Annotated in this window: 59 protein-coding genes (2 of these 59 only partly in view); 40 read left to right on the top strand and 19 right to left on the bottom strand. The window is 64.4% G+C overall.

Going from position 1 to position 55,400, the window contains the following annotated elements; translation table 11 throughout:
* Positions 1-30: the 3' portion of a DUF1840 domain-containing protein gene (locus NOV72_RS23635; protein WP_106857001.1), read on the top strand. Its footprint begins 297 nt before the window's first position; only the last 30 of its 327 coding nucleotides appear in the window; its start codon lies beyond the left edge, outside the window; it ends in the stop codon at positions 28-30.
* Positions 31-133: 103 nt separating this feature from the next.
* On the opposite strand, the gene NOV72_RS23630 is transcribed toward NOV72_RS23635, so the two are convergent.
* From NOV72_RS23630 to NOV72_RS23600, 7 genes are all read right to left on the bottom strand, one after another.
* The gene (locus tag NOV72_RS23630; RefSeq protein ID WP_035497479.1) at positions 134-340 is read right to left on the bottom strand and encodes a hypothetical protein; all 207 of its coding nucleotides are present in this window, start codon (positions 338-340) and stop codon (positions 134-136) included.
* A gap of 141 nt (positions 341-481) precedes the next feature.
* Positions 482-3,220 (bottom strand): methionine synthase, encoded by a 2,739-nt coding sequence (gene metH, locus NOV72_RS23625; protein ID WP_281261822.1) that lies wholly within the window; start codon positions 3,218-3,220, stop codon positions 482-484.
* Position 3,221: 1 nt separating this feature from the next.
* Positions 3,222-4,283 (bottom strand): homocysteine S-methyltransferase family protein, encoded by a 1,062-nt coding sequence (locus NOV72_RS23620; protein WP_106856976.1) that lies wholly within the window; start codon positions 4,281-4,283, stop codon positions 3,222-3,224.
* Positions 4,284-4,512: 229 nt separating this feature from the next.
* Positions 4,513-4,770, bottom strand: a complete 258-nt coding sequence (locus NOV72_RS23615) for a BTH_I0359 family protein (protein WP_008351849.1) — start codon at positions 4,768-4,770, stop codon at positions 4,513-4,515.
* A gap of 136 nt (positions 4,771-4,906) precedes the next feature.
* Entirely contained in the window at positions 4,907-5,695 is a 789-nt protein-coding gene (locus NOV72_RS23610) for an alpha/beta fold hydrolase (protein WP_106856975.1), read from the bottom strand.
* Positions 5,696-5,795: 100 nt separating this feature from the next.
* Positions 5,796-6,974, bottom strand: a complete 1,179-nt coding sequence (locus tag NOV72_RS23605; RefSeq protein ID WP_106856974.1) for a DUF3108 domain-containing protein — start codon at positions 6,972-6,974, stop codon at positions 5,796-5,798.
* Between the two features lie 90 nt (positions 6,975-7,064).
* Positions 7,065-7,952 (bottom strand): IclR family transcriptional regulator, encoded by an 888-nt coding sequence (locus tag NOV72_RS23600; protein WP_181291149.1) that lies wholly within the window; start codon positions 7,950-7,952, stop codon positions 7,065-7,067.
* Between the two features lie 22 nt (positions 7,953-7,974).
* On the opposite strand from NOV72_RS23600, the gene NOV72_RS23595 reads away from it, so the two are divergent.
* From NOV72_RS23595 to rfaE2, 7 genes are all read left to right on the top strand, one after another.
* The gene (locus NOV72_RS23595; RefSeq protein WP_106856973.1) at positions 7,975-8,961 is read left to right on the top strand and encodes a fumarylacetoacetate hydrolase family protein; all 987 of its coding nucleotides are present in this window, start codon (positions 7,975-7,977) and stop codon (positions 8,959-8,961) included.
* A gap of 95 nt (positions 8,962-9,056) precedes the next feature.
* Positions 9,057-10,226: an ABC transporter substrate-binding protein gene (locus tag NOV72_RS23590; RefSeq protein ID WP_106856972.1), complete on the top strand. Its 1,170-nt coding sequence runs from the start codon at positions 9,057-9,059 to the stop codon at positions 10,224-10,226.
* Between the two features lie 19 nt (positions 10,227-10,245).
* Positions 10,246-11,073, top strand: a complete 828-nt coding sequence (locus tag NOV72_RS23585) for an enoyl-CoA hydratase/isomerase family protein (protein ID WP_106856971.1) — start codon at positions 10,246-10,248, stop codon at positions 11,071-11,073.
* Positions 11,074-11,113: 40 nt separating this feature from the next.
* A complete protein-coding gene (locus NOV72_RS23580; RefSeq protein ID WP_106856970.1) occupies positions 11,114-11,860 on the top strand; it encodes a PhaM family polyhydroxyalkanoate granule multifunctional regulatory protein in 747 nt (248 codons plus the stop codon).
* A 236-nt stretch (positions 11,861-12,096) separates the two neighbouring features.
* Positions 12,097-13,098: a MerR family transcriptional regulator gene (locus NOV72_RS23575; RefSeq protein ID WP_106856969.1), complete on the top strand. Its 1,002-nt coding sequence runs from the start codon at positions 12,097-12,099 to the stop codon at positions 13,096-13,098.
* A gap of 387 nt (positions 13,099-13,485) precedes the next feature.
* A complete protein-coding gene (locus NOV72_RS23570; protein WP_106856968.1) occupies positions 13,486-14,361 on the top strand; it encodes a ferritin family protein in 876 nt (291 codons plus the stop codon).
* Positions 14,362-14,486: 125 nt separating this feature from the next.
* Positions 14,487-14,969: a D-glycero-beta-D-manno-heptose 1-phosphate adenylyltransferase gene (gene rfaE2, locus NOV72_RS23565; protein ID WP_106856967.1), complete on the top strand. Its 483-nt coding sequence runs from the start codon at positions 14,487-14,489 to the stop codon at positions 14,967-14,969.
* Between the two features lie 15 nt (positions 14,970-14,984).
* Here the strand turns inward: rfaE2 and NOV72_RS23560 are convergent, their stop codons facing one another.
* From NOV72_RS23560 to NOV72_RS23550, 3 genes are read right to left on the bottom strand one after another with little or no spacing between them, the layout of a single operon-like run.
* Complete coding sequence (locus NOV72_RS23560) at positions 14,985-15,224, bottom strand: hypothetical protein (RefSeq protein WP_106856966.1); 240 nt, start codon at positions 15,222-15,224, stop codon at positions 14,985-14,987.
* Positions 15,225-15,257: 33 nt separating this feature from the next.
* Positions 15,258-16,067: a type III pantothenate kinase gene (locus NOV72_RS23555; protein ID WP_106856965.1), complete on the bottom strand. Its 810-nt coding sequence runs from the start codon at positions 16,065-16,067 to the stop codon at positions 15,258-15,260.
* Positions 16,064-16,951, bottom strand: a complete 888-nt coding sequence (locus NOV72_RS23550; protein WP_106856964.1) for a biotin--[acetyl-CoA-carboxylase] ligase — start codon at positions 16,949-16,951, stop codon at positions 16,064-16,066. The genes NOV72_RS23555 and NOV72_RS23550 overlap by 4 nt, the downstream gene beginning before the upstream one ends.
* A gap of 181 nt (positions 16,952-17,132) precedes the next feature.
* On the opposite strand from NOV72_RS23550, the gene NOV72_RS23545 reads away from it, so the two are divergent.
* The 10 genes from NOV72_RS23545 to NOV72_RS23500 all read left to right on the top strand — a co-directional run bounded on the left by NOV72_RS23545 (position 17,133) and on the right by NOV72_RS23500 (position 25,851).
* Entirely contained in the window at positions 17,133-18,260 is a 1,128-nt protein-coding gene (locus tag NOV72_RS23545; RefSeq protein WP_106856963.1) for an MlaE family ABC transporter permease, read from the top strand.
* Positions 18,261-18,265: 5 nt separating this feature from the next.
* Entirely contained in the window at positions 18,266-19,144 is an 879-nt protein-coding gene (locus NOV72_RS23540; RefSeq protein ID WP_106856962.1) for an ABC transporter ATP-binding protein, read from the top strand.
* A 34-nt stretch (positions 19,145-19,178) separates the two neighbouring features.
* Positions 19,179-20,138 (top strand): MlaD family protein, encoded by a 960-nt coding sequence (locus NOV72_RS23535; protein ID WP_106856961.1) that lies wholly within the window; start codon positions 19,179-19,181, stop codon positions 20,136-20,138.
* Between the two features lie 13 nt (positions 20,139-20,151).
* On the top strand, positions 20,152-20,778 hold the full coding sequence (locus tag NOV72_RS23530) for an ABC-type transport auxiliary lipoprotein family protein (RefSeq protein ID WP_106856960.1): 627 nt from the start codon (positions 20,152-20,154) through the stop codon (positions 20,776-20,778).
* A gap of 49 nt (positions 20,779-20,827) precedes the next feature.
* The gene (locus tag NOV72_RS23525) at positions 20,828-22,000 is read left to right on the top strand and encodes a VanZ family protein (protein WP_106856959.1); all 1,173 of its coding nucleotides are present in this window, start codon (positions 20,828-20,830) and stop codon (positions 21,998-22,000) included.
* Between the two features lie 58 nt (positions 22,001-22,058).
* Entirely contained in the window at positions 22,059-22,388 is a 330-nt protein-coding gene (locus NOV72_RS23520; RefSeq protein ID WP_106856958.1) for a (2Fe-2S) ferredoxin domain-containing protein, read from the top strand.
* Positions 22,389-22,396: 8 nt separating this feature from the next.
* Positions 22,397-23,023, top strand: a complete 627-nt coding sequence (locus NOV72_RS23515; protein WP_106856957.1) for an alpha/beta hydrolase — start codon at positions 22,397-22,399, stop codon at positions 23,021-23,023.
* A gap of 380 nt (positions 23,024-23,403) precedes the next feature.
* The gene (locus NOV72_RS23510) at positions 23,404-24,618 is read left to right on the top strand and encodes a D-alanyl-D-alanine carboxypeptidase family protein (protein ID WP_106856956.1); all 1,215 of its coding nucleotides are present in this window, start codon (positions 23,404-23,406) and stop codon (positions 24,616-24,618) included.
* A gap of 10 nt (positions 24,619-24,628) precedes the next feature.
* Positions 24,629-25,531, top strand: coding sequence for a D-amino acid aminotransferase (locus NOV72_RS23505; RefSeq protein ID WP_106856955.1), 903 nt, complete (start codon positions 24,629-24,631; stop codon positions 25,529-25,531).
* A gap of 11 nt (positions 25,532-25,542) precedes the next feature.
* Positions 25,543-25,851, top strand: coding sequence for a DUF493 family protein (locus tag NOV72_RS23500; protein ID WP_106856954.1), 309 nt, complete (start codon positions 25,543-25,545; stop codon positions 25,849-25,851).
* Here NOV72_RS23500 and NOV72_RS23495 read toward each other — a convergent pair.
* Complete coding sequence (locus tag NOV72_RS23495; RefSeq protein ID WP_106856953.1) at positions 25,835-26,788, bottom strand: transcriptional regulator GcvA; 954 nt, start codon at positions 26,786-26,788, stop codon at positions 25,835-25,837. The two genes, NOV72_RS23500 and NOV72_RS23495, sit on opposite strands and share 17 nt — an antisense overlap.
* 123 nt (positions 26,789-26,911) lie before the next feature.
* Here NOV72_RS23495 and NOV72_RS23490 point away from each other — a divergent pair, with 123 nt between their 5' ends.
* From NOV72_RS23490 to NOV72_RS23465, 6 genes are all read left to right on the top strand, one after another.
* Positions 26,912-27,238, top strand: a complete 327-nt coding sequence (locus NOV72_RS23490; RefSeq protein WP_106856952.1) for a DUF2917 domain-containing protein — start codon at positions 26,912-26,914, stop codon at positions 27,236-27,238.
* A gap of 82 nt (positions 27,239-27,320) precedes the next feature.
* On the top strand, positions 27,321-28,085 hold the full coding sequence (gene lipB, locus NOV72_RS23485; protein ID WP_181291148.1) for a lipoyl(octanoyl) transferase LipB: 765 nt from the start codon (positions 27,321-27,323) through the stop codon (positions 28,083-28,085).
* Entirely contained in the window at positions 28,082-29,083 is a 1,002-nt protein-coding gene (gene lipA / locus NOV72_RS23480) for a lipoyl synthase (RefSeq protein ID WP_106856951.1), read from the top strand. The genes lipB and lipA overlap by 4 nt, the downstream gene beginning before the upstream one ends.
* Positions 29,084-29,494: 411 nt before the next feature.
* Positions 29,495-30,784, top strand: a complete 1,290-nt coding sequence (locus NOV72_RS23475; protein WP_106856950.1) for a dicarboxylate/amino acid:cation symporter — start codon at positions 29,495-29,497, stop codon at positions 30,782-30,784.
* Between the two features lie 13 nt (positions 30,785-30,797).
* Entirely contained in the window at positions 30,798-32,801 is a 2,004-nt protein-coding gene (locus tag NOV72_RS23470) for a sensor histidine kinase (protein WP_425428761.1), read from the top strand.
* Between the two features lie 20 nt (positions 32,802-32,821).
* Positions 32,822-34,156: a sigma-54-dependent transcriptional regulator gene (locus NOV72_RS23465; protein ID WP_106856948.1), complete on the top strand. Its 1,335-nt coding sequence runs from the start codon at positions 32,822-32,824 to the stop codon at positions 34,154-34,156.
* A 51-nt stretch (positions 34,157-34,207) separates the two neighbouring features.
* On the opposite strand, the gene NOV72_RS23460 is transcribed toward NOV72_RS23465, so the two are convergent.
* Positions 34,208-34,744, bottom strand: coding sequence for a peroxiredoxin family protein (locus tag NOV72_RS23460; protein WP_106856947.1), 537 nt, complete (start codon positions 34,742-34,744; stop codon positions 34,208-34,210).
* A 133-nt stretch (positions 34,745-34,877) separates the two neighbouring features.
* On the opposite strand from NOV72_RS23460, the gene NOV72_RS23455 reads away from it, so the two are divergent.
* Positions 34,878-35,438 carry a hypothetical protein gene (locus NOV72_RS23455; protein WP_181291147.1) on the top strand — a complete coding sequence of 187 codons (561 nt, stop codon included), beginning with the start codon at positions 34,878-34,880 and terminating at the stop codon, positions 35,436-35,438.
* Positions 35,439-35,817: 379 nt separating this feature from the next.
* On the opposite strand, the gene NOV72_RS23450 is transcribed toward NOV72_RS23455, so the two are convergent.
* Together NOV72_RS23450 and NOV72_RS23445 are read right to left on the bottom strand one after the other, a co-directional pair.
* A complete protein-coding gene (locus tag NOV72_RS23450) occupies positions 35,818-37,362 on the bottom strand; it encodes a YifB family Mg chelatase-like AAA ATPase (RefSeq protein WP_106856945.1) in 1,545 nt (514 codons plus the stop codon).
* An 89-nt stretch (positions 37,363-37,451) separates the two neighbouring features.
* The gene (locus NOV72_RS23445; RefSeq protein WP_106856944.1) at positions 37,452-37,724 is read right to left on the bottom strand and encodes an accessory factor UbiK family protein; all 273 of its coding nucleotides are present in this window, start codon (positions 37,722-37,724) and stop codon (positions 37,452-37,454) included.
* A gap of 446 nt (positions 37,725-38,170) precedes the next feature.
* On the opposite strand from NOV72_RS23445, the gene NOV72_RS23440 reads away from it, so the two are divergent.
* From NOV72_RS23440 to ptsP, 7 genes are all read left to right on the top strand, one after another.
* Complete coding sequence (locus tag NOV72_RS23440; RefSeq protein ID WP_014190273.1) at positions 38,171-38,509, top strand: P-II family nitrogen regulator; 339 nt, start codon at positions 38,171-38,173, stop codon at positions 38,507-38,509.
* Between the two features lie 31 nt (positions 38,510-38,540).
* Entirely contained in the window at positions 38,541-40,004 is a 1,464-nt protein-coding gene (locus NOV72_RS23435) for an ammonium transporter (RefSeq protein WP_106856943.1), read from the top strand.
* A gap of 283 nt (positions 40,005-40,287) precedes the next feature.
* Positions 40,288-41,577, top strand: coding sequence for a glutamate--cysteine ligase (gene gshA / locus NOV72_RS23430; RefSeq protein WP_106856942.1), 1,290 nt, complete (start codon positions 40,288-40,290; stop codon positions 41,575-41,577).
* Positions 41,578-41,640: 63 nt separating this feature from the next.
* Positions 41,641-42,597, top strand: coding sequence for a glutathione synthase (gene gshB, locus NOV72_RS23425; protein ID WP_106856941.1), 957 nt, complete (start codon positions 41,641-41,643; stop codon positions 42,595-42,597).
* Between the two features lie 285 nt (positions 42,598-42,882).
* The gene (locus NOV72_RS23420) at positions 42,883-43,371 is read left to right on the top strand and encodes a PTS sugar transporter subunit IIA (RefSeq protein ID WP_106856940.1); all 489 of its coding nucleotides are present in this window, start codon (positions 42,883-42,885) and stop codon (positions 43,369-43,371) included.
* A gap of 36 nt (positions 43,372-43,407) precedes the next feature.
* Positions 43,408-43,677 (top strand): HPr family phosphocarrier protein, encoded by a 270-nt coding sequence (locus NOV72_RS23415; RefSeq protein ID WP_106856939.1) that lies wholly within the window; start codon positions 43,408-43,410, stop codon positions 43,675-43,677.
* Positions 43,678-43,896: 219 nt separating this feature from the next.
* Positions 43,897-45,657, top strand: coding sequence for a phosphoenolpyruvate--protein phosphotransferase (ptsP, locus tag NOV72_RS23410; RefSeq protein WP_181291146.1), 1,761 nt, complete (start codon positions 43,897-43,899; stop codon positions 45,655-45,657).
* A gap of 1 nt (position 45,658) precedes the next feature.
* Here ptsP and NOV72_RS23405 read toward each other — a convergent pair whose 3' ends face one another.
* The 3 genes from NOV72_RS23405 to gpmA form a co-directional block, all read right to left on the bottom strand.
* Positions 45,659-46,408 (bottom strand): HesA/MoeB/ThiF family protein, encoded by a 750-nt coding sequence (locus NOV72_RS23405; RefSeq protein WP_106856997.1) that lies wholly within the window; start codon positions 46,406-46,408, stop codon positions 45,659-45,661.
* A gap of 102 nt (positions 46,409-46,510) precedes the next feature.
* Positions 46,511-48,094: a S41 family peptidase gene (locus tag NOV72_RS23400; protein ID WP_106856937.1), complete on the bottom strand. Its 1,584-nt coding sequence runs from the start codon at positions 48,092-48,094 to the stop codon at positions 46,511-46,513.
* A gap of 267 nt (positions 48,095-48,361) precedes the next feature.
* The gene (gene gpmA / locus NOV72_RS23395) at positions 48,362-49,108 is read right to left on the bottom strand and encodes a 2,3-diphosphoglycerate-dependent phosphoglycerate mutase (protein ID WP_106856936.1); all 747 of its coding nucleotides are present in this window, start codon (positions 49,106-49,108) and stop codon (positions 48,362-48,364) included.
* Between the two features lie 182 nt (positions 49,109-49,290).
* Between gpmA and NOV72_RS23390 the strand changes: the two genes are divergently transcribed.
* The 5 genes from NOV72_RS23390 (at position 49,291) to NOV72_RS23370 (ending at position 52,084) form a co-directional block, all read left to right on the top strand.
* The gene (locus NOV72_RS23390; RefSeq protein ID WP_106856935.1) at positions 49,291-49,716 is read left to right on the top strand and encodes a rhodanese-like domain-containing protein; all 426 of its coding nucleotides are present in this window, start codon (positions 49,291-49,293) and stop codon (positions 49,714-49,716) included.
* Positions 49,713-49,973: a glutaredoxin 3 gene (gene grxC / locus NOV72_RS23385; protein WP_106856934.1), complete on the top strand. Its 261-nt coding sequence runs from the start codon at positions 49,713-49,715 to the stop codon at positions 49,971-49,973. The genes NOV72_RS23390 and grxC overlap by 4 nt, the downstream gene beginning before the upstream one ends.
* A gap of 65 nt (positions 49,974-50,038) precedes the next feature.
* Positions 50,039-50,509: a protein-export chaperone SecB gene (gene secB, locus NOV72_RS23380; RefSeq protein ID WP_106856933.1), complete on the top strand. Its 471-nt coding sequence runs from the start codon at positions 50,039-50,041 to the stop codon at positions 50,507-50,509.
* 28 nt (positions 50,510-50,537) lie between these two features.
* Positions 50,538-51,536 (top strand): NAD(P)H-dependent glycerol-3-phosphate dehydrogenase, encoded by a 999-nt coding sequence (locus NOV72_RS23375; RefSeq protein ID WP_106856932.1) that lies wholly within the window; start codon positions 50,538-50,540, stop codon positions 51,534-51,536.
* A 17-nt stretch (positions 51,537-51,553) separates the two neighbouring features.
* Positions 51,554-52,084, top strand: coding sequence for an O-acetyl-ADP-ribose deacetylase (locus tag NOV72_RS23370; protein WP_106856931.1), 531 nt, complete (start codon positions 51,554-51,556; stop codon positions 52,082-52,084).
* On the opposite strand, the gene trmL is transcribed toward NOV72_RS23370, so the two are convergent.
* On the bottom strand, positions 52,057-52,527 hold the full coding sequence (gene trmL, locus NOV72_RS23365) for a tRNA (uridine(34)/cytosine(34)/5-carboxymethylaminomethyluridine(34)-2'-O)-methyltransferase TrmL (protein ID WP_106856930.1): 471 nt from the start codon (positions 52,525-52,527) through the stop codon (positions 52,057-52,059). The two genes, NOV72_RS23370 and trmL, sit on opposite strands and share 28 nt — an antisense overlap.
* Positions 52,528-52,549: 22 nt before the next feature.
* Complete coding sequence (locus NOV72_RS23360) at positions 52,550-53,296, bottom strand: ComF family protein (protein ID WP_245933132.1); 747 nt, start codon at positions 53,294-53,296, stop codon at positions 52,550-52,552.
* Between the two features lie 188 nt (positions 53,297-53,484).
* On the opposite strand from NOV72_RS23360, the gene NOV72_RS23355 reads away from it, so the two are divergent.
* The 3 genes from NOV72_RS23355 to coxB all read left to right on the top strand — a co-directional run.
* Entirely contained in the window at positions 53,485-54,465 is a 981-nt protein-coding gene (locus tag NOV72_RS23355; protein ID WP_106856929.1) for a methyltransferase domain-containing protein, read from the top strand.
* Between the two features lie 232 nt (positions 54,466-54,697).
* Entirely contained in the window at positions 54,698-55,171 is a 474-nt protein-coding gene (locus NOV72_RS23350) for a DUF2244 domain-containing protein (protein WP_106856995.1), read from the top strand.
* A 44-nt stretch (positions 55,172-55,215) separates the two neighbouring features.
* Positions 55,216-55,400, top strand: the beginning of a protein-coding gene (gene coxB / locus NOV72_RS23345) for a cytochrome c oxidase subunit II (protein WP_106856928.1). 1,432 nt of this gene lie beyond the right edge of the window; the window shows 185 of its 1,617 coding nt (coding positions 1-185); its start codon is at positions 55,216-55,218; the stop codon falls past the right edge of the window.

The following is a 55,400-nucleotide window of genomic DNA, read 5'->3' as shown; positions in this document are numbered from 1 at the left end:
CACAACACGGACATTCTCTGGGGCGTCTGATTCACGCTTTCGGCAGGCTGACAAACGAAAACCCGCATCGTTGCCGATGCGGGTTTTTTTCTTCCGATGAAACGTCTGACGGCTTCGGTCGCGATGCTGCGAATTACTGCGACTGGCCGCTTTCCGCGCCTGCGGGTTTCGCGGGCGTATGCGGTTTTTTCGGCTTCTTCGGCTTCTTCTTGTGCTCCGACTGCGGCGGCGAGTAGGAAGACGCCTGAGTGCTGCTCGCTTGCGCGAAAGCAGCGGAGCTCGATGCTGCGAGCAAAGCCGCGGCGATCGCTACGGTTACGGCGGACGTCATCTTCTTCATGCGACTTTCTCCGTTGACGATAAGTGTGCGTGGGCCGTCATGGCGACGGCTTTTCGCGCTGACAAGTCTACGGAAACCAAAATTTTCCCGCCGGTTCCGTGCATATTCCCGCTATCACGCGCGGAATATGTTCTCCGAACGTCAGCGCAGCGGCGCGAGCGCGCGTTCGGCATCGGCGGTCGAAATGTCCATGCGCTCGGCGTAGCTCGCGAGCTGATCGTCGCCGATCTTGCCCACCGAGAAATACGTGCTGTCGGGATGCGCGATGTAGAAGCCCGACACGCTCGCCGCCGGCAACATCGCGAGCGATTCGGTCACGCTCATGCCGATTTCGTCCGCCTGAAGCACTTCGAACATATCGCGCTTCACGAGGTGATCCGGACACGCCGGATAACCCGGCGCCGGACGCACGCCGACATACTTTTCCGCGATCAGCGCATCGTTGTCGAGCGATTCGTTCGACGCATAGCCCCACAGATCGCGGCGCACGCGTGCGTGCAGCGCTTCGGCGAACGCTTCCGCGAAACGGTCGGCGAGCGCCTTCAGCATGATCGCGCTGTAGTCGTCGTGATCGGCTTCGAACTGTTGTTCCTTTTTGTCGACGCCCAGGCCCGCCGTCACCGCGAAAATGCCGATGTAGTCCTTCACGCCCGAATCCTTCGGCGCGATGAAATCGGCGAGCGAGCGGTTGGGGCGCATCACGCCATCGACGACCGGGCGCACGCTCTGCTGACGCAGATTGCGCCACGTCATCGCGACCTGCGAGCGCGACTCGTCCGTGTAGATCTCGATGTCGTCGTCGTTCACGGTGTTCGCGGGCAGCAGCATGACGACGCCGTTCGCCGTGAGCCAGCGGCCCTGAATCAGGCGCGAGAGCATCGACTTGCCGTCGGAGAACACGCGCCGCGCCGACTCGCCGACGATCTCGTCGTTGAGAATCGCCGGATACGGGCCCGCGAGATCCCACGTCTGGAAAAACGGACCCCAGTCGATGTAGTTCGCCAGATCCGCGAGGTCATAGTTTTTGAACACGCGCCGCCCGGTGAAGCTCGGCTTCTTCGGCGTGTACGCGCTCCAGTCGATCTTCGTCTTGTTGGCGCGCGCCGCGTCGTACGTGACCATCGGCTGCGCCTTGCGGTTGGCGTGCTGCGTGCGGATGCGGTCGTAGTCGCTCTTCAGTTCGTCGAGATATCTGGCCGCGCCTTCGTCCGACAGCAGGCTCGACGCAACCGACACCGACCGCGACGCATCCGGCACATACACGACCGGCCCTTCATAGTGCGGCGCGATTTTCACGGCGGTATGCACGCGCGAAGTCGTCGCGCCGCCGATGAGCAGCGGCGTCTGCTTGCCGCGGAAATAGTCGTCGCGCTGCATCTCCGACGCGACGTAAGCCATCTCTTCGAGACTTGGCGTAATCAGACCGGAAAGCCCGATGATGTCCGCGCCTTCTTCCTTCGCCTTCTGGAGGATGGTCGCGCAGGGCACCATCACGCCCATGTTGACCACTTCGAAGTTGTTGCACTGGAGCACGACCGACACGATGTTCTTGCCGATGTCGTGCACGTCGCCCTTCACGGTCGCGATGACGATCTTGCCCTTCGGGCGCACGTCCGCGCCGGCATCGGCGAGACGCTTCTTTTCTTCTTCGATGAACGGAATCAGATGCGCGACCGCCTGCTTCATCACGCGCGCCGATTTCACGACTTGCGGCAGGAACATCTTGCCCGCGCCGAACAGGTCGCCGACGATGTTCATGCCGTCCATCAACGGCCCTTCGATGACGTTGATCGGACGTCCGCCGGCGGCGTCGATCTTCTGACGCACTTCCTCCGTATCCTCGACGATGAAATTCGTGATGCCATGCACGAGCGCGTGCGACAGCCGCGCCTCGACCGGCTGGTTGCGCCATTCGAGGTTTTCTTCCTTCTTCGCGGCGCCGGTCTTGAACTTGTCGGCGACTTCGAGCAGACGGTCCGTGCCGTCATCGCGGCGATTGAGCACGACGTCTTCGACCTTCTCGCGCAATTCGGCGTCGAGATCGGCATACACGCCGAGCTGGCCCGCGTTCACGATGCCCATGTCCATGCCCGCCTGAATCGCGTGATACAGGAACACGGTGTGAATCGCTTCGCGCACGGGGTCGTTGCCGCGAAACGAGAACGACACGTTCGACACGCCGCCGCTCACCTTCGCGTGCGGCAGATTCTGCTTGATCCAGCGCGTGGCTTCGATGAAATCGACCGCATAGTTGTTGTGCTCTTCGATGCCCGTCGCGATCGCGAAGATGTTCGGATCGAAGATGATGTCTTCCGGCTCGAAGCCGACTTCGCTCACGAGGATGTCGTAGGAGCGCTTGCAGATTTCCGTCTTGCGCTGGAACGTGTCGGCCTGGCCTTTCTCGTCGAACGCCATCACGACCGACGCCGCGCCGTACCGGCGGATCAGTTTCGCGTGATGGACGAACTGCTCCTTGCCTTCCTTCAGCGAGATCGAGTTGACGATCGCCTTGCCTTGCACGCACTTCAGGCCCGCTTCGATCACTTCCCATTTCGACGAGTCGATCATGATCGGCACGCGCGCGATGTCCGGCTCCGACGCGATCAGATTCAGAAAGCGCACCATCGCGGCTTTCGAATCGAGCATGGCTTCGTCCATGTTGATGTCGATGACCTGCGCGCCGTTTTCGACCTGCTGCCGCGCGACGGCCAGCGCTTCGTCGAACTGGCCGTTCAGGATCATGCGCGCGAACGCCTTCGAGCCCGTCACGTTCGTGCGCTCGCCGACGTTGATGAAGAGCGTGTCGTCGTTGACGTTGAAAGGCTCGAGGCCGGAGAGACGCATCGTGTGATCGGTCATGTCGTGGATCTCTTTCTTGATGTCAGGCGGCGTCGCGATATTGCGAGGGGAAGGTGCGTGGCTTCACTTCGGCCAGCGCTTTCGCGATCTCCGCGATGTGTTCCGGCGTCGTGCCGCAGCAGCCGCCCGCGACATTCACGAGACCCGCCGTCGCGAATTCCTTCAGCAATCCCGATGTGACATCCGGCGTTTCGTCGAAGCCCGTGTCGCTCATCGGATTCGGCAGGCCCGCGTTCGGATAGCAGGACACGTAGGTGTCGCACAGTTTCGAAAGCTCGGCGATGTACGGGCGCATCAGCGCCGCGCCCAGCGCGCAGTTCAGGCCGAACGTGAGCGGCTTCGCGTGACGCAGCGAGTTCCAGAAGGCTTCCACCGTCTGCCCGGACAGAATGCGGCCCGAGGCGTCGGTGACGGTGCCCGAGATCATGATCGGCACGAGCTCGCCGGTATCGTCGAACAATTGATCGAGCGCGAACAGCGCGGCTTTCGCGTTCAGCGTGTCGAAGATCGTTTCGACGAGAAACAGGTCGCAGCCCGCATCGAGCAGCGCCTTCGCCTGTTCGTAGTACGCATCGCGGAGTTCGTCGAACGTGACGTTGCGCGCGCCCGGATCGTTCACGTCGGGCGAAATGCTCGCGGTCTTCGGCGTCGGTCCGATCGCGCCGGCGACGAAGCGCGGCTTGTCGGGCGTCGAATATTGATTGCAGGCTTCGCGCGCGAGCTTCGCCGACTCGCGGTTCATTTCCGCGGCCAGGTCTTCCATGCCGTAGTCGGCCTGCGCGACGCGCGTGGCGCCGAACGTGTTCGTCTCCAGAATGTCCGCGCCCGCCGCCAGATACTGCTCGTGAATCTCGCGGATGACCTGCGGCTGCGTGATCGACAGCAACTCGTTGTTGCCCTTGATATCGCGGCCGTAGTCCTTGAAACGCTCGCCGCGATACGCGGCCTCGTCCAGCTTGTAGCGCTGGATCATCGTGCCCATTGCGCCGTCGAGAATCAGGATGCGCTTTTGCAGCAGCGCGGGCAGCGCGGCGCCGCGTGTATAGGCGCGCACGGGGGCTTTCGGAAGGGCGTTCTGGGTCATGACGGGCGAGGCCTGCACCAAATGTGAAATAGCCTGACATTGTAGCCGCAGCGCGGAGCGGCCGCCTCCGGCGGGCGGGCGCGCGGCGCGTTTGCGCGTTTGTGGCCGGCAAAAAAGAACCCCGCCGTTTCAGGGCGGGGTCTTCGGGGAGTGGCGAGTGTCGCCTGGGCCGCGGATTCGTGCGGCGGCGGACGCAAGCGGCTGCGAGCCGCCCGCGCGCGTGCATGCATCAATGGAGCACGACGGGTTGATTCATCAAGATATCGAACTGACCGAGGAATTCATCGACATCCTCGAGCGACGGCTCCTCCGCGATCAGTTGCTGCACGTGCTCGCGAAACTTCGCGGCGAGCGCGCCGTCGATAAAAATCTCCCGCTGCGTGTTCTTGTCGACGATTTCGTAGCCGCCCGCCTTCATGGCGAGATGGTTGTCTTGCGGCGGAAATTCGACGACGCAGTAGTTGGGGCTGTTGTAGATCATTTGCATGGCGACACTCCTTATTCCTTGTTTGCTCCGTGGCAATCCTGACGCTTAGTTGGAGCGACTGGGTTGGAATTCAAGGGGTGGCCTCGACGTGATGCCGGTTGTATCGAGGCTTTCTTCTGCAACAAAAACAGGAGAATCAGGTGGAATCGCGTAAAAAGCCCGCCACGAGCGCGGAAAACCGCTGCGATTCCTCCACCGGTGAAAGGTGCGCCGCGTTGAGTAATTCGAATCGCGCGCCCGGCACCGCGTCTGCAACCAACTTTGAAGCAGCATGCGGCGTGCCAACATCGTGCTGACCCGCGACGACGAGCGTGCGCTTCTTCACAGAAGGCAATGCGTCTCGCGCATCGAAACGACTCACGGCTGCCGCAGCGCGCGCGAAACCCTCGGCGGGCGTGCGCGCGATCGTATCCCCGATCTGCTCGACCACTTCAGGATGCGCCTTGCGGAATTCGGGCGTGAGCCAGCGTTCGAGCGTCGCTTCCACGATACTCGCTGTGCCGCGTTCGCGCACGGAGGCTGCCCGTCGCGCGAATGTCGGACGCGCGTCCTCGGGAATGAAGGCCGGCGCGCCCACGACAGTCAGCGATTCCACTTTGTCCGCATGGTTGATCGCGAGCTTCTGCGCGACCATGCCGCCGATCGACAGCCCGACCACATGCGCCGAAGGCGCGCCCAGCTTGTCGAGCAACTGCGCGAGATCGTCGGCGAGATCGTCGATGGTGAATGAATCCGGCGAAACGCCCGATTCGCCGTGGCCGCGCAAGTCGTAGCGCAGAACGGTGAACCCGTGGCGGAAGTAGCCGGCCATCTGGTCCCAGACAGAGAGATCGCCGGCAAGCTGATGGATGAAGACGAGCCACGGACCGCCGCCTTCGTTGTCGAGAACATAACGGGTATCGATGCGATTGATCGTCAACTGCATATCGGCTCCGTGAGAATTGCGGTTTGCGATGCTGTTTCCGATTGACTGCATGGAATGCCGCGCCAGCGGCGTGCCGTTGTGACGAAGTGTGACGGCCGCGTTACGGTCCGTCCGTCTCGGGCGCGCCGGGCGCGGAATGGTCGGACGCACCTTGCGTGCCCGCCGGCGGCATCGCGAGATTGCCGGCCCAGAGCAGTTCGATCTGCATTCCGTTCGGTTCGGTTTGCAGGATCCGCACGGGCAGCCAGCCGAGCGACGGCGCGAGCCAGATGTCGAGCTTGCGGCGGTCGCCTTCCTTGCGCGGCAGGCGCGTGAAGTGGCGCGCGGTCGTGAAGCCGCCGCGCGCCTGCACGGTTTCGTCGCCGACGGTTTCGATCGGCCAGATTTCGCTGCTGTCGTTGTCCGCGACGCTGAATTGTCGCGTGACACCCGGCTTGTACTTGTCCGGCGCGCCACGCACGAGGCTCGCCAGTTGCATCACGACGCTGAAGCGGTCCTGCGCACCGTCCGCGAGCGGCTGGCTTTGCGGCGTCTTCGTATAGACGATCTGCTTCGTCTCGCGATTGAAGATGGCGATGTCGGCGGCGCGGCGGCCGCGCTGCTCGGAATACTGTTCCGGCGCAATGCCGAAACCGTCGATATGACCCTTGCTCGAATACACATACGGACCGACGAAAGGCAGCGGAATCGAAACGACCATTTCGTAATGCTGGCTGTCGTTGATCCAGTGGATCGTGCCGGTCTGGTTCATGACGCCGTTCACGAGCGTGTCGTAACGTAACTCGCCCGTGGGCGGAACACTGAACTTGTCGCCCGAAGCGGCGGCGGGTTGCGATGCGGACGACGGCGCTTGTGCCGGTGCCTGCGCAGGCGCGGATGCCGCAACCCCCGACGCGGCGGCGGGCGCGTCCGGCTGCGGCGTCGCCGCGGTCAATGTCGGAGCCGGAGCCGGAGCGGGCGCCGGTTTCGGCGCGGGCGCGGCGTGCTTCGGCGGAGCCGGCGCCGCAGCGGGCGGTTTGGGCGGCGTCGGCGCGGGCGGTGCGGGCGGCGCGATCGGCTTGGGTGTCAGCAATTCCACCTGCACGGGCGGCGTTTCCGGCGGCGCGTTTGTCGGCTGCCGATTGCGGTCGATCCACCGCATCGCGCTCAAATGCAGGCATGCGACGAGCAGCACGATCAGCACCCAGCGCGCCCAGCGTCGCGGCGTGGCGGATTCGGAAGCGGCATCGGGCGGCTCGCCCGACGCGGGGCGAGGACGGCGGAATTGAAACAGTGGCATCTGCGGGGAAGGCGTGAATGGCGACTCAGGCAAACGCGTAAGACACGCGCGATGGAAGCGGCGTTCCTTGCCTGATTTCAACGAGCGCGCTCAACGCTCGCCCGCCTTGTACCCCAATTCGTACGACAGCCCGCGCGCGCATGCTCGCAAGGCGGAATCGATTTCACCGCCCCAGTGCGTATCGAACGTGCCTTCGTGCCCGAGCGCGATGAGCCCGAGCGCGAGTTCTCCCGTCGAGTCGAAAACGGGTGTGCAGAACGCATGGATCGTCGGCAGCAACATGCCTTCGACGCGCGCCGCGCCATGCTCGCGCACTTCGGCGAGAAGCGGTTCGACATCGGCTGGCGTCTGTTTCATGGCGGCAAGTTCGCGATCGAGCATCGCTTGCGTCTTGCTGCGCGGCAGATAGGCGGCGAAGAGCAGGCCGGTGGCGGACGAGAGCAGCGGCATCACGTCGCCCAGCTTGAGCGACGCCTTCGCCGGATGGCTCGATTCCATCCAGTGCACGACCGTCGGTCCCTGATTGCCCCACACCGCGATGCCGACCGTCTGATCGAGCCGGTCGCGCAATTCCGCCAGCGCGATGCGCGCGAGCCTCACGCCATCGACGCGCGCGAGCCGCGCGAGGCCCATCTGCAACGCGAATCCGCCGAGTTCGTAACGCCCCGACACCGGATCCTGCGACGCGACGCCGAGCCGCAGAAAACTCACGAGATAACGATGCGCCTTCGCCGGACTCATGCCCGCGCGCTGCGCGAGATCGCGCAACATCATCGCTCGCGGCTCGTGGGTGAGCACGTCGAGCAGGCGGAAGCCGACTTCGATCGATTGAATGCCGGAGCGCGTTTTTTCCTCGGCGGATTCGTTGGCGTCGAGATTGTCTTCGTCGTCGGGAGCGGCGGATTGGGTCGATTGCATGAAGCGCGAAAGCACGGTCGGGGGATTCACCATCGTAAAATAGATTTCCCTTAACGTCATCTCAAGTCACCGACTCCGCTCTATGAAACTTGCCACGCTGAAGGACGGCACGCGCGACGGCCAACTGATCGTCGTCTCGCGCGATCTGCGCACGGCGGCCATCGCCGATGGAATCGTATCGACGCTGCAACACGCGCTCGACGACTGGACCTTCTACGCGCCGCAACTCATGGACGTCTACGAGGCGCTGAACCTCGGCCGCGCGCGCAACACGTTCCAGTTCGACCCGAAAGCCTGCATGGCGCCGCTGCCGCGCGCGTTCCAGTGGGCGGACGGCTCGTCGTACGTGAATCACGTGGAACTCGTGCGAAAGGCGCGCAAGGCGGAAATGCCGCCCGAGTTCTGGACCGATCCGCTCATGTACCAGGGCGGAAGCGACGACTTCATCGGGCCGACGGACGACATCGTGTGCGCGACGGAATCGTATGGCATCGACTTCGAAGCGGAAGTGGCCGTCATCACGTCCGATGTCCACATGGCCGCGATGCCCGACGAAGCGCTGCGCAGCGTGCGTCTGCTGATGCTCGTGAACGACGTGTCGCTGCGCAATCTCATTCCCGCCGAACTGGCGAAGGGCTTCGGCTTCTTCCAGAGCAAGCCCGCGACCGCGTTTTCGCCCGTCGCCGTCACGCCCGACGAACTCGGCGACGCGTGGCGCGAAGGCCGCGTGCATCGGCCGATGATCGTCCACTGGAACGGCAAGAAGGTCGGCCAGCCGGATTGCGGCACGGACATGGTGTTCCATTTCGGCCAGTTGATCGCGCACGCCGCGAAGACGCGCAATCTGCGCGCGGGCTCGATCGTCGGTTCGGGCACGATCTCGAACAAGGACGCGAAGCGCGGCTACTGCTGTATCGCCGAGAAGCGGTGTCTGGAAACCATCGAGCACGGCGCGCCGCAGACGGAGTTCATGAAGTTCGGCGACAGCGTGAAGATCGAGATGTTCGACGAAGACGGCAAGTCGATCTTCGGCGCGATCGATCAGGCGGTCGTCCAGCCGGAACATTGAACGGGTTTAGCCCGATGCGGCGTGCGCAAGCCACGCCTTACACTTTGCCGGCTGCTTTCGCGCAGCAATAGAACGATCAAAAAAAGGAGACTTCGATGGCGGCAGGCAAGTGGAAATTTCTCGCGGGCGCGGCGCTCACGCTCGCCGCGACGACAACCGCATTCGCGCAGACGGCGCAGCACGTGAAGATCGGTCTCGTGCTGTCGCTCACGGGGCCGGCCGCGTCGCTCGGCATTCCGGCGCGCGACACCGTCGCGCTGCTGCCGAAGGAAATGGGCGGCAGGCCCGTCGATTACATCGTGCTCGACGACGCCTCCGACACCACGCAAGCCGTTCAGTCGACCAAGAAGCTCATCAGCGAGGATCAGGTCGATGCGATCATCGGCTCGTCGATCACGCCGAACTCGCTCGCGATGATCGATGTCGTGGCGCAAGGGCAAACGCCGATGATCTCGCTCGCGTCGTCGGCGAAGATCATCGAGCCCGTGGACGACAAGCGCCGCTGGGTCTTCAAGACGCCGCAAACCGACGCGATGATGGCCTCCGCGATCGCCGAGCACGCGAGCAACCACGGCGTGAAGACGCTCGCGTACATCGGACAGGCGGACGCGCTCGGCGAAACCTTCTACGCCGAAGTCGCGAAGTTCGCGCAACTGCACAAGATCGAAGTGGTCGCGAACGAGCGCTTCAACCGCACCGATCCGAGCGTGACGGGGCAAATCCTCAAGATTCTCGCGGCGAAGCCGGACGCGGTGGTCGTCGGCGCGGCGGGCACGCCCGCGGCGCTGCCGCCGAAGACGCTCGCGCAGCGCGGCTACAAGGGCCGCGTCTATCACAATCACGGCGTGGGCAACCGCGACTTCCTGCGCGTGTGCGGCGCGGATTGCAACGGCACGTTCCTGCCGGCGAGTCCGGTGCTCGTCGCCGCGCAGTTGCCCGACGATCATCCGGCCAAACGCCTCGCGCTCGAATACATCAAACTGTACGAAGCGAAGCAGGGCGCGGGCACGGTGTCGGCGTTCGGCTCGTACGCGTGGGACGCGGGCATGCTGCTCAACCGCGCGGTGCCGGTCGCGATGAAAGCGGGCGCGCCCGGCACGCCTGCATTCCGCAGCGCGCTGCGCGACGCGCTCGAAGGCACGAAGAATTTTTCCGACACCAACGGGCAGGTCAACATGACGCCCAACGATCACATTGGCCTCGACCAGCGCGCGCGCGTGATGGTCGAGATCCGCGACGGCAAGTGGGTCTATCAGCCGCGCTAACTCTCGATTGAACAGGATCATGAGCGATCTCTCCCTCTACGCGAGCTACCAGTCGCTGGAGTTGCGCCGCCATCCGCACGGCGTGCTCGAAGTGGTGATGCCCGGCGCGGGCGCGAACAAGAGCGGCCTTTCCACCGCCGACGCCAACATGCACCGCGAACTGGCGGATATCTGGCGCGACATCGATCGCGATCCGGACACGCGCGTCGCGCTGATCCGCGGCGAAGGCAAGGGCTTTTCGGCGGGCGGCGATCTCGGGCTCGTCGAGGAAATGGCGAACGACTTCGATGTGCGCGCGCGCGTGTGGCGCGAGGCGCGCGATCTCGTCTATAACGTGATCAACTGCGGCAAGCCGATCGTCTCCGCGATGCATGGTCCGGCGGTCGGCGCGGGACTGGTCGCGGGTTTGCTGGCGGATATCTCGATCGCGACGAAATCGGCGCGCATCATCGACGGGCACACGCGGCTCGGCGTCGCGGCGGGCGATCACGCGGCGATCGTCTGGCCGCTGCTGTGCGGCATGGCGAAGGCCAAGTACTATCTGCTGCTGTGCGAGCCGGTGAGCGGCGAGGAAGCGGAACGCATTGGCCTGGTGTCGCTCGCCGTCGACGAGAACGAACTGATGCCGAAGGCGATCGAAGTGGCGAATCGTCTCGCACAAGGCTCGCAAACCGCGATCCGCTGGACCAAGTACGCGCTGAACAACTGGCTGCGCTCGGCGGGGCCGACCTTCGATACGTCGCTCGCGCTCGAATTCATGGGTTTCGCGGGGCCGGACGTCCACGAAGGCATGCGCTCGCTGCGCGAACGGCGCGCGCCGGACTTTCCGGGCGGCGCGCCGTTCTGAGCCGCGCGAATCTCACACGCAAGAAAACAAGGAGAGTCGAATGACCGATAACGCCGGCGGCACGCCGCCCTACACGATTCCCGGTTTTCCCGGATTCGGCCAGGCCGACATGATGGGCAAGATGTGGGAACTGATGCGCCTGAACCCGTTCGCCGCCGCGATGCCGGGCGGCGGGCAGGGCATGGGCCCCTCCCTCTCGATGATGTCCGACATGCTCGCTCCGCTCACCAACATCGAAGAACTCGACAAGCGCGTGACGGACATGCGCGCCGTCGAGCACTGGCTGAAGCTCAATCTGAACATGCTGCAATCGGCGATTCAGGCGCTCGAAGTGCAGCGCGCGACGCTTGCGACATTGCGCGCGTTCGGCGCGTTTGCGCAGACCTCGGTCGAGAGCGCGCACAGCGCCGCGGCGGAGAACGCGAAGACCGCCACCGCCGGCTGGCCGATGAGCGGCGCGGCGAAAGCAGACGCGCCAAGGCAGGAGCCGGCGAGCGAAGCGCCGGCGGAAGGCGAGGCAGCGGCGGGGGATGCGTCCGCACCGCCGCCCGGCTTCGATCCGACCGGTTGGTGGAACATGCTGCAATCGCAGTTCAACCAGCTCGCACATCTGGCCATGCTCCAGCCCGGCATGACCGGCCCGCTCGACACGACGGGCGAAGCGGGCGAGCAGCCCGCCGATGAAACCGACGCCGGACAGCCCGCGAGCGGCGCCGCGGACAAATCCGACGCCGGCGCGAAGAAAGCGCCCGCGCGCAAGGCCGCGCCGCGCAAGAAGCCCGTGTAACGCTTGTGTCCGGCGGCGCGCAATGCGCCGCCGGTTTTGCCTGCCAGTTCCTTCGATGTACGACGTTGCATCGAACCGCGTCTTCGTCGTCCATTGTCGCGTTGTTGGCTTTAAGCGCATCGTTCGTTTCGAATTTGTCTATGATGAAACATCGACGCTGCGGAAATCTGTCCACCGTTCGGGGCGGGCACGTAATCTGCATCGCATATCGCGTGTGTCTTTGAATCGATCTGTCCATGACAAATACATCCGAACAAGACTTCGACTCGGAGCCGGTTTCCGATGGCGCCGACTTCCCGGAACCCGTCCCGCCGCGCGCGGCGGCGTCGGGCGCGACGGGAATCGGCATTGGCGCGATCGCTCAGGAAATTGGTCTGACCAAGGACACGCTGCGTGTCTGGGAACGCCGTTACGGTTTTCCGCGGCCGATGCGCTCGCCCGGCGGCGAGCGGCTGTATCCGCAGGAGCAGGTGACGAAGCTGCGGCTCGTCAAGCGTTTGCTCGACGCGGGCCACCGGCCGAGCAAGGTGCTCGGACAATCGATCGACCTGTTGCAGCAACTGGCCGAAAGTTCGGGCGTTGGGCAGGACGCGCCGGACGCCGAGCTCGATCATCTGATTTCGTTGCTGCGCGCGAGCGCCTATGACGAATTCCGCTTCGGATTGCTGAAGCGGGCGACGCGCGACGGGCTCGAGCGATTCGTGCTGGACGTCGCGGCGCCGCTGTCGGCGCGGGTCGGCAATGCGTGGGCGGCGGGCACGCTGCAGGTCTATCACGAACATTTGTTCAGCGAGGCGATCCAGTCGGCAATGCGCACGCTGATGCGCCCGCTTTCCGACGCCGTGCGCGGGCGCGGCGGCCGTCCGCGCGTGCTGCTCACGACGCTTTCCGGCGAAGGCCACGGCCTCGGCATCCTGATGGCGGAAGCGATGTTCACGCTTTCCGAGTGCGATTGCGTCCAGCTCGGCCTGCAGACGCCGCTGCACGATATCGTCGATGCGGTGACGGCGCATAACGTCGATATCGTCGCGCTGTCGTTCACGGCGGTGCTTCCGGCGCAGTCCATCGCGAACGGTCTGAACGATCTGCGCAATCTCCTGCCGCCGCACGTGCGCGTCTGGGTCGGCGGAAGCAGCCCGGCGCTGCGCCGCAAGTTCAACGAGGGCGTCGATCACATCGCAGGGTTGACCCCGATCGACGAAACGGTCGCGGATTGGCGTCAATCCGCCGTGCTATGATGAAAAACGCTCGTTTCGAGCGTTGGCGCGGCGTTCGCGTGGCATGCGTATCGCTGTCATGTGAGCACGTCATACTGCCCGGCCGGCGCGGTGCCGGCGGCAGGATCGGCGCCACTTGAACATACCTCAGGCACAGGTTTCGCTCCTCACCCACGGTAGAACAAGACGCACAACAGCAACATTTGCACGGGGAAGTGCAGTGTTATCGCGGGGCGCGACGCGTTGCCGCAGCGCCAAAATTGCGCGCTCGTTGTCGCTTTTCGTCTTAGGCCGACCGAATCCCGCGTAAAATTGAAAGCTTGGCTGCTTGCATGCGGGCATTTCCCGCGCGCCTCGGCCAGAGTCATTACAGATATAACGTCGCATACGTGGCATCAGGGGTGGACAATGAACACCATGCTTTATCCGGAATTGTATAAATCGCTGGAATCCGTCCGCTGGGATATGGAGAAGGACATTCCTTGGGACAAATTCGATGCGTCCCTGCTCACCGACGAGCAGGCCAGGACCATCAAGATGAACGCGATCACCGAATGGTCCGCTCTTCCCGCAACGGAAATGTTCCTGCGTGACAACCACCATGACAGCGATTTCTCCGCTTTCATGAGCGTGTGGTTCTTCGAGGAACAGAAGCATTCGCTCGTGCTGATGGAGTATCTGCGGCGCTTCAAGCCGGACATGGTGCCGACCGAAGAGGAGCTGCACGCGGTGCGCTTCGAATTCGATCCGGCGCCGCCGCTCGAAACGCTGATGCTCCATTTCTGCGGTGAAATCCGTCTGAACCATTGGTATCGCCGCGCGGCCGAGTGGCACACGGAACCGGTCATCAAGCACATCTACGAAACCATTTCGCGCGACGAAGCCCGTCACGGCGGCGCGTATCTGCGCTACATGAAGAAGGCGCTCGCGAATGCGGGCGATACCGCGCGTGCGGCGTTCGCGAAGATCGGCGTGCTGATGGCGTCCGCGCGCCGCACGGAAAAGCCGCTGCATCCGACCAATCTGCACGTGAATCAGGCGCTTTTCCCGCGCGATACCGTGCAGTCGCGCCTGCCCGATCCCGAATGGCTCGAACGCTGGCTGGACGACCAGATCCGCTTCGACGACAGTTGGGAGAAGAAGGTCGTCGAACGTATCCTGCACAACCTGTCGATCTTGTTCGAGCGTTCGTTCGCGACCGCGCAGGAACTGAATCGCTATCGCAAGGAAGTGACGCTGCGTCTGCAAGCCGCGCCGGGCGGCACGGCCGAACAGCCGGCCTGACGCGTTCAGGCTTCTTCGATGAACAAGCGGCCCGCCGGATCGAATCGGCGGGCCGTTTTGCGTTATCCCCGAGCAAAGCGCCGTGGCACAATGCGCGCTTTCAGCACATCGTAACGAGCGCCGCCATGTCCGCCATTTTCGAACGCAAGATCACCACGCGCGATGCGCTCGCCGCGCGCCGTCCGAGCCTCACCGGTCCCGTCGTTTTCACCAACGGCGTGTTCGACATTCTCCATCGCGGTCACGTGACCTATCTCGCCGATGCGAAAGCGCTGGGCGCGACGCTCATCGTCGGCGTGAACAGCGACGCTTCCGTGCGCACGCTCGGCAAGGGCGACGACCGTCCGATCAATCGCGAAGACGATCGCATGGCGCTGCTCGCGGCGCTGGAAAGCGTCGACTGGGTCGTGAAGTTCGAGGAATCGACGCCGCTGGAACTCATCGGCGCATTGCGGCCCGACGTGCTCGTGAAGGGCGGCGACTACGACATGGACAAGCTGGCGGAATCGGCGCTGGTGCGCGGCTGGGGCGGCAAGGCGCTCGCCATCGCGTTCGAGCACGATCGATCGACGACCGCGCTGCTCAAGAAGGTCCGCGCGCAGTCCTGATCCGCGTTCGCGGGTTCACTGTCCGAGCGGCGCAGTCTGCACGTTGGCGGCCGGCGCCGGTCCGCCAACGCGCGGCTGATCGAACGCTTCGTCCGGACTCAGCGGGCGCGTAGCGAGCGCCTCGGGACGAACCTGCTGCAACAGATGATGCGGTTCGCGCGCGCCCGCGGCGGGAAGCGGGCCGAACATGCCGCGCATGACCGCGAACATCAGCAGGTTGCCGAGAATGAGAAGGGCGATCAGCCAGCGCAGCATTCTTTTGCTCCGTCCGTCAATCAAATCAGTGAGTCAGGATGAATGGCGCGCTGTCGCGTCGCGCGCGATGAGCGCGAGGCCGGACAGCACGAGGGAATCGTGTCGCGTATGCGGCACGTCGAGCGCGCCCACGATTTCATTTGCCGCGCCGCCGCCGAGCACGAGCCGGACTTCGGCTTGCCAGTCGGCTTTCAGGTCATGCCACGCGCGCTCGATCAGCGCAGCCTGCGCGAGCAGGCATCCGGCCGAGAGCGCGGCGGCGGTGTCGGTGGCGAAGAGACTGCGCGTCCGGTTCAACGCCTCGCGCGCCGACGCGGCGTCGAGCGTCGGCAATTGCGCGGTGTGGCTGCCGAGCGATTCCATCATCAGCGACCAGCCGGGCGCGATCAGGCCGCCCGTGAAGACGCCGTCGGCGCGCAAGGCTTCGAGCGTGGTCGCGGTGCCGAAGGTCGCGACCAGCAGATGCTCGCCCGGATAGGCGGCGCGCGCGGCGATCATGCCGGCCCAGCGATCGCTGCCGAGGCGCGCCGGATCCGCGTAGGTGTTGGTCACGCCGCATTGCGCGGCACGCGCGCGCACGACGGTACGCGGCAGCGCCGGCCAGCGCGCGTCGATCAGACGCTGGATGCGGTTCTGCACCGGCGTGCCCGCGACGTTCGAAATCCATGCGCTCGCCGGCGTGGACAAGTCGGACCAGGCGTCGAGCGCGGCGTCGTCGGCGAGGGTCGAATGGTGCGCGTGTTCGAACGCGCCGTTCGCGAGCGCCGCGCCGGCTTGATCGACGAGCGACCACTTGATGCGGCTATTGCCCGCATCGATGAGCAGATACGGCGCCTCGCTCACGGACGCTCCCGCGCGAGCCGCAGCGTGAGTTCGCCGGTCGTGACGGCGCGCGGGCCTTCGGGGGCGTCGATCAGCAACTGTCCGCTTTCGTCCACGCCCGACGCGATGCCGCGCGTCACTTCCATGCCCTGATCCATCAGCACGACTTCGCGGCCGGCCCACGCGTGGGCGTCGAGCCAGCGCTGGCGGAACGGCCTGAAACCTTCGGCTTCGAAACGCGGCAGCGCGGCGTCGAGCGCGTTGAGGAGCGCCGCGAGGGTGTCGGTGAGATTGGCGTCGGGCCAGGCGCGCGCGAGCGCTGCGGGCGCGGCGCCGGGCGCGGTCGGCGCGGCTTGGCGATTCGCGTCGTCGACTTGCGCGGCGAGTTGCTCAGCGCCGTGCAGGTTCAGCCCGATGCCGATCACGACCGCCGTCGCGCCCGGCGTATTCCACGCGGTTTCGATGAGAATGCCGGCGAGCTTGCCGTCGTCGAGCAGGACGTCGTTCGGCCATTTCAGCGCGGGGCGCGCGGATGGCGTGAGCGGCAGACGCGCGAGCGCGTCGAGCACGGCGGTGCCGATGGCGAGACTCAGACCCGACAACCCTTCGACCGGCCGCTTCAGCACGCAGCCGACCGACATCAAGAGCGCATTGCCCGGTTCGGCGAGCCACGCGCGCCCGCGCCGTCCGCGCCCCGCCGTCTGCGAATACGCGACGCGGGCGATCGGCGCAGGCGTGCCGCCACGACGCGCGGCGCGCAACTGCTCCATGAGGTCGGCGTTCGTCGAGCCGGTTTCATCGACGATGTCGACGGTCCAGTCGCGAGCGGGCCGCTCGGCAAGCGTCGCGAGCCGGGTGCGGTCGATGCGCCAGGGCGCGTCGGGGGCGAAGGGAGTGGAGTTCATGGCGGGTATTGTAGCGGCGAGAGGCGGGTTTTCGTCCGTGGTTGCGGCTTCCGCTGCGCATGCCTGAGCGGCGGATGCCGGTTTCGAGCCTAAGCATGAGCGCCATCATCCCGCGCCCTCATGACACACTTCGCTACAATGTCCTCTCCCGTTTAACCGCGTCTCATCGCGCCTTCGATCCTTGGACTTCGACACGCCGCCGCGCCTAAGAGTGGAAGCCGGTCAGCAGGGCAAGGTGGTCCGGCTCTCGGGCCAGTGGACCGCGCTCGCGCTCGCCCGCGACCGCGCCAAGAGCGGCGTCACGCGGCGGCTGCGCGCTATCGGGCGCGAGGCGATCGGCCAGTGGGATCTGTTGTCGATCGAGCGGCTCGATCACGTCGGCGGTCAGGCGCTGTGGCGCGTCTGGGGCCGCAAGATGCCCGCGACCATCGCGATGTCCGACACCCAGCGCGAAATCTTCGAGCGCGTCGCGCTGCTCGACGCCGAGCGCGAAGAGCCCGAGCCCGTCGATCGCGTCGATCCCGTCACGCGCCTCGGCCAGCTCATCTTCGATTTCTTCGATCACCTGTACGGCGGCCTCGCGATGTTCGGCGCCTTCGTGCTCGATCTCGCCGGCCTCGTGCGCCGTCCGCAGCGCACGCCGTGGACGGAGATTTCCGCGAACATCTACAGCGCCGGCGCGCAGGCGCTCGCGATCACCGCGCTCGTCGCGTTCCTGATCGGCATCGTGCTGAGCTATCTGTCCGCGCAGCAACTGCGCGTGTTCGGCGCGAATCAGTACATCGTCAATATTCTCGGGCTTTCGGTGATCCGCGAGCTCGGGCCGGTGCTTTCCGCGATTCTCGTCGCCGGGCGCTCGGGTTCCGCGATCACCGCGCAGATCGGCGTGATGCGCGTCACCGAGGAACTCGACGCGATGCAGGTCATGGGCATTCCGCACGGCCTGCGGCTCGTGCTGCCGCGCGTGATCGCGCTCGGCATCGCAATGCCGCTGCTCGTCATGTGGACCAACATCATCGCGTTGACGGGCGGCGCGCTCGCGGCGAAGCTCGTGCTGTCGATCGACATGAACTTCTTCATCCGCTCGCTGCCTTCGGTCGTGCCGATCGCCAATCTGTGGATCGGGCTCGGCAAGGGCGTCGTGTTCGGCATGCTGATCGCGCTCGCCGCGTGTCACTTCGGTTTTCGCATCAAGGCGAATTCGCAGAGTCTCGGCGAAGGCACGACGACGTCCGTCGTGACGTCGATCACCATCGTCATCCTCGCGGACGCCGTGTTCGCCATCCTGTTTCAGAACGTCGGACTCTGACCGCCATGTCGACCACGCTCGCCACCGCCGTTCGCCATCAGCCGCCGCCCGTCATCGCGGAACCGGTGATCGAAGTGCGCGATCTCACCAAGCGCTACGGGCGCACGGTGATCCACGAGCATCTGAACCTCGACGTGCGGCGCGGCGAGATTGTCGCGCTGCTCGGCGGATCGGGCTCGGGCAAGACGACGCTCGTGCGGCAGATGCTGGGCCTGGAATCGCCGACATCGGGCACCATTCGCGTGCTCGGCGAGGAATGGGCGCAAATGGACGAGGAAACCGCGAAAATGCTGCGCACGCGCTCCGGCATGATGTTTCAGCAGGGCGCGCTGTTTTCGTCGCTGACCGTGTACGACAACATCGCGCAGCCGTTTCGCGAGCTCGGCAAGATTCCCGAGGACCTGATCCGCGAATTCGTCATGCTGAAGCTCGAAATGGTCGGGCTGTCGTGCAAGCACGCGAGCAAGATGCCCTCGGCGCTGTCGGGCGGGATGGTGAAGCGCGTGGGCATCGCGCGGGCGATCGCGCTCGAACCCGAACTGCTCTTTCTCGACGAACCGACCGCCGGTCTCGATCCGAAGGCGTCGGACGAGTTCGTCGATCTGATCGCGACGCTGCATCGCGCGCTCGGGCTGACCGTCGTCCTCGTCACGCACGATCTCGACACCATGGTCGCGCTCTCGACGCGCGTCGCCGTGCTCGCGGAACGGCGCGTGCTCGTCGCGGCGCCGGTGGAGGAGGCGTGCGCGGTGGATCATCCGTTCATCCGCGAGTATTTTCTCGGACGGCGCGGGCGTCGCGCGCTGCAGGCGCTGCCGCCCGAGCGCCGCGCGAAGCTGCCGCCGGCCGCGCTCGAAGATGCGCCGATCACCGTGAACAAGTAAGCGCGCACAGCGAGCGTGCCAGAGGAACCTGCCGATGGAAAACAAATCACACGCGTTCTGGACCGGGCTCTTCACGATCGCCCTCGTGCTGGCCATCGCGTTCGCCGTGTTCTTCTTCAACGTGGACCGCACCGTGCGCGTGCCTTACGACCTGATCGCGCGCACCAACGTGACCGGCCTCTTCACGGACGCGGCGGTGCGTTATCGCGGTCTCGGCGTCGGCAAGGTGGAATCGATCCGCTTCGACAAATCGCATCCGGGTCAGATCCGCATCCGCATTCTCGTCGACAAGAACGCGCCGATGACGCATTCGACCTTCGCGACGCTCGGCTTTCAGGGCGTGACGGGCATCGCGTTCGTGCAGCTCGACGACACCGGCAAGGACACGGCGCCGCTCGATTCGTCGCCGCAGAACGTCGCCGAAGTGCCGATGCGCGCCGGTCTCTTCGAGCAATTGCAGCAGCGCGGCGACGTGATCCTGAAGAAGTTCGAGCGCCTGTCCGAAGACGCCGACAAGTTCCTCTCCGACGACGTGCGCAATCAGCTCTTGGCCACGACCAAGAGCCTGCAGGGCGCGGCGGACGGCATCGCGACGCTCGCGAGCCAGGTCCAGCCCGCCACGGCGCAACTGCCGCAGACGCTCAAGCAGCTCAACACCACGCTCGCCTCGACCAACCAGTTCGTGCAGAACCTGAATCGTCCGGACGGCCCGTTCGTCACCAATCTGAACAAGGCGGGCAAGGCCGCCGAGGAAGCCGGCGCGGCGCTCGCGGACATGAACGAGTCGCTGCGCCTCGTGACGGCGCGCGTCGGCTTCGAGGCGTTGCCGCGCTTCTATTCGTTCAGCGACGACGTGAGCGCGGCCGCGCGCTCGGTCGATCGCGCCGCCGACGCCTTCAGCACCAATCCGCGCAGCGTGCTCTTCGGCGCGCCGAGAAAAGAGCCGGGACCGGGCGAGCCGGGCTTCACGTGGCCCGCGAAAGCAGCGCATTGATCGAGAAAACGACATGGCAGACATCGACATGAAAGGAGCAGTCGCGGCGTTCGCGCTCGCTTGCGTCACGCTGCTCGCGGGCTGCGGATCGACGCCCACCGCGATGCCGAACGCGCATTACGACCTCGGCGCGGCGCTTCCCTTCGACGCGGCGGCCAACGGCTTGCCGATGCCGCCGGTAAAAGTGCTGGCAGTCGGCGCGCCGCGCAGTCTGGAAACGGATGACTTCGCCTATCGCCTGAGCTACGTCGACACCCAGCGCACCGGCAGCTATTCCGACAGCCACTGGACGATGCCGCCCGCGCAACTGCTCACGCAGCGCCTGCGCGACGCGCTCGCGGCGCGCGGCCCGATCCTGTCGGGCGCCGATCCGGTGCGCGCCGTGCCGCTGCTCGAAGTCGAGCTGACGAGCTTCGAGCAGGTTTTCGACGCGCCCGAGCAAAGCCACGGCCTCGTGTCCGTGCGCGCGACGCTCACGCAGCAAGGCCGCGTGATCGCCCAGCGCAGTTTCGTCGCGAACGCACCCGCGCCGAGCGCCGACGCATCCGGCGGCGCGCGGGCGCTCGCGGCCGCATCGGACGACGTGATCGCGCAACTTTCCGCGTGGCTCGCCGCGCAACCCCTTTCCGCTTCGCGATGACCTTTCGTTGTTCCACCATCCGCCCAGCACGGAGGCGTCCGGGCGGCTCATGACGATCAAGCAATGGCAACGCCGCCCGTCGGCGTTTTCCCGGCAGTCGCTCGCCGCGTATGCGGCGCTCGTGATCTACGGTTCGCTCTATCCGTTTTCCGGCTGGCGCTCGCTGGGCCTGAGCCCGTTCGCCTATCTCGCCGATCCGGTGCCGCAGTATCTGACCGCCTTCGATGTCGTCACGAACGTGCTCGGCTACATGCCGCTCGGCGCGCTGATCGTGCTGGCGCTCTATCCGCGTTTGCGCGGCACGCTCGCGGTCGGCGCGGCGCTCGCCGGCGGCGCATTGCTTTCGGGCACGATGGAAGCCATCCAGACGTATCTGCCGACGCGCGTCGCGTCGAATCTCGATCTCGCGGCGAATGCATTCGGCGCGCTGCTCGGCGGCCTCTTGATCGCGCCCGCGACGAGCGCGCTGCTCGACCGCGGCCTCTTGCGCCGCATCCGCTTCACGTGGTTCGAGCGCGACGCGGCGTATGTGATCGGATTGACGGCGCTGTGGCCGTTCGCGGCGATGTTCCCCGCGCCGTATCTCTTCGGCGGCGGCGATCTGCCGCGCGTGTTGTGGGACGGGCTCGACCCGGCGATGCAGGACGCGATCCTCGCGTGGACGCCCGCCGCATGGGACGTCGAAAGCTGGCCGGACCGGCTCGGCGCGTTGCTGCCCGACGACGCGTGGGAAGCGCTCATCACCTCGACGGGCCTCTTCGCGGCGCTCGTGCTCATGACGCTGCTCACGCGCAGGCGCGCGCCGCGCATCCGGCTGATGCTCGGCCTCGTCGCGATCTCGCTCTTCGCGAAAGCGGGCGCGACGTTCCTGCAATCGCGCGCGGGCCTGACCTTCGACTGGGCGACGGACGGCGCGCTCGAAGGCATCGCCATCGCGATGACGGCGGGCGTGCTGTCGGTGTCGCTGCCGCGCGGGCTGCGGGCGGCGCTCGCGGGCGCGGCGCTCGTCGTTTCGCTGGCGCTCGTCAATCTGCTGCCGGTGAATCCGTATTTCGATATCGTGCTCGCCGACTGGCGGCAGGGGCGTTATCTGCATTTCAACGGGCTTGCACACTGGCTCGCGTGGGTCTGGCCGTACGCGGCGCTCGGCTGGCTCGCGTCTTCGGCGGAGCGCGCGTGGCTCGCGCGGCGCCGCGCGCGCAAGGCGAGCGGGCCGGCGTGACAGGGCGGGCACGAACATCGCTCGCTATAATCGACCGACACTCTCATCGCCCACGCTCATGGATTCCTTCTACAAGTATCACGTGTTCTTCTGCCTGAATCAGCGCGACGCCGACGCGCCGCGCCCGAGCTGCGCGAACTGCAACGCGCAGGCCATGCAGGAGCACGCGAAAAAACGCGTGAAGCAACTCGGCCTCGCGGGCGAAGGCAAGGTGCGCATCAACAAGGCCGGGTGTCTGGACCGCTGCGAGCTCGGGCCGGCCGTGGTCGTGTATCCGGAAGGCACCTGGTACACGTATGTCGATGAAACCGACATCGACGAAATCGTGGAATCGCATCTGGCCAACGGCAAGATCGTCGAACGTCTTCTCATCGATCAACCGGCATAAAAGCCCGCATGAACGCGCAAACCGAAAAATTCCTCATCGACGGGCCCGTTGGCAAGGTCGAATGCGCCCTCGACCGTACCGATGCCGCGCCGCGAGGCATCGCGCTCGTCGCGCATCCGCATCCCCTCTTCGGCGGCACGATGGACAACAAGGTCGCGCAGACGCTCGCGCGCACTTTCGTCCAACTGGGCTATACGACGTATCGCTCGAATTTTCGCGGCGTCGGCGCGACGGGCGGCGAGCACGACAACGGCATCGGCGAGCAGGACGATCTGCTGGCGCTGATCGACCACATGCGCGCGCAACCCGGACAGGCCGACGTGCCGCTCGTGCTCGCGGGCTTTTCGTTCGGCACGTTCGTGCTGTCGCATGTCGCGAAACGCATGTTCGAAGCGGGAAAGGAAATCGAGCGCATGGTGTTGGTCGGCACGGCGGCGAGCCGCTGGGACGTCGCGCCCGTGCCCGACACCACGCTCGTGATTCACGGCGAAGTCGACGACACCGTGCCGATCCAATCCGTCTACGACTGGGCGCGGCCGCAGGAACTGCCGGTCGTCGTGATTCCGGGCGGCGAGCATTTCTTTCACCGCAAGCTGCACATTCTCAAGCGCGTGATCGTCGACGCCTGGCGTTGAGCGTGGCGCGATCGGGCGCTTCGCGTGCCGATCGGTAAAAGCGGATAAGCGCCGCCTGAAAAACGTTAAAACGCGCCGCAACCGCGCAGATTCGAAGGAAATCGCAAGCGGGCCGCGCGTATAATGGCGCAGAATTTTTTCGCTGTTTCCGGCCGTGCGATGCTCCGCCGAACCGCTCGCGGTCATCGAACGCCGGCTTCCGAGAACCGTTTTCGCGTCCGTCTGTCGAACGAGCGCTTTTCGCCGCGGCGCCGCGCGTGCCGCTGTCCTGGCGATGAGCCCGACCAACAGCGAAGGTCAGCCTCTTCAACCCGTGCTTCGCCGATCATCCGATCCCCGATCGTCCTCGTCGCAGCCTGCTTTTTCCGCCGATCGATCCTATGCGCTTTGTCCCTGCCGGCCTGTCTTTCCCTTCTGTTTCCATCGTTCATCATCGCGCCATCAAAGCCGCATTCGTGCTGCCGGCCGTGCTGGCCGCCGCGAGCGCCTTCGCGCAAGTGCCGCCGCCCGACGTGACCGCGCGTTCGTGGGTGCTCGTCGATGCCACCAGCAATCAAGTGCTCGCGTCGGGCAATCCCGATGAGCGCGTCGAGCCCGCGTCGCTCACGAAGCTGATGACCGCGTATCTCGTTTTCGATGCGCTGAAGGCGAAGAAGATCAACATGGATCAGACCGTCATGCCGAGCGAGGCCGTGCGCCGCGTGCGCACGGACGAGTCGCGCATGTTCATCGAAGCGAACAAGCCGGTCACCGTGCACGATCTCGTCTACGGCATGATCGTGCAGTCGGGCAACGACGCGGCCATCGCGCTGGCCGAACTCGTCGGTGGCAGCGAAGGCAACTTCGTGCAGCTGATGAACGCGGCGGCGAAGCGCATCGGCATGAAGCACACGAACTTCGCCGACGTGAACGGCATGCCCGACCCGCAGCACTACACGACCGCCGGCGATCTCGCGGTGCTCTCCACGCGTCTCGTGCGCGACTTCCCCGAGTACTACAGCATCTTCTCGGTGAAGGAATTCACGTACAACAAGATCAAGCAGCCGAACCGCAACCGCCTGCTGTGGCTCGATCCGAGCGTCGATGGCCTGAAGACCGGTCACACGCAAGCCGCGGGCTACTGCCTGATCGCGACCGCGAAGCGCTCGCTCGTCGGCGTGCCGGATGCGAGCCGCCGTCTCGTCGCCGTGATGATGGGCGAGCCGAAAGAGCACAACCGCGTGCAGGACAGCCTGAAGATGCTGAACTACGGCTACAGCGCGTACGACGCGCTGCGCCTCTACAAGGCGAATCAGGTGATCGACTCGCCGCGCGTGTTCAAGGGCGCCGCCGACAGCGTGCAGGCGGGCGTCACGACGGACCAGTACATCACCGTGCCGAAGGGCCTGGGCGACAAGGTCAAGCCGACCGTCACGCACAACGATCTGCTCGTCGCGCCGATCAAGAAGGGCCAGCAGATCGGCACCGTCAAGATGATGGCGGACGGCAAGGAAGTCGCGCAGGTTCCGCTCGTCGCGCTGCAGGACGTGCCGGAAGCGGGCATCTTCGGCCGCCTGTGGGATTCGGCGCTGCTCTGGTGGCAGAAGCGTAAATAAGGAGCCTGCGATGAGTCACGCCGAAGCATTCGATCCGATCGTCTATCTGAACGGCGAGTGGGGGCCGCTTTCCGAAGCGCGCATTCCCGTGCTCGATCGCGGGTTCATCTTCGGCGACGGCGTCTATGAAGTCGTGCCGCTCTATGCGCAGCCCGACGGCGCGCGCCTGCCGTTCCGGCTCAAGCAGCACCTCGCGCGGCTGAACCGCAGTCTCGGCAAGATCCGCATCGACAATCCGTTCGACGATGCCGGCTGGCGCGCGCTGATCGATCGTCTCGTCGGCGAAAACGCCGGCAACGGCGACGCGCTCGTCTATATTCAGGTCACGCGCGGCGTCGCGAAGCGGCGCGGGCATGCGTTTCCGGCGGGCATCACGCCGACCGTGTTCGTCATGCTCGGCCAGCTCGTGTTTCCGGGCGCGGCGGATCGCGCGCGCGGCGCGGTGGCCGTCACCGCCGAAGACAAACGCTGGCTGCATTGCGACATCAAATCGGTGTCGCTGCTCGGCAACGTGCTGATGGCGCAGCACGCCGCCGAAAACGACGCGCTCGAAACCATCCAGTTGCGCGACGGCTTGCTGACCGAAGGTTCGTCCTCAAATGTATGGATCGTGAAGGGCGGCACGCTGCTGGGCGCGCCGCGCGGACCGCGTATTCTGGAAGGCATCCGCTACGGGCTCATCGAGGAACTGGCGCGCGAGGCGGGCATTCCGTTCGAGGAGCGCGACATCACCGAAGCCGAATTGCGTTCGGCCGACGAAGTCATGATCAGCTCCGCGACCAAGGAAGTCATGCCGATCACGACGCTCGACGGCAAAAGCGTCGGCGATGGCCGCCCCGGTCCGGTCTATGCTGCACTGTTCGACGCCTACCAGCGGGCCAAGGCGCGCGAGTTCGCGCAAGAGGCAAAGTGAAGGAGAAAGCCATGTCCGACAAGCCACAATCCACCGATCCGACCGATTCCGCCGCGCACAGCGCCGACGAATTGTTCGACTTTCCCTGCGATTTCCCGATCAAGGTGATGGGCAAGACGCATCCGGAATTCCACGACACGATCGTCAGCCTGCTCAAGGAATTCGACCAGGAATTCGACGCATCGCGTGTCGAAGCGCGTCCGTCGTCCGGCGGCAATTACACGGGGCTCACGTGCACCGTGCGCGCGCAGAATCGTCCGCATCTCGACGACATCTATCGCGCGCTCACCGGCCATCCGATGGTCAAGATAGTGCTTTGATCTTGCCCGCCGGCGCGTCGCAGACCGCCGGCGTGCGTTCGTAGAGCAGCCTGAACTGCTCGGCTTCGTCGAAAAGCCATTCCCTGAACGCCTGCACGCGCTTCGTCTGAAGCAGCGCCGCCGGGCACACGAAGTAGTACTTCCACGGGCTCGGGCCGTCTATGTTGAACAGCCGCACGAGCCGTCCCGCACCGATTTCCTGCATCGAAAGCGAGCGGCGCACGAGCGCGATGCCCTGACCGTCGATCGCCGCCTGCAGCAGATTCGACGAATCTTCGTAGAGCACGCCGCGCTTTGGTTCTTCTATGTCGGCGAGTCCGGCCGCGTCGAACCAGGGCCGCCAGCGTTCATCCTCCGAGCGCAGCAGCGGCAGGCTCGCCAGATCGCGCGGCGTCCGCGGCAGCTCGCCGCCGCGAAAATTCGGCGCGCACGCGGGAAAGAACACCTCGTCGAGCAATTCCTCGGAGTGCAAACCCGCGTATTTTCCGTAGCCGAAGCGGATCGCGACGTCCACGTCGTCGCGGCTGAAGTCGGTGAGCGCGTTCGTCGACAGTAGTTCGAGATCGATTTCCGGGTGTTTTTCGATGAACCGGCCCACACGCGGCGTCAGCCATCGCGCCGAAAACGACGACAGCATCGACACGATCAGCCGCCGGTCGCGATCGCCCGAGCGGATGCGGCGCGTCGATTCCGCCAGCGCGACGAGCGCCGCGCGGACCTCCGTGGCGTATTGCTTGCCGCGATCCGTGAGACGCACGCGCTTGCCGTCGCGCGCGAAGAGCGACACGCCGAGCTCGGCCTCCAGCGCGCGGATCTGATGACTGACCGCGCCGTGCGTGACGAAAAGCTCGTCGGCGGCGCGGGAGAAACTCTCGTGACGGGCAGCGGCTTCGAAGGCGCGCAGCGCGTTCAGGGCGGGAAGCTGGCGGAGGTCCATGTGGATTGTCGGCGTTGTCGTTGTCAATACAGCTCACATAGCGATGAAAATTGATCGTTTTGCCTGATGCCTTGCCACGCCTAGGATTGTAGTCATCGAAACGTTCCTTTGGCGGAGTCGGTCATGCGAGAAATATCAACAAGCGTCACTTTCGAAATCAAGCCGGGCGAAACCGTGCCGATGCGCATCGCGCGCGGCACCCGGCTCTCGGTGCAAGGCAGTGCCGTCTGGGCGACACGCAGCAACGACATCGAAGACTACTGGCTCGTTCCCGGCGACAACCTCCGGCTGCGCGAACGCGAGCGGCTCTGGCTTTCCGTCGAGGGCGACCGTCCGGCTTATGTCGTCTTCACGATCCTGCCGCGCTGCGACGAGCGTGCGATGCACTGGGTTTCGACGCGCATCGAGCGCCTTGCGCAACGGTTTCGTGCGGGATGGCGCACCGTCTGAGTCAACTATTCGAAATGGCCATCGCGGGCATGCGAATTCACCATCGGCGGGCATGGGGCTATTTCGGTAAACTAGCGGGACCATGTCCGCCACACCGCTCGCAATCCCACAAGAAACCGACTACGCGCCCGACACCGTGCTGAGTGCCGGTGACTATCGGGTTGCGTTGCGCTGGCGCGGCCTCGAACCGTACGGCCGGAGCTTCGACGCGATGCGCGCCTTCACCGACGCCCGCACGCCCGACACGCAGGACGAAATCTGGCTCGTCGAGCATCCGCCGGTTTTTACGCTCGGTCTCGCGGGCGATCCGGCGCATCTTCTTCTCGCCCAGAGCGGCATTCCGCTCGTCAAGGTGGATCGCGGCGGACAGATCACGTATCACGGGCCGGGACAGATCGTCGCTTACCTGCTGATCGATTTGCGCCGCCGAAAGCTGATGGTGCGCGAGCTGGTGCGGCGCATCGAAGAGGCCGTGATCGAAACCCTCGCGACGTATAATCTCGCGACCGACCGCAAGGCCGGCGCGCCGGGCATCTATGTGGCGCGGCATCCCCAAGGCGCGAACGATCGTATTCAGGCGCACGAAGGCGCGAAGATCGCCGCGCTCGGACTCAAGATTCGCAACGGCTGCAGCTATCACGGCGTGAGCCTCAATGTGCGCATGGACTTGCAGCCGTTCCTCGCAATCAACCCGTGTGGCTACGCGGGGCTCGAAACGGTCGACATGGCGACGCTCGGCGTCGCGGCCGACTGGCGCGACGTAGCTCTCGTGCTCGCCGAACGGCTGGCACTTCAAATCGGCGGCCTCCCCGCAACTGCCGCCGCAACAACCGGATCGACCGAATGACTGACGCAACCGCAAACCTGGCCGGCGATACCGCCGCTTCTGCTTCGTCGCCCGCCGCCTACGACGCCACTGCAAAGCAAAAGGCACAAGCGAAGACGTCGCGTATTCCGATCAAGGTGATCCCGATCGAGAAGCTGAAGAAGCCGGACTGGATCCGCGTGCGTACGGCGACGGGCAACTCGCGCTTCTACGAAATCAAGCAGATTCTGCGCGAGCACAACCTGCACACGGTGTGCGAGGAAGCGAGCTGTCCGAACATCGGCGAATGCTTCGGGAAGGGCACCGCGACGTTCATGATCATGGGCGACAAGTGCACGCGCCGCTGCCCGTTCTGCGACGTCGGCCACGGCCGCCCCGATCCGCTCGATGCGGATGAGCCGCTGAATCTGGCGCGCACCATCGGCGCGCTGAAGTTGAAATATGTGGTGATCACGTCCGTCGACCGTGACGATTTGCGCGATGGCGGCGCCGCGCACTTCGTCGAATGCATCAAGCAGGTTCGCGAGCATTCGCCGGAAACGCGCATCGAGATTCTGACGCCGGACTTCCGCGGCCGTCTGGATCGCGCGATCGGCATTCTGACCGCCGCTCCGCCCGACGTGATGAACCACAATCTCGAGACAGTGCCGCGTCTCTACAAGGAAGCGCGTCCGGGTTCGGATTATCACCATTCGCTGAAGCTCCTGAAGGACTTCAAGGCGCTGCATCCGGAAGTGGCGACGAAATCGGGCCTGATGGTCGGTCTGGGCGAAACCGAAGAGGAAATTCTTCAGGTGATGCGCGATCTGCGCGCGCACGATGTGGACATGCTGACGATCGGCCAGTATTTGCAGCCGTCGGAGCATCATCTGCCGGTGCGGGCCTATGTGCACCCGGATACGTTCAAGATGTATGAAGAAGAGGCGTACAAGATGGGCTTCACGCACGCGGCGGTCGGCGCGATGGTGCGGTCGAGCTATCACGCGGATCTGCAGGCGCATGGAGCGGGCGTGGTCTGAGCGGTTTCGGCGCTGTCTGGGAAGGGGAAAACCCACGGGCGACCGTGGGTTTTTTTATGACTGAAGCGATGCCACGACCGTCCAGATCGTCGGACGTCGCGATTCCGGATTTCCAGAAATTCGGATTCCGCATATCCGCGCGCGGGAAAATGCCGCGACAAATCATAGAGTTAAGAAGATCGGAAACTGGCATCGACCTTGCAATATAACCACACGGCCCGCGAAGCCGCCCATAAAAGCCAAGGAGACAAGCTCGTGAACCCTCTCGCATCCAAACGTCCCTGAATCCGTCGACGACGTAGCGGCTTCCGCTCGACCGACGCGTTCAGGCGCATTGCAACGCTCCCTCGCGCGTCCAAGCTCGCCGCTGGCTGACCTTTCGCCAACCGCCTGTTTTTGCCTGGAACCATCGTGAAAAAACCTCTCCATAAAGTCCTGTACGTGCAGGTGATCGTCGCCATCATCATCGGTATCGCGCTCGGGCATTTCTATCCCGCGCTCGCCACCGACATGAAGCCGCTCGGCGATGCGTTCATCAAACTCATCAAGATGGTCATCGGGCCGATCATCTTCTGTACCGTCGTGACCGGCATCGCCGGCATGGAAGACATGAAGAAGGTCGGGCGCGTCGGCGGCAAGGCGCTCCTGTACTTCGAAATCGTGTCGACGTTCGCGCTGATCCTCGGTCTCGCGGCGACGCACATTCTGAAGCCCGGCGTCGGCTTCAACGTCGATCCGACGACGCTCGACCACAAGGCCGTCGATTCCTTCGCGACGAAGGCGCACGGCCAGAGCACGGTCGATTTCTTCATGCACATCATCCCGGACACGCTGGTCTCGGCGTTCGCGCAAGGTGAAATCCTCCAGATCCTGCTGATCGCACTGCTGTTCGGCGCGGTGCTCGCGCACGTCGGCGAGCGCGGCAAGGTCGTGACGAATTTCATCGAAGGGCTGTCGAGCATCCTGTTCGGCATGGTCGGCATCATCACGAAGCTCGCGCCGATCGGTGCGTTCGGCGCGATGGCGTTCACCATCGGCAAGTACGGCATCGGCTCGCTGCTGCCCATGCTCAAGCTCATCGGCACGTTCTATCTGACGTCGATCATCTTCGTCGTCGTCGTGCTCGGCGCGATCGCGCGCATGGTCGGCTTCAACATCCTGAAGTTCGTCGCGTACATCAAGGAAGAGATGCTGATCGTGCTCGGCACGTCGTCTTCGGAAGCGGCGCTCCCGCAACTGATGCTCAAGCTCGAAAAGCTCGGCTGTTCGCGCTCGGTCGTGGGTCTCGTCGTGCCGACCGGCTATTCGTTCAACCTCGACGGCACCAACATCTACATGACGATGGCGGTGCTGTTCATCGCGCAGGCCACGAATACCGATCTCTCGTGGGGCCAGCAACTGACGCTGCTCGCGGTGACGATGCTCACGTCGAAGGGCGCTTCCGGCGTCACGGGCGCGGGCTTCATCACGCTGGCCGCGACGCTCGCCGTCGTGCCGACCATTCCGCTCGCGGGCATGGTGCTGATTCTCGGCATCGACCGCTTCATGTCGGAATGCCGCGCGCTGACGAATATCGTCGGTAACGGCGTGGCGACGGTCGTCGTGTCGGCGTGGGAGAACGAACTCGACCGCAGCAAGCTGAAGGCGGCGCTGTCACGCGATGTCGACGTGACCGACCGCAACGAAGCCGAAACCGTCTGAGCGCGGGTTCATCATGAACGCGGCGAAGCCTCGATCCACGAGCGCTTCGCCGCGTTCGCCTTCCGGCTCGTTCCCGAAGCCGTATCCCGAAGGCGCGTATGCCACAATGACAGATCCTCAGTCGCGGGAATCTGCTCACGTGTCGCGCCGCATCCTCGTGTTTTTCGCGCTCTGCGCCGCGCTCGCGGCGTGCTGCGCGCTCACGTGGCATCTCGCGTGGCAAAACGGTCTCGACGAACTCAGGCTCAACGCCGCCGCGCGCGTCGATCGCACCACGAACACGCTCAAGAGCACGCTCGACCGCTACGAATATCTGCCGTATCTGCTGTCGCGGCATCCTGTCGTGCAGAACGCGCTCGATCATCCCGATCAGGCCAGCGTCGAACGCGCGAACCGCTATCTCGAAGATCTCAACGCACGCGCGCATGCCACGGTCACGTATCTGATCCGCTCGAACGGAATCAGCGTCGCCGCGAGCAACTGGAACGCCGCCGACAGCTTCGTCGGCGTGGACTATAACTTCCGGCCGTATTTCATCGATGCCATGAAAGGCGGCGTCGGCCGGTTCTTCGGCATCGGGACGATCTCCATCGAACCCGGCTATTACATCTCGCAGCCGGTGTATCGCGAAGGCACGCGCGAGATCGTCGGCGTGGTCGTCGTGAAGCTGAATCTCGAATGGCTGCAAGGCGCCGATGCGTCCGAGCCGCTCATCGTCACGGACGATCACGGCGTCATCTTTCTCTCGTCGGTGCCGGCGTGGAAATATCACACGGTGCGGCCGCTGCCGCAGAACATCGAGGCTTCGGTCTACGCGACGCGCCAGTACGCCCAGCAAGCGATCACACCGTTGCCGATGACCGTCGCGAAGACGCTCGAAGGCGGCGCGCAGATCGTGCGTATCGGCGGCGGGCGGGACGGGCGCCATGCGCCGGCGTTTCTCGCAACGCATCGTTCGATCGGCGAGCCCGACTGGCAACTGATCACGATGGCCGCGCTCGATCCCGTCGAAAGCGCCGCGCAGAACGCGGTCATCGTCACGGCGCTCGTGTTCGTGTCGCTGTGCCTGCTCGCGTTCTACTGGCGCATGCGCCGCGCGCGCGTGCGCGAGATGATCCGCAGCCGCGAGTTGCTGCAGACCGCGTACGCCGAGTTGAATGAGCGCGTCGCGGAGCGCACGGCGGATCTGTCCGAAGCGAACGCGCAACTCACGCGGGAAGTCAACGAGCGCACGCGCGCGGAGCAGGATCTGCGCGCCGCCCACGACGAACTCATTCAGGCGAGCAAGCTCGCCGCGCTCGGCCAGATGGCGGCGGGCATCACGCACGAACTGAATCAGCCGCTCGCCGCGTTGCGCAGTTTCTCCGACAACACGCGCGTCCTGATCGAGCGCGGCGATCAGGCGGCGGCGCGCGAGAATCTCGAAGCGATCGCGTCGCTGACCGAGCGCATGGGCAACATCACGAATCAGTTGAAGCTGTTCGTCACGAAGGCGCGGCCGAAGAACGCGCGCGCGGACGTCGCGCGGGCATTGCGCCAAGTGTTTTCGATGCTGCGTCCGCGCATGAAGAACGCCGTCATCGATGTCGCGCCGGAACTCGCGGACGGCAGCGCGCCCGTCTTCGTGCGGTGCGAGGACTTGCGGCTCGAACAGGTGTTCATCAATCTGATCGGCAACGCGCTCGATGCGGTCGCGTCGTGCGACAAGCCGCGCATCGTCGTCGAACTAAACGCGCATGAAGACATGATCGAACTCGTCGTGCGCGATAACGGCCCCGGCATTCCCGCCGACGCGCTGCCGCGTCTTTTCGAGCCGTTCTTCACGACGAAGGAAATGGGACAAGGCCTGGGCCTCGGGCTCGCGATTTCATCGGCGATCGCGCGCGATTACGGCGGCACGCTGCTCGCGCGCAATCGCGAGGCGCCGATCGTCGCGGACGGACCCGAAGGCGGCACGCAGGCCGACGCGGACGGATCGTACGGCGCAGAATTCGTATTGACGCTGCGCCGCGCGTAAACACATAGCTGGAGTAATACATGACCACCGGTTTGCAGGTGATCTTCATCGAAGACGACGAGCTCGTGCGCCGCGCGAGCGTGCAAACCCTGCAGCTCGCGGGTTTCGACGTGACCGGCCACGGCAGCGTCGAATCCGCCGCGCGCGCAATCGACGCGAGTTTCCCCGGCGTGATCGTGAGCGATATCCGTCTGCCCGGCGCGAGCGGTCTCGATCTGCTCGCGCAATGCCGCGAGCGCGCGCCCGAAGTGCCGGTGATCCTCGTCACGGGCCACGGCGATATTTCGATGGCCGTGCAGGCGATGCGCGACGGCGCGTATGACTTCATCGAAAAGCCGTTCGCGTCCGAGCGGTTGATCGAAGCGGTGCGCCGCGCGCTGGAGCGTCGCGCGCTCGTGCTCGAAAATCAGGCGCTGCGGCGGGAGCTGGCGGGACAGAGCCGTATCATCGGACGCAGTCCGGCCATCGAGCAGGTGCGGCGGCTGATCGCGAATGTCGCGCCGACGGATGCCTCCGTGCTCATCAACGGCGATACGGGCGCGGGCAAGGAACTGATCGCGCGCAGCCTGCACGAGATGTCGCCGCGCCGCGACAAGCCGTTTATCGCGGTGAATTGCGGAGCGCTTCCGGAGCAGATGTTCGAGTCGGAGATGTTCGGCTACGAGGCGGGCGCCTTCACCGGCGCGCAGAAGCGGCGCATCGGCAAGCTGGAGCATGCGTCGGGCGGCACGCTTTTTCTCGACGAAATCGAAAGCATGCCGCTCTCGCTGCAGGTGAAGCTGCTGCGCGTGTTGCAGGACGGCGTGCTGGAGCGGCTCGGATCGAACCAGCCGGTGCGCGCGAATCTGCGCGTCGTGGCGGCCGCGAAGGGCGACATGAACGAACACGTCGCCGACGGCACGTTCCGCCGCGACCTGTTGTACCGGCTGAACGTGGTGACGATCACGCTGCCGCCGCTCAACGAACGCCGCGAGGATATCGTCCCGCTCTTCGAACATTTTCTGCTCGATGCCGCCGTGCGCTACGAGCGGCCCGCGCCGCTCATCACGGATCGTCAGCGCGCGGATCTGATGCAGCGCGACTGGCCGGGCAACGTGCGCGAACTGCGCAACGCGGCGGACCGCATGGTGCTCGGCATTCTCGATGACGGCGGCGCGGCGTCGCTCGACATATCGACGCAATCGCTGAAGGAACGCACCGAGCAGTTCGAACGCGCGGTGATCGCAGAGGCGCTGGAGCATTGCGGCGGCGCGGTCGCGGTGGCGGCGGACCGGCTGCAGCTCGGCAAGGCGACGCTGTACGAAAAGATCAAGCGGTATGGAATCGTCGTGAAGGGCGATTCGTCCGAGCGATAAAAAACCCGCTGGTTGGTCGCCAGCGGGTTTCGAATCGGATGTCGAAAGCGCTTATGCCGAACCCAGCGCCTTGTCCAAGAGTTGATCCAGTTCCGCGAACGTCGGCTCGCCGACATAGCGCTTCAGGATCTTGCCGTTCTTGTCGATGACGAAGGTCGTCGGCGTGAGTTGCACGTTGCCGAACTGCTTGGCGGCGCTGCCGTCGTCCATCGCGACCTTGAACGGCAGATTGCGCGTCTGCGCGTAGTTGCTGACGTACATCGGCGCGTCGTAGTTCATCGCCACCGCGACGAATTCCAGGCCGCGGCCCTTGAACTTGTTGTACGTGTCGATCATCTGCGGCATTTCTTTCATGCAGGTCTCGCAGCTCGTCGCCCAGAAGTTGACGAGATAGACCTTGCCCTTCAGATCGCCGGACGTGGAAATCTTCTGTCCCGAAAGCAGCGTGAATGTCGCGTCCGGCACTTTCTGCTGGCCGCCGAAAGCGAAATACCCGGTGCAGGCGATCACGCCCGCGACGAGCGCCATCACGATATAGCGCAGCGGGCTCTTGGCGCGCGTGGAGGTGTCTTGCGTGGCTTGGGACATATGGACCTCGAATTGCTCTCCGCTTCAACGGAGACTGCGCGTATTTTAGCGCCAATTTCGAGATGGGTTCGTGACGCGCCGATAAGCCCGGCATCGCAGCGCGATAATGATGGTTTTCACGCAGCGGCTCCTCATGAAGCGACTTTTCTCCGTGTTTCCTCATTTCCTGCATCGCGCGGTGTGCGCATCTGTCGCATGCGGCGCGTTGCTCGCCTGCACGCCTTCGTACGACTGGCGCACCGTGATGAACAACGACGACGGCTACGAAGTGACGCTGCCCGCGAAGCCGCGCTCGGACGAGCGGAAGATCGAGATCGCGGGCCAGTCGATGACGATGCGCATGCAGACAGCCGAAGCCGGCGATGCCGTGTTCGCGGTCGGCACGGTGGTGCTGCCGAGCGCTGATCCGCAGTTGCAGCGTGCGACGCTCGATTTCCTTCAGCAAGGGCTCGCGCGCAACGTGAACGCGCGGCCCGACGCGCGCGCGACGCAAATCGACCTGGCCGCCGGCGGCCGCGTGCTGGGAAGCGAAATGGAAGTGAAAGGCGAAGGCGGCGCGAAACGCGAGTCGCGGACGATCCAGGCGAGATTCGTCGCGCGTGGCGCACATGTCTATCAACTTGCGATCGTGTCAGACAAAACACTGCCACGAGAACAGGCGGAACAATTCTTCACATCTTTCAAACTCTTTTAGAGTAAGGCCTCGAAATTCTGCAGGTGCTGACTTAAGACCGCTTTAGGCCGAGGTTACGAAGCTAAGTTCCTTCATAAGTTTACGCGCTAATTCGCGGATTCATATGGACTTTTTCGGCTATCCACAGCGTTTGTGGATAACTTTGTGGAAAACAGTGTGCGGTAGCGCGCAAAAGCCCGGTTCATACGGTTTACGTTAGTTTGCCTTCGTTCGCGGCAAGTTAAATAATTCAATAAAATCAATGGTCTGCAAAATCGACTGAAAACAGGGGTTTGATCGGACGAAAAAGCGGCCAGGATCGTCTCAGTGTGAATAAGTCAAGTCTTGACAAGCGCTTTTCTCCCTAGCATGGCGTGGACCAGCGCCCGTCCGGCCCGCTTCACGCGACCGTCAGCAGACGCCGATACTGGACCGCCTCGGCGACATGCGACACATCGGGCATGTCGGCGCGGGCGAGATCGGCGATCGTCCGCACGACCTTGAGCACGCGGTAGTACGTGCGCGCCGACCAACCGAAGCGTTCGCCGGCCGCACGCAACAGCGCTTCGCCTTTCGAATCGGGGCGGCAGACTTCGTCGGCTTCGCGGCCGTCGAGCGCGCGGTTGATCTTGCCCTGACGATGCATCTGAATGTCGCGCGCCACCGCGACGCGTTGCGCGACTGCGGCGCTCGATTCGCCCCGTTCCACACCGCGCGCCGACAATTCCGCAGGCGAGAGCGCCGGAAGCTCGATCTGAATATCGATGCGGTCCATCAGCGGCCCGGACAGCTTGCGCAGATAGCGCGCGGCGACATCGGGTGAGCAGCGGCATCGTCCGCCAGGATCGCCGCGCCAGCCGCACGGGCACGGGTTCATCGCGGCGACGAGCTGGCAGGCGGCCGGAAAATCCGCGTGCTGCGCGGCGCGGGAAATCGTGATTTGTCCGACTTCGAGCGGCTCGCGCAGCGTTTCGAGCACCTTTCGGTCGAACTCGGGAAGTTCATCGAGGAACAGGACGCCGAGATGCGCGAGCGTGATCTCGCCCGGCTGCGGCGGATTGCGCCCGCCGACGAGCGCCGCCGCGCTCGAAGAGTGATGCGGCGCGCGGAACGGCCGTCGCCGCCACTGCTCGGGCGTAAATCCGATCGAACTCGCCGACAGGATCGCGGCGGAGGTGAGCGCTTCGTCGTCGTCCATCGGCGGGAGCAGGCCCGGCAGGCGCGCGGCAAGCATCGATTTGCCGGCGCCGGGCGGTCCGACCATCAGCAGATGATGACCGCCCGCCGCGGCCACTTCGAGTGCGCGGCGCGCGGCGGGATGGCCGATCACGTCGGCGAGATCGGCGGCGGGCGGGGCGATCGGGGCGAGCGGCGCGGCTCGAACCGGCGTCAGCCGCGCGTCGGCGACATTGTTCAGATGTGCGCAGAGCGTCGGCAAATCCGCCGCGCCGAAGACTTCGATGCCCGGCACCAGCGCCGCCTCCGCCGCGCTTGCGAGCGGCACGTAGATTTCCGGAATGCGCGTGTCCGGATCGCGCATCGATGTATAGTGGCGCGCCGCGCCGCAGACCATCGCGAACGCGCCGCGCATCGGACGCAGCGCGCCCGTCAGCGACAACTCGCCCGCGAACTCGCGATGCTCCAGCGATTCGGCCGGTATCTGCCCGCTCGCCGCAAGAATGCCGAGCGCGATCGGCAGATCGAAGCGGCCGCTTTCCTTCGGCAGATCGGCGGGTGCGAGATTGACGGTGATTCTGCGGACGGGAAAATCGAAACCGCAGTTCTGAAGCGCGGCGCGCACGCGCTCGCGGCTTTCGCGGACTTCGAGATCGGGCAGGCCGACGATGGAAAACGACGGCAACCCGTTGGCGAGATGGACTTCGACGACGACTTCGGGCGCGCGCCCAGGAGCGGGCGCGCGGCTGCGTACCACGGCAAGCGACATGATTTCACCTGTATCGGCGCTTTCACCGCGCCGGCAATCAAACTAGAAACTCGCGGCTCGCCCGCCGGGGTATGCGTCAGGACCGGTGTTTAGTCCTGCGCGGTGCTGGCGCTGGCGCTGCCGCCCGCGAGACGCTGCTCCAGTTGCGCGACGCGCTTCTCCAGTTCTTCCAGACGGGCGCGCGTGCGCACGAGCACTTGCGTCTGCGTGTCGAATTCCTCGCGCGTCACGAGATCCAGCTTCGAGAACCCCTGCGAGAGCATCGCCTTCATGTTTTTTTCGACGTCTTTCGCGGGCGAATTCTTGAAGAGCTCGCTCATCTTCTGCTGCAGATCATTGAAAACGTCGTTAGGCTGCTTCATCGTTTCTCCCTTCCTTGCACAAAAAAAGTGCATTCATTGTTAGGTCAGTGCCCCGTTTTTTCGAATGTTCGAAATTGGTGCGCGCCGGCAACTATGCCGGCGTGCCCAGGAGCACCGTTAAGGCGCCGCGATTTTAGCGCTGCCGCACGCTCGCGTTGTCCGCCCTTGCCCCTTTTTGCGGGACCTCGAGACCACTCTAGCAACGAACCACACCCGGCGCCAGCACACGCGGCGCACGTTGGCCGTTCGGCAGACCCTTCGGCCCAAGGTTTCCGCAAATCGCCCAGACCCGCATGAACACTCGCATGGCATACGAGTTGCATAACTGGCGCGGACCTTTTCTGCACGCTTCTTTGAGCGGCCCGGCAGGGCAGACGTCGCGGTAGCACCCAGCGCATCCCGCTTTAGAAGGCATCGAAGGATCAGCACACCACAGCGAGGGACTCATGAAGCTCATTACCGCAATCATCAAGCCGTTCAAGCTGGACGAAGCGCGTGAAGCGTTGTCGGCCATCGGCGTCTCGGGCATCACGGTGACCGAGGTGAAAGGCTTCGGCCGACAGAAAGGGCACACCGAGCTTTATCGGGGCGCGGAGTATGTCGTCGACTTCCTGCCGAAAGTGAAGATCGAAGCGGCCGTATCGGACGACATCGTCGATCAGGCGATCGAGGCCGTCGAACGCGCCGCGCGCACGGGAAAGATCGGCGACGGAAAGATTTTCGTCACCGCGATTGAACAGGTCATTCGCATCCGCACCGGCGAGACCGGCGCCGACGCGCTCTAACAAGAAATTGGCGATAAGAGGAACCAGAAGAATGCGTAACTTTTTGATGTCACTGTTGGTGGCGGGCGCGCTGATCGGCGCGAATGTCGGCACCGCTCTCGCCCAGGATGCGTCCGCTCCGGCCGCTGCCTCGGCACCCGCGTCGTCCGATACCGCTGCAAGTGCGCCGGCCTCCGCCAACACGGCGATGGCGTCGTCCGCCGAAGCCGCATCGGCGGCGGCGGCATCCGACGCCGCGCCCGCCGCGCCGACCGAACCGGTCATGGTCGATTCGTCCAAGATCAGTTCCGGCGACACCGCGTGGATGCTGACCTCCGTCGCCCTCGTGCTGTTCATGACGGTCCCCGGTCTCGCGCTCTTCTACGCGGGCATGGTGCGCAAGAAGAACGTGCTCGCGACGGCGATGCAGAGCTTCGCGATCTGCTGTCTCGTGACGATTCTCTGGACCGTCGTCGGCTACAGCATCGCGTTCACGCCGGGCGGTTCGTTCATCGGCGGATTCTCGCGCGTGTTCCTGCACGGCATGGCGTACATCAAGGGCGACAAGGCCACGACGCTGACCGTCAGCCACCTCGCCACGACGATTCCGGAGTCGGTCTACTTCGCGTTCCAGTTGACGTTCGCGATCATCACCCCGGCACTCATCACCGGCGCATTCGCCGACCGCATGAAGTTCTCGGCGATGCTCGTGTTCATGACGCTGTGGTCGCTGATCGTCTACTCGCCGGTCGCGCACATGGTCTGGGAACCGACCGGCTGGCTCGCTTCGGCCGGCGTGCTCGACTTCGCGGGCGGCACGGTGGTTCACATCAACGCCGGTATCGCGGGCCTGATGTGCTGTCTGGTGCTCGGCAAGCGCGTTGGCTACGGCCGCGAAGTGATGGCGCCGCACAACCTCGTGCTCTCGCTGATCGGCGCATCGATGCTGTGGGTGGGCTGGTTCGGCTTCAACGCGGGTTCGGCAGTGGCGGCTGACGGCCGCGCCGGTTTCGCGATGCTCACGACGCAGATCGCCACCGCGTTCGCCGCATTCGGCTGGATGTTCGCGGAGTGGATCACGAAGGGCAAGCCGTCGGTGCTCGGCATCATTTCGGGCGCGGTCGCGGGTCTGGTGGCGGTGACGCCGGCGTCGGGCTTCGTCGGCGTGACGGGCGCGATCGTGATCGGCATCGTGGCGGGCGTGGTCTGCTTCTGGTCGGCGACGTGGCTCAAGCACAAGTTCAACTACGACGACTCGCTCGACGCGTTCGGCGTGCACGGCGTGGGCGGGATCATCGGCGCGCTCTTGACGGGCGTGTTCGCGGTGAAGGACATCGGCGGTTTCGACGGCAGCGTGCTGGTGCAGGCGAAAGGCGTGCTCGTCACGCTGATCTACAGCGGTCTCGTCAGCTTCATCCTGCTCAAGATCATCGACATGACCATGGGCCTGCGCGTCACGGAAGAACAGGAACGCGAAGGTCTCGACGTCACGCTGCACGGCGAGCACGTCGAGTAAGAAATTCGTCGCAGCCGGACATCGCGAGAGGATGTCCGGCTCGACTCGCAGAACGAGCGCAGCGACTTCGCCCGCCTTCACGGCGGGCATTTTTTTGGGCGACCGGTTTTCGTCGGCCTTTCGTCGAATGCTCATGCGCAGCAAGGGACGGGAAACCTTGTCAATTGGCGGTTCATACCCAATTAGGCAAAGCAATTGCTCTACAATCTTTCGTCCCCTTGTCGACCCGAGCCGGCGCGTGCGCGCCTTGCTCCGGTCTCATGCAACGCACCGCGAGCATTCAATGGTTCCGCACCTAGTTACGGCGTTAAGTGGCCCACTGCTCGACCTCGAGCGGAAAATCCTCGAGGCCATGCCCGCGATCGAGCGGTGGTTCCGGCTCGAATGGCAAGAGCACACGCCGCCGTTTTACTGTTCGGTCGATCTGCGCAACGCGGGGTTCAAGCTCGCGCCCGTCGACACCAATCTCTTTCCCGGCGGTTTCAACAATCTGCCGCAGGAAGTGCTGCCGCTCGCGGTGCAGGCGGCGATGGCGTCGATCGAAAAAATCTGCCCGGACGCGAAGAATCTGCTCGTCATTCCCGAGCGCCATACGCGCAACGCGTTCTATCTGGAGAACGTCGCGCGCCTCGCTTTGATCATGCGGCAGGCCGGACTCAATATCCGCTTCGGCACGCTCGACGAGAACATCCACGGACCGGTGACCATCGCGCTCGCGGATGGCCAGAAGATCGTGCTGGAGCCGCTCGAACGCACGCCGCGGCGTCTCGGTCTGAAGAACTTCGATCCCTGCTCGATCCTGCTCAACAACGATCTCTCCGCCGGCATTCCGCACGTGCTGGAAAATCTGCACGAGCAGTATCTGCTGCCGCCGCTGCATGCCGGGTGGGCCGTGCGCCGCAAATCGACGCATTTCTCCTGTTATGACGATGTCGCGAAGAAGTTTTCGAAACTCGTCGAGATCGATCCGTGGATGGTGAATCCGTACTTCGCGCACGTGGAAGGCGTCGATTACGAAGCGCGCACGGGCGAAGAGGCGCTCGCCGAGGCTATCGACGGCGTGCTCAAGAAGATCGCGAAGAAGTATCGCGAGTACGGTATCAGCGAGCGGCCGTATGTCGTCATCAAGGCCGACGCGGGCACCTACGGAAAGGGCGTGATGACCGTGCACGACGCAAGCGAGGTCGCCGCGCTGACCAAGCGCGAGCGCACGAAAATGAACGACGCGAAGGAAGGGCTGCAAGTTCACGACGTCATCGTGCAGGAAGGCGTGCATACGTTCGAGCGCGTGGAGAATGCGGTCGCCGAACCGGTGGTGTACATGATCGACCGGTATGTGGTCGGCGGTTTTTATCGCGTGCACGATTCCCGCGAGCGCGATCAGAACCTCAACGCGCCGGGCATGCACTTCGTGCCGCTCGGTTTCGAGCACACGGCGCTGCCCGACACGCACGCCAAACCGGGCGCCGCGCCGCCCAACCGCTTCTACATGTATGGCGTCGTCGCGCGGCTCGGGCTGCTGGCGGCATCGGTCGAACTCGAAAAGACCGATCCGGAAGCCATTCAGGTGTGAAGAAGGTGAGAAGCGGCGGCTTGCGGTAAGCTCGCAGGCCGCGCACCGAACAAGCGAACTGTCATGAACATCCTCTTTATCGCCGACCCGCTCGATCGCTTCAAGATCTACAAGGACACGACCTACGCGATGATGGCCGAAGCCGCGCGGCGCGGCCACGTGCTCTACGCGTGCGAGCCGCAGCATCTCGCGTGGACGGGCGGCACGGTCGAGGCGGGCGTGCGGCGCATTGCGATCGTCGGCGACGAGGCGAACAGCGACCGCTGGCCGTGGTATGCGGCCGAGCAGGCGGAGTATTTGCCGCTCACGCATTTCGACGCCGTGCTGATGCGCAAGGACCCGCCCTTCGACCTCGAATACGTCAACGCGACGTGGCTGCTGGAGATCGCCGAGCGCAACGGCGCGCGGGTCTTCAACAAGCCGCAGGCGATCCGCGATCACTCGGAGAAACTGGCCATCGCGGAATGGCCGCAGTTCGTCACGCCGACGCTCGTCACGCGTGACGCGGCGCGTCTGCGCGCTTTCCACGCCGAACATGGCGACGTGATCCTCAAGCCGCTCGACGGCATGGGCGGCATGGGCGTGTTTCGCGTGAAGGCGGACGGCATGAATCTCGGTTCCATCGTCGAGATGTTGTCGGAAGACGGCGCGCGCACGGTGATGGCGCAGAAGTTCATCCCCGAAATCAAGGACGGCGACAAGCGCATTCTCGTGATCGGCGGCCAGCCCGTGCCGTATTCGCTCGCGCGCATTCCGCAGGGCAGCGAAGTGCGCGGCAATCTCGCGGCGGGCGGTCTCGGCCGGGCGCAGCCGCTGTCGGCGCGTGATCGGGAAATCGCGGAAACGCTCGGGCCGGTGCTGCAAGCGCGCGGCTTGCTGCTGGCCGGGCTGGACGCGATCGGCGACTATCTCACCGAAGTCAACGTCACGAGTCCGACGTGCTTCCGCGAGATCATGGATCAGACAGGTTTCGATGTCGCCGGCATGTTCATCGACGCACTCGAACGCGCGGTCCACTGAATCCGCCCACGCACGGAACGCGCGCGGACGCCGCGTCAAACTCATTCTGGCGGGACTGTTAGAATTGACGTCCCGGAGCCTGCGGTTTCGGGGCACCTTCGCGTTTTAACGCACGGTTAAGCATCGGGGCGCAGGCTAAGAGTAATCGAGTGGAAAGCCGTTGATTTCTGCCTGACTGGCGCCCACTTATGAGTTGTGTTCCGCGCCGCTCGCGCGTTTTCGAGCGAAATCTGACGTTATCGTCTGACTTTTGTCGATAAATTGTCGTTGAGGCAATATCCTGACATGGCTGGCATCCTGATCATCGCGCATGCACCTTTCGCCACCGCGCTACGCGAGTGCGTGGCTCATATTTACGGCGGTTTGCCGGCGCGCATCGGCGTTATCGATGTAACGGCGGACTGCGATCCGGTCGAAGTTCGCGCGTTCGCACGCTCCGAAATCGATCGTCTGAAGGAAGACAATGGCGCGATCGTGCTGACCGACGTGTTCGGCGCGACGCCCGCGAACATCGCGGCGAGCCTGCACGATTCCGACGTTCGCGTGCTCGCCGGCTGCAATCTGCCGATGCTGGTGCGCGCCGTCTGCTATCGCGCGACGCCGCTCGACACGCTGACCGAAAAAATCCTGCAGGGCGGCTCGAAGGGCATTCAGGAACTGGATTCGTCCACGCCGCTCAACCCTTGCGCCCTCGCGACGAAGGCCGCCGGCTCGCCCGATCCGGCATGCTCGGCAAGCGCCGATCTCGTCAGCGCGAAAGCCGCCAGCCACTGACGCCGCTCAATTCATCCATCTAGTGCTCGGAGCATCATGCTGCAACAAGAAACAACGATCGTGAACAAGCTGGGGCTCCACGCACGCGCTTCGGCCAAGCTCACACAACTGGCGGGCAACTTTCAATGCGAAATCTGGATGAGCCGCAACGGCCGCCGGATCAACGCGAAGAGCATCATGGGCGTGATGATGCTGGCGGCGGGCATCGGCAGCACGGTGACGATCGAAACCGAAGGCACCGACGAAGCCGAAGCCATGCAGGCGATGCTCGCGCTCATCGCCGACAAATTCGGGGAAGGGCAGTAAGCGCTTCGCCTTATCGATTTCATGAAAAGCCGCGTATCGACGCGGCTTTTTCGTATCCGCATCACGCGTTCGCGTAACCTCGTGCAACCGTTCCGGCCCTCACGCGGCAGGGTGTTCAGGGACTTGGCGCGTCAATCGAACTTATAATGGACGCGCGGTTTGCGCCCGCCGAGGGGGCTCCTTGGCAGACCGTGACAATCAAAATTAGAGGAGGTGCGCGTGTCCTTCACGCTGCATGGAATTCCCGTCTCGCGCGGCATCGCCATTGGGCGCGCGTACCTGATCGCGCCGGCAGCGCTCGACGTAGACCACTATCTGATCGAACCGGATCAGATCGACGCTGAAATCGCCCGTTTTCACGCGGCGCAGGCGGGCGTGCTCGCCGAGCTCGAAGCACTTCGCGACGACCTTTCCGCCGACGCGCCCAGCGAAATGGGCGCGTTCATCAATGTTCACACGATGATCCTGAACGACGCCATGCTCGTGCAGGAAACCATCGATCTCATTCGCACGCGCCGCTATAACGTCGAGTGGGCGCTCACCGAGCAACTGGAAATTCTCGGCGGTTATTTCGACGAAATCGAAGACGAATACCTGCGGGAACGCAAGGCCGATGTCGAGCAGGTCGTCGAGCGCTTGTTGAAGGCGCTTGCCGGAGCGCCTACGGCTGCGTCGCTCGTCGTGCATACGGCCGCGAGCAACGGCCACAACGAGATGATCGTCGTCGCGCACGATATCGCGCCCGCCGACATGCTTCAGTTCAAAACGCAGGCGTTCAAGGGCTTCGTGACCGATCTCGGCGGCCGCACGTCGCACACGGCGATCGTCGCGCGCAGCCTCGGCATTCCGGCGTCCGTCGGCGTTCAGCAGGCGAGCGCGCTGATTCGCCAGAACGATCTCATCATCGTCGATGGCGATCACGGCATCGTCATTGTCGATCCGGCGCCGATCGTCCTCGAAGAATATTCGTACCGGCAAAGCGAGAAGCTGCTGGAGCAGCGCAAGCTGCAGCGCCTGAAGTTCTCGCCGACGCAAACGCTCTGCGGCACGAAGATCGAGCTGTGCGCGAACATCGAGTTGCCGGAGGACGCGCAGGTCGCGGTCGAAGCGGGCGCGATGGGCGTGGGCCTGTTCCGCACGGAATTCCTCTTCATGAATCACAAGGATCAGTTGCCGGAAGAAGAGGAGCAGTTCGAGGCATACAAGCGCGCCGTCGAGCTGATGAACGGCAAGCCGGTGACGATCCGCACGATCGACGTCGGCGCGGACAAGCCGCTCGATTCGATGAGCGGCGGCGACGGCTACGAGACCGCGCCCAATCCGGCGCTCGGCCTGCGCGCGATTCGCTGGAGCCTGTCCGAGCCGCAGATGTTCATCACGCAGTTGCGGGCGATTTTGCGCGCGTCGGCGTTCGGTCCGACCAAGATCCTGATTCCGATGCTCGCGCACGCGCAGGAGATCGACCAGACGCTCGATCTGATCCGCGAAGCGAAGCGTCAACTGGACGAGGAAGGCCTCGCGTATGACCGCCAGGTTCAGGTCGGCGCGATGATCGAAATTCCCGCCGCGGCCATCGCGGTGCGGCTGTTTCTGAGCCGGCTCGACTTTCTTTCGATCGGCACGAACGACCTGATCCAGTACACGCTCGCGATCGATCGCGCCGATAACGCCGTCGCGCATCTCTACGATCCGCTGCATCCGGCGGTGCTGAACCTGATCGCGTACACGCTGCGCGAAGCGAAGCGTGCGGGCGTGCCGGTCTCGGTGTGCGGGGAAATGGCGGGCGATCCGGCCGTCACGCGCCTGCTGCTCGGGCTCGGGCTGACCGAGTTTTCGATGCATCCGAGCCAGTTGCTCGTCGTGAAGCAGGAAATCTTGCGCTCGAATCTGAAGGCGTTCGAAAAGCCGGTCGCGGACGTCATGGCGGCTTACGAGCCTGCGGAGTTGCAGGCCGCGCTCACGGCGTTGCAGAAAGTCTGATTCAACGCGCGCGGCAGACCGGGCAATCGGGCTGTCGCGCGATCTTCATCGTGTTCCATTCCATGCGCAGCGAGTCGAGCATCATCAGCCGGCCCGCGAGCGTCTCGCCGAAACCGCCGATCACGCGCAACGCCTCGGCCGCCTGCATCGCGCCGATGATGCCGACGGTCGGCGCGAACACGCCCATCGTCGAGCAGGCGACTTCCTCGAACGGCTGGTCCGGCGGAAACACGCACGCGTAGCACGGCGAGTCCGGCGAGCGGAAGTCGAAGGTGCTGATCTGTCCGTCGAAACGCAGCGCCGCGCCCGACACGAGCGGCACGCGATGCGCGACGCACGCCGCGTTGATCGCGTGGCGTGTCGCGAAGTTGTCGCTGCAATCGAGCACGACCGAGCTTGCGGGCACGTTGGCGCCGAGCCATGCGGCGTCCGCGCGCGCGTTCACCGCGATGACTTCGACGCCGGGATTCAGCGCGTTCAGCGTCTCGCGCGCCGATTCCACCTTGAGCGTTCCGACCGATCGCGTCATGTGCACGATCTGCCGCTGCAGATTCGTGAGATCGACGGTATCGGCATCGGCCAGCGTGATCTTTCCGACGCCCGCCGCCGCCAGATACATCGCCGCGGGCGCGCCGAGTCCGCCCGCGCCGATGATGATCGCGTGCGCGCCGAGGAAGCGCTCCTGCGCCTCGATGCCGATTTCATCGACGAGGATATGGCGGGAGTAGCGAAGGAGTTGATCGTCGTTCATTGCGGAAAGAATCGGCTTGCTCGAACGAAGCATTCTAAGCGCGCAAAAGAGAAAAGGCTTCGCAACGTCACGCTGCGAAGCCTTTGCTGGACTACGGGAGAATTACTTCGACTGCTGCGCGGTCGGCGACGAAGCCGGTTGCGCGCCCGACGCCGGCGCGGAGCCCGGCGTGGCCGGCAGCGCCGGAGGCGCGACCACCGGCGCGGATGCCGAACGCGGCGGCTTGTTCTGCGCGAGCTTGCGTTCGGTGTACGACTTCGATTCGACGACCTGCTTGCCTTCGAGCTTGTTCAGCCCCTGCTGGAGCATGAAGTCGTCCGAGCTGCCGAACTCGACCGGCTTGCGCTCGCGATCCTTGCGGCGTTGCTCCGGCGTCTTCTTGTCGTTCTGCTCTTCGAGAATGCGCAGTTGCTCAAGGCGATCGGCCTCGCGCTGTTCCTGCTCCTTCTTCTCGTTCGGATCCTGCGTGTTGGCGAGGTGGTTCGAGTAATCCACTTCGCGCGTGACGAGCGCGTCGTCCGGATCGCCGTCCGCGTATTGATCGACCGGAACGTCCGGGCGCACGCCCTGGTTCTGGATCGACTTGCCGCTCGGCGTGTAGTAATAGGCGGTCGTGAGGCGCAGCGCGGAGTCGGCGGTCATCGGGCGAACCGTCTGCACCGAGCCCTTGCCGAACGTCGTCTTGCCCACGATCAGCGCGCGATGATGATCCTGCAGCGCGCCCGCGACAATCTCCGAAGCCGACGCCGAGTACGCATTGGTCAGCACGACCATCGGCACCTTCTTGAAGATCTCCGGCACGCTCTTGAGCGGATCGGAATCGAAGGACGGCAGGCGGTAGTTGTCGTAGGTGTCGCGGAACGTCTGCTTCGCGTCCGCGATTTGTCCATTGGTCGACACGACCACCGCGTTGTCCGGCAGGAACGCGCCCGCAACGCCGACCGCGCTCTGCAACAGGCCGCCGCCGTTGTTGCGCAGGTCGAGCACGAGGCCCTTCAGATTCGGCTGCTGACGCGCGAGATCCTGCAGCTTCGCGGCGAGATCGGGCACCGTGCGTTCCTGGAAGCTCGTGATGCGGATATAGCCGTAGCCCGGCTCCGGCACCTTCATCTTCACAGACTGCACGCGGATCACGGCGCGCGTCACGGTGAGCGGGAAGGTGCGGTCGTCGCTCTTGCGGAAGATCGTGAGCGTGACCTTCGTGCCCGGTTCGCCGCGCATCTGCTTCACGGCTTTATCCAGCGTCATGCCGCGCACCGGCTTGTCGTTGATGCGCGTGATGAGGTCGCCCGGACGAATGCCGGCGCGGAACGCGGGCGTGTCCTCGATCGGCGAGATCACCTTGATGAGTCCGTCTTCCGAAGAAATTTCGATGCCGAGGCCCGCGAAGCGACCCTTGGTCTGCTCCTGCAGTTCTTCGTAATCGGTCTTGTCGAGATAGGACGAGTGCGGGTCGAGACTCGACACCATGCCCTTGATGGCGGCGGTGAGGAGCTTTTTGTCGTCGACGGGTTCGACGTATTCGTGCTTGATTTGCCCGAAGACTTCGGCGAACAGCCGCAATTGTTCGAGCGGCAGCGGCGAGGAGGCGGATTGCTGTGCGTATGCGGAAATCTGCAGTGTCGCGAGTGCGCCGGCAGCAACGCCTGCGGCGATCAGGCCGAAATTTTTCAGGTTCTTTCGCATAGAGAGTGCGGTCGGAATCGAATGGGCAGCATCGTAGGTGACGGGCCAGTATACCCGCTCGTCTCAAATAACGACTTAAACGCAACTTAAATGCCAGAGGCTTCGACGCCTCGCAGCGCAAGGTTGCGCACGTTCGAACGCGATTATGTCGATGCCGCTGGCCGGCCGTCAGCCGCGCGTCATACGCGGCGAGGGCGCTTTTTACGGCGCCCTCGTCGACACGGATTGCATCGCGGGACCGGACATGGCCCGGCCCGCGACGCGGCGTCAGCCCGCCTTGCCCTGCTTGGCGACGGCGGCCTGCGCAGCCGCGATGGCTTCCGGATCGCCCAGATAGTAGTGCTTGATGGGCTTCAGGTTTTCGTCGAGTTCATAGACGAGCGGCACGCCGTTCGGGATGTTCAGCCCGACGATGTCGTGATCGGAGATGTTGTCCAGATACTTGACGAGCGCGCGGATCGAGTTGCCGTGCGCGGAAATCACGATCTGCTTGCCCGACTTGATGGCCGGCGCGATCGACTCGTTCCAGACCGGCAGCACGCGCGCCACGGTGTCCTTCAGGCATTCGGTGAGCGGTAACTGCTCGCGCGGCACCTTCGCGTAGCGCGGATCGTTGTACGACGCGCGCTCGTCGCCCGGTTCGAGCGCGGGCGGCGGCGTGTCGTAGCTGCGGCGCCAGACGAGCACCTGATCGTCGCCGTACTTCTTCGCCGTCTCGGCCTTGTTGAGGCCCGCGAGCGCGCCGTAGTGCCGCTCGTTCAGACGCCACGAATGCACGACCGGAATGTACATCTGGTCCATCTCGTCCTGCACGTGCCACAGCGTGCGGATCGCGCGCTTGAGCACCGACGTGTAGGCGATGTCGAACGCGTAGCCAGCTTCCTTCAACAGCACGCCGGCCTGACGCGCCTCGCGGTTGCCCTGCTCGGTCAGGTCGACGTCGACCCAGCCGGTGAACCGGTTTTCCTTGTTCCACGTCGATTCGCCGTGGCGGATGAGCACTAGCTTGTACATGATTTCGGTCGGTCAGTTGAAAAAGCGGGTGCGCCGATCGCACCCCGTCATGCTGCACGTGCGGGCGGGGTGCCGCCATCGGCCGGACGGCGGAGGCCATCGCGGGAAACGGTTATTTTATAATGCTCCGATTGTCCCAATTCTCCTTTCTTCCCTTCCTACTCAATTTCGGCGGCCCTGACGTGAAGTTTTTCACCAATTACACGAATATCGCACTCATCGTCATCGCGCTCGTCTCCGGCGCGCTGCTCCTCTGGCCCGCCATTTCGCGGCGCGGACGCGGTGGCATTTCTGCCGCCGAAGCCACGACGCTCATCAACCGGCGCAACGCGGTGATCGTCGATCTGCGGCCCGCCGCGGAATTTGCGAAGGGGCATCTGCCGCAGGCAAGAAACATCGAATTCGCGGAGCTTCAAGCAAAAATCGGCCAGATCGCGAAGAATAAGAGCAATCCGGTCGTGCTCGTTTGCCAAACCGGTCAAGAATCGCAGCGCGCGAGCCGCGCCGTGTCCGAGGCGGGTTACGCCGAGGTCCACGTTTTGCAAGGCGGAGTGGACGCCTGGCAAAAAGCCGGCATGCCGGTGGTGAAACAAGGAGCAGTCAAGTGAAGAAAGTGGTGATGTACAGCACGGTCGTGTGCCCGTATTGCCAGATGGCCGAACGTCTTTTAAAGTCCCGCGGGGTCGAAACGATCGAAAAGGTTCTGATCGACCGTGAGCCGGGCCGGCGCGAGGAAATGATGACACGCACCGGGCGGCGCACCGTGCCGCAGGTTTATATCGGCGAAACGCATGTCGGCGGCTACGACGACCTGTCCGCGCTCGACCGCAAAGGCGGTCTCGTGCCGCTGCTGGAATCCGCCTGAAGAAACACTCGCGGCGCGTCTGACCATGAACACGCGCCGCATACCGAATTACCTAGGAAATCATTATGTCCGACGAGAACAATCAGCCGTTTTTCAACATCCAGCGCATCTATTTGAAGGACATGTCGCTCGAGCAGCCGAATTCGCCGGCCGTCTTTCTCGAGCAGGAAATGCCGTCGGTCGAAGTCGAAGTCGACGTGAAGGCCGACCGTCTCGCCGAAAGCGTCTTCGAAGTGCTGGTCACGGGCACCGTGACGGCCAAGGTCGCGAGCAAGGTCGCGTTCCTGATCGAAGCGAAGCAGGCAGGCATCTTCGATATCCGCAATATTCCGGCCGAACAGATCGATCCGCTCGTCGGCATCGCGTGCCCGACCATTCTGTTCCCGTACCTGCGCTCGAACATCGCCGATTCGATCACGCGCGCCGGTTTCCCGCCGATCCACCTTGCGGAAATCAATTTCCAGGCGTTGTACGAACAACGCATCGCTCAGTTGGCCGGCGCGCAGGAAGGCGCGGCGAACGGCGCGACGCACTGAATCCGACTCTGCCGAACCGGAGCCGAGCATGAAAGTAGCCGTTCTCGGCGCCGGCGCGTGGGGCACCGCACTTGCGGGCCATCTCGCGACCCGGCACGACACGAAGCTCTGGGCGCGCGACGGCGCGCTCATCGAATCTCTTTCCCGCACGCACGAAAACACGCGCTATCTCGAAGGCGTGGCGTTGCCGCACGCGCTCGAATTCGAGGCGGATCTCACCGCGGCGCTCAACCATGCGTCGGCGGACGACGCGTTGTGTGTCGTCGCGACGCCTGTCGCCGGCTTGCGCGCGCTGTGTCGCGGCATGCGGCAGGCGGGCGTCGTGCCGGCGCATATCGTCTGGCTGTGCAAAGGCTTCGAGGCGGATACGCAATGTCTGCCCAATGAAGTCGTCGCTGCCGAACTGCCCGGGCATCGCAGCAACGGCACGCTGTCCGGCCCGAGCTTCGCGCGCGAAGTGGGGCAGGGCTTGCCGGTCGCGCTGACGGTTGCGAGCACATCGGCGCAACTGGACGCGCGCACGGTCGCGGCGTTCCATCACGGCGCGATGCGCATCTATACCGGCGACGACGTGATCGGCGTCGAAGTGGGCGGCGCCGTGAAGAACGTGCTCGCGATCGCCACCGGCATTTCGGACGGCCTCGGCCTCGGTCTGAACGCGCGCGCTGCGCTCATCACGCGCGGGCTCGCGGAGATGTCGCGTCTGGGCGTCGCGCTCGGCGGCCGCGCGGAGACGTTCAACGGTCTGACCGGACTGGGCGATCTCATCCTCACCGCGACGGGCGATCTGTCGCGCAACCGGACGGTCGGCAAGCAACTCGCGAGCGGAAGCACGCTCGACGAAATCCTCGCGGCGCTGGGCCATGTCGCGGAAGGCGTGCGGTGCGCGCGCGCCGTGCTCGGGCTTGCGCACTCGCGCGGCATCGAGATGCCGATCACGCAGGCGGTATGCCGCGTGCTCTTCGAAAACGTGGCGCCGCGCGATGCGGTGCAGGCGTTGCTCAGCCGGGACGCAAAAGCCGAGTAACCGGAGGTGCGAGTGCGATGGCCAAGCTCGAAGCGCTGAAAGCCGACATCACCACGCTGAAGGTCGACGCCATCGTCAATGCGGCGAACCAATCGCTGCTTGGCGGCGGCGGTGTCGACGGCGCGATCCATCGAAAGGCGGGCAAAGGGCTGCTGCGTGAGTGTGAGACGCTCGGCGGCTGCGAAACCGGCGACGCGAAAATCACCGGCGGCCACGATCTCCCCGCGACGCATGTGATTCATGCCGTCGGCCCGCGCTGGGGCGGCGGCCACAAGAACGAGCCCGAACTGCTCGCGAGCTGCTATCGCCGCTCGCTCGAACTTGCTCAGGAAGCCGGCTGCACGTCGATCGCGTTTCCCGCGATCAGTTGCGGCATCTATCACTTCCCGCCGGAACAGGCGGTGCAAATCGCGGTGCGGACGGTCATCGAAACCTTGCCGTCCGCGCCCGCCGTCGAGCACGTCATCTTCGTGTGCTTTCAGGACGAAATGCTCGCGCTTTATCAGGCCGAGCTCGATGCTCAGGCGCCGCCCTCGAAACCCGCCTGACGCCACGCCTCGAACGTCACGATCGCCACCGTATTCGACAGATTCAGGCTGCGATTGCCCGGCCGCATGGGCAGGCGCACGCGTTGTTCCGTCGGGAAACGTTCGAGCAACGCGGGCGCGAGGCCGCGCGTTTCCGCGCCGAACACGAACCAGTCGCCCGCTCTGAACGCGTGATCGAAGAACGGCGTCGAGCCGCGCGTCGTGAACGCGAACATGCGCGCGGCGTCGGGCGCTTCCTTCGCGATGAAGGCATCCCAGTTCGCATGCACGTTCATTTCGGCGTACTCGTGATAGTCGAGGCCGGCGCGGCGCATCTTCGCGTCGTCGAGCGGAAAGCCGAGCGGCTCGATCAGATGCAGGCGCGCGCCCGTGTTCGCGCACAGGCGGATCACGTTGCCGGTGTTCGGCGGAATTTCGGGTTCGACGAGTACGACGTTGAACATGGATTGCTGTGAGTGAAGGTGGTTAATCTTTCGGCGTACGGAGCGCCACGAAATTGGTCACGCGCCGCGCGCCGGCGAGCTTGAGCGTGCGGGCGAGGGCGTCGAGCGTCGCGCCGGACGTCATCACATCGTCGACGACGCCGACATGCTTGCCGCGCACATCGCCCGACACGCCGAACGCGTTCGCGACGTTGCGGCGACGCGTTTCCTGATCCAGCCGCGATTGTGCCGACGTATGTCGCAAGCGCGTGACGATCGACGCATCGCCTGGCACGTTCATCATGCGCGCAAGCGGACGCGCGATGGCCCACGCCTGGTTATAGCCGCGCGCGACGAGCCGCGCATGCGACAGCGGCACCGGCACGAGCAGGTCGGGCACGGGCAGATCGCTGTCCTCGAAAACCGCGTGCAGATGCCGCGCGAATGTCCCGCCCGCCGCGAGCCGCGCACGAAACTTCAGTTCGACGGCGAGCGTATCGAGCGGCGCGCGATAGTCGGCGAGCGCGAACGTGTCGTTGAACGCGGGCGGCGTGTCGAGGCACGCGGCGCAATGCGCGCGCACATCGTCGCGTTCACGTCGAAGCGTCGACGCCGACAGCGGCAGCGCGCACGTCGCGCAGCGCAGACGCGGCTCGTTCCAGTAGTGCGCGTCGCAGCCATTGCACAGCAGGCTTTGCGACAAATTGCCGCACAACGCGCACTGACTCGGCAGCGCGCGAACGGCAAGCCATTTCGCTGCCGACGCGAATCCGCGAACGCGGGCTGCCATGGGCGTCTGGAATGGAAGACGGATGCTGTCGGCTTTCATGACGGCGGGATCGGAAAAATAACGGCTCGAAGCGCTAAACACGCACATTCGTTGCGTGTCAGGAAGCGTTTATGCCTCGTATCAGCACTTCGCATGGGTTGTTTTCGAGACGACCGAGTATACTTCGCACTCTCCGCAAAAAGATCGACATGTCCCCGACATCCCCTGAAACCAGCCGTTCGGCCTATGATCCGCGCCGTTTGCGCGCGATCTTCGACGACCGCGCCGACGCCTTCGACGAGGTCGCGTTCCTGCCACGCGAAATCGCGGAGCGCATGCGCGAGCGTCTCGAATACATCAAGGTCGCGCCGATGCGTGTCCTCGATGCGGCGTGCGGCGTCGGGGCGGACTTGAACGGTCTGCGGGAACGGTTTTCCGAGGCGTCGGTGACCGGCGTCGACATTTCGTCCGCGATGCTCGCGCGCGCCCGCGCCGCCGAGCTCGCCGACATCGACAACGGCGCGGGCTGGCGCCGCTTTCTTCCTTCGACGCTCGCGAAGGCGTTCGGCGCACGCGGCCCGCAACTCGCGCAGGCCGATTTCGCCGAGTTGCCGTTTGCGCCGGGCGCGTTCGAGCTGTTGTGGTCGAACCTCGCGTTGCACTGGCATCCGCGCCCGGACGTCGTTCTTCCTGAATGGCAACGCGTGCTCAAGGTGAACGGCCTGCTGATGTTCAGCACGTTCGGCCCCGACACGATGCGCGAACTCAGAGCCGCGTATCGCGAAGCCGAGCGCACGCTCGGGCTCGATCCTCAACCGCACACGATCGATTTCGTCGACATGCACGATCTCGGCGACATGCTCGTCGAAAGCGGCTTCGAAATTCCGGTGATGGATCAGGAAGTGCTGACCATCACGTACAAATCGCCCGAATCGCTGTTCGCCGACGTCACGCGCTGGGGCGCTTACCCGTTCGAGCGCGCGTTCGGCACGGGCCGCGCGGACGTGAAGGCCGTGCGCGGCGCGGTGCATCAGGCGCTCGAAGCGCTTCGCCGCGACGACGGCGCGATCCCGCTGACATTCGAAGTGATCTACGGCCACGCGTGGAAAGCGGTGCCGCGCACGACAGCCGAGGGACACGGCATCGTGCGTCTGGAAGATATCGGACGAGGCTCGAAACCGAAACGCTGAATCGGTAAATAGGGCGCTTGTTATGTCTGAAATTTGCGCGAAAAAAGCGTGCAAAAAGGTGCGTCAAAAAGGCGCAGAAGCTTGTGGCGCTTGGCTTTGCGACGTTACGACCCTTGCTTGTGGATGCCACTTAAGACGCCTATAATGCGTCAGTTTGTCGCCTGGGTTGTCACAAATTTGGGCAAAATCCGAGCGAAAGTATGTGAATACGTGCGGATTGATGGAGGCAGCGATGCAAGCCAGCCAGACGCTGACGGAGTCCGAGCCGGTCATCAAGGACTGGCTGATGAAGCGAAACTGCTCGGTGTCGCCGCGTCAGTTCGTGGGCTTCTACGTGTCGCTTGCACTGTTTTCGCTGGCAATCGCAACGCCGCTGTTCCTGAATGGCGCCTGGCTGGTGCTGCCGTTCACCGGAGTCGAGTTGACGGTCGTGGGCATCGCGTTCGTGATTTATGCGCGCCATGCCGTCGACTACGAGCGCATCCGGCTGTATCAGAACCGGTTGTTGATCGAACAGATGAACGCCGAAGAGTTGACGCAGTTCGAGTTCAACCCGCGCTGGGTGCGGGTGGAAGCGGGCGCGACGCCGAGAGAGCCGCTCACGATCGTATCGCGCGGTCAATCGGTGAAAATCGGACAACACCTTGCACAGCATCGTCGCAAACAATTTGCTGCCGAGTTGCAGGCGTCGCTGAGACGCCTTTGAGAGGAGCCGGCAGGCGCGCGATGCCACGGGGGTCGAGGGTTTGAATGGAAAATTTGGGTAAGGATGCTATGAAAACAATCAAACGAGCCCTCTCGGGCGTGCTGGCGGCAGGCGCACTGCTCACCGCCGGCGCGGCCCTGGCGGTCGAAAACAGTCCAGGCGGTCCTGCTGTCAACGAGATCAACTTCCAGCAGCCTGTGACGAAGATCGCCGAGGAGCTCTACGGCCT

The sequence above is a fragment of the Caballeronia novacaledonica genome (genome assembly GCF_900258035.1).
Taxonomy (GTDB): Bacteria; Pseudomonadota; Gammaproteobacteria; order Burkholderiales; family Burkholderiaceae; genus Caballeronia; species Caballeronia novacaledonica.
The sequence above is the reverse complement of the archived record's forward strand: the minus strand, read 5'-3'. Positions and strand labels throughout refer to the sequence as shown.

Excerpts from the sequence above, each read along its gene's own strand:
- NOV72_RS23560 (WP_106856966.1), bottom strand. The coding sequence starts at position 15,224 with ATGCTGCGCTGGCTGATCGCCCTTCTCATTCTCGGCAACCTGCTGATG.
- NOV72_RS23520 (WP_106856958.1), top strand. The coding sequence starts at position 22,059 with ATGGATTCCTTCTACAAGTATCACGTGTTCTTCTGCCTGAATCAGCGC.
- NOV72_RS23630 (WP_035497479.1), bottom strand. The coding sequence starts at position 340 with ATGAAGAAGATGACGTCCGCCGTAACCGTAGCGATCGCCGCGGCTTTG.
- NOV72_RS23440 (WP_014190273.1), top strand. The coding sequence starts at position 38,171 with ATGAAGCTCATTACCGCAATCATCAAGCCGTTCAAGCTGGACGAAGCG.
- NOV72_RS23605 (WP_106856974.1), bottom strand. The coding sequence starts at position 6,974 with ATGCCACTGTTTCAATTCCGCCGTCCTCGCCCCGCGTCGGGCGAGCCG.
- NOV72_RS23355 (WP_106856929.1), top strand. The coding sequence starts at position 53,485 with ATGTCCCCGACATCCCCTGAAACCAGCCGTTCGGCCTATGATCCGCGC.
- NOV72_RS23525 (WP_106856959.1), top strand. The coding sequence starts at position 20,828 with ATGACGATCAAGCAATGGCAACGCCGCCCGTCGGCGTTTTCCCGGCAG.
- NOV72_RS23375 (WP_106856932.1), top strand. The coding sequence starts at position 50,538 with ATGAAAGTAGCCGTTCTCGGCGCCGGCGCGTGGGGCACCGCACTTGCG.
- NOV72_RS23445 (WP_106856944.1), bottom strand. The coding sequence starts at position 37,724 with ATGAAGCAGCCTAACGACGTTTTCAATGATCTGCAGCAGAAGATGAGC.
- NOV72_RS23540 (WP_106856962.1), top strand. The coding sequence starts at position 18,266 with ATGTCGACCACGCTCGCCACCGCCGTTCGCCATCAGCCGCCGCCCGTC.
- NOV72_RS23505 (WP_106856955.1), top strand. The coding sequence starts at position 24,629 with ATGAGTCACGCCGAAGCATTCGATCCGATCGTCTATCTGAACGGCGAG.
- NOV72_RS23620 (WP_106856976.1), bottom strand. The coding sequence starts at position 4,283 with ATGACCCAGAACGCCCTTCCGAAAGCCCCCGTGCGCGCCTATACACGC.
- NOV72_RS23590 (WP_106856972.1), top strand. The coding sequence starts at position 9,057 with ATGGCGGCAGGCAAGTGGAAATTTCTCGCGGGCGCGGCGCTCACGCTC.
- NOV72_RS23415 (WP_106856939.1), top strand. The coding sequence starts at position 43,408 with ATGCTGCAACAAGAAACAACGATCGTGAACAAGCTGGGGCTCCACGCA.
- NOV72_RS23580 (WP_106856970.1), top strand. The coding sequence starts at position 11,114 with ATGACCGATAACGCCGGCGGCACGCCGCCCTACACGATTCCCGGTTTT.
- NOV72_RS23585 (WP_106856971.1), top strand. The coding sequence starts at position 10,246 with ATGAGCGATCTCTCCCTCTACGCGAGCTACCAGTCGCTGGAGTTGCGC.
- NOV72_RS23455 (WP_181291147.1), top strand. The coding sequence starts at position 34,878 with ATGAAGCGACTTTTCTCCGTGTTTCCTCATTTCCTGCATCGCGCGGTG.
- lipA (WP_106856951.1), top strand. The coding sequence starts at position 28,082 with ATGACTGACGCAACCGCAAACCTGGCCGGCGATACCGCCGCTTCTGCT.
- NOV72_RS23570 (WP_106856968.1), top strand. The coding sequence starts at position 13,486 with ATGAACACCATGCTTTATCCGGAATTGTATAAATCGCTGGAATCCGTC.
- lipB (WP_181291148.1), top strand. The coding sequence starts at position 27,321 with ATGTCCGCCACACCGCTCGCAATCCCACAAGAAACCGACTACGCGCCC.
- NOV72_RS23470 (WP_425428761.1), top strand. The coding sequence starts at position 30,798 with ATGAACGCGGCGAAGCCTCGATCCACGAGCGCTTCGCCGCGTTCGCCT.
- NOV72_RS23615 (WP_008351849.1), bottom strand. The coding sequence starts at position 4,770 with ATGCAAATGATCTACAACAGCCCCAACTACTGCGTCGTCGAATTTCCG.
- gpmA (WP_106856936.1), bottom strand. The coding sequence starts at position 49,108 with ATGTACAAGCTAGTGCTCATCCGCCACGGCGAATCGACGTGGAACAAG.
- NOV72_RS23490 (WP_106856952.1), top strand. The coding sequence starts at position 26,912 with ATGCGAGAAATATCAACAAGCGTCACTTTCGAAATCAAGCCGGGCGAA.
- NOV72_RS23495 (WP_106856953.1), bottom strand. The coding sequence starts at position 26,788 with ATGGACCTCCGCCAGCTTCCCGCCCTGAACGCGCTGCGCGCCTTCGAA.
- NOV72_RS23350 (WP_106856995.1), top strand. The coding sequence starts at position 54,698 with ATGCAAGCCAGCCAGACGCTGACGGAGTCCGAGCCGGTCATCAAGGAC.
- gshB (WP_106856941.1), top strand. The coding sequence starts at position 41,641 with ATGAACATCCTCTTTATCGCCGACCCGCTCGATCGCTTCAAGATCTAC.
- trmL (WP_106856930.1), bottom strand. The coding sequence starts at position 52,527 with ATGTTCAACGTCGTACTCGTCGAACCCGAAATTCCGCCGAACACCGGC.
- rfaE2 (WP_106856967.1), top strand. The coding sequence starts at position 14,487 with ATGTCCGCCATTTTCGAACGCAAGATCACCACGCGCGATGCGCTCGCC.
- NOV72_RS23405 (WP_106856997.1), bottom strand. The coding sequence starts at position 46,408 with ATGAACGACGATCAACTCCTTCGCTACTCCCGCCATATCCTCGTCGAT.
- NOV72_RS23420 (WP_106856940.1), top strand. The coding sequence starts at position 42,883 with ATGGCTGGCATCCTGATCATCGCGCATGCACCTTTCGCCACCGCGCTA.
- NOV72_RS23370 (WP_106856931.1), top strand. The coding sequence starts at position 51,554 with ATGGCCAAGCTCGAAGCGCTGAAAGCCGACATCACCACGCTGAAGGTC.
- NOV72_RS23575 (WP_106856969.1), top strand. The coding sequence starts at position 12,097 with ATGACAAATACATCCGAACAAGACTTCGACTCGGAGCCGGTTTCCGAT.
- NOV72_RS23360 (WP_245933132.1), bottom strand. The coding sequence starts at position 53,296 with ATGGCAGCCCGCGTTCGCGGATTCGCGTCGGCAGCGAAATGGCTTGCC.
- NOV72_RS23500 (WP_106856954.1), top strand. The coding sequence starts at position 25,543 with ATGTCCGACAAGCCACAATCCACCGATCCGACCGATTCCGCCGCGCAC.
- NOV72_RS23400 (WP_106856937.1), bottom strand. The coding sequence starts at position 48,094 with ATGCGAAAGAACCTGAAAAATTTCGGCCTGATCGCCGCAGGCGTTGCT.
- NOV72_RS23435 (WP_106856943.1), top strand. The coding sequence starts at position 38,541 with ATGCGTAACTTTTTGATGTCACTGTTGGTGGCGGGCGCGCTGATCGGC.
- NOV72_RS23460 (WP_106856947.1), bottom strand. The coding sequence starts at position 34,744 with ATGTCCCAAGCCACGCAAGACACCTCCACGCGCGCCAAGAGCCCGCTG.
- secB (WP_106856933.1), top strand. The coding sequence starts at position 50,039 with ATGTCCGACGAGAACAATCAGCCGTTTTTCAACATCCAGCGCATCTAT.
- NOV72_RS23510 (WP_106856956.1), top strand. The coding sequence starts at position 23,404 with ATGCGCTTTGTCCCTGCCGGCCTGTCTTTCCCTTCTGTTTCCATCGTT.
- NOV72_RS23595 (WP_106856973.1), top strand. The coding sequence starts at position 7,975 with ATGAAACTTGCCACGCTGAAGGACGGCACGCGCGACGGCCAACTGATC.
- NOV72_RS23450 (WP_106856945.1), bottom strand. The coding sequence starts at position 37,362 with ATGTCGCTTGCCGTGGTACGCAGCCGCGCGCCCGCTCCTGGGCGCGCG.
- NOV72_RS23465 (WP_106856948.1), top strand. The coding sequence starts at position 32,822 with ATGACCACCGGTTTGCAGGTGATCTTCATCGAAGACGACGAGCTCGTG.
- NOV72_RS23610 (WP_106856975.1), bottom strand. The coding sequence starts at position 5,695 with ATGCAGTTGACGATCAATCGCATCGATACCCGTTATGTTCTCGACAAC.
- NOV72_RS23535 (WP_106856961.1), top strand. The coding sequence starts at position 19,179 with ATGGAAAACAAATCACACGCGTTCTGGACCGGGCTCTTCACGATCGCC.
- NOV72_RS23600 (WP_181291149.1), bottom strand. The coding sequence starts at position 7,952 with ATGACGTTAAGGGAAATCTATTTTACGATGGTGAATCCCCCGACCGTG.
- NOV72_RS23530 (WP_106856960.1), top strand. The coding sequence starts at position 20,152 with ATGGCAGACATCGACATGAAAGGAGCAGTCGCGGCGTTCGCGCTCGCT.
- NOV72_RS23515 (WP_106856957.1), top strand. The coding sequence starts at position 22,397 with ATGAACGCGCAAACCGAAAAATTCCTCATCGACGGGCCCGTTGGCAAG.
- NOV72_RS23550 (WP_106856964.1), bottom strand. The coding sequence starts at position 16,951 with ATGAACTCCACTCCCTTCGCCCCCGACGCGCCCTGGCGCATCGACCGC.
- gshA (WP_106856942.1), top strand. The coding sequence starts at position 40,288 with ATGGTTCCGCACCTAGTTACGGCGTTAAGTGGCCCACTGCTCGACCTC.